The sequence below is a fragment of the Ruegeria sp. BH6 genome, from assembly GCF_056538105.1.
Genome location: NZ_JBQFSR010000009.1, coordinates 1 through 52,638 on the forward strand (window position 1 = coordinate 1; position 52,638 = coordinate 52,638).

Consider the following 52,638-nt stretch of genomic DNA (forward strand, 5'->3'; position numbering starts at 1 on the left):
TCCTGCTGGGCCGCCAGGTTGGCATCCCGAAGATGGTCGTGTTCATGAACAAAGTTGACCAGGTTGACGACGAAGAGCTGCTGGAACTGGTGGAAATGGAAATCCGCGAGCTGCTGTCTTCGTATGACTACCCCGGCGACGATATTCCAATCATCGCAGGTTCGGCTCTGGCCGCGATGGAAGGCAACAACCCGGAAATCGGCGAAGAGAAAATCAAGGAACTGATGGCGGCTGTTGATGACTACATCGACACCCCTGAGCGTGCTGTTGACCAGCCGTTCCTGATGCCGATCGAAGACGTGTTCTCGATCTCGGGCCGCGGTACCGTTGTTACGGGGCGTGTTGAGCGTGGCGTGATCAATGTTGGCGACGAGATCGAAATCGTCGGCATCCGCGACACCAGCAAAACCACCTGTACCGGTGTTGAAATGTTCCGCAAGCTGCTGGACCGCGGTGAAGCGGGCGACAACATCGGCGCTCTGCTGCGTGGTGTTGACCGTGAAGGCGTTGAGCGTGGTCAGGTTCTGTGTAAGCCGGGTTCGGTTACACCGCACACCAAGTTCGAAGCCGAAGCCTATATCCTGACCAAGGAAGAAGGCGGTCGTCACACTCCGTTCTTCGCGAACTACCGTCCGCAGTTCTATTTCCGTACAACGGACGTGACCGGTACCGTGACCCTGGCCGAAGGCACCGAGATGGTCATGCCCGGCGACAACGTGTCGTTCGAGGTTGAGCTGATCGCCCCGATCGCGATGGAAAACGGCCTGCGTTTCGCCATCCGCGAAGGCGGCCGCACCGTCGGCGCCGGCGTTGTGTCGAAAATCATCGAGTAAGGCGCTTAAGCCAATACTCAAAGAAAGGGCGTCCCTTGGGGCGCCCTTTTTGCTTGGATACCGGTTCCAAGGCACGCAAAATTGTGCTGCTTGTGTAAGATAGCTCCGCAAGCAATATTTGAACCTATATGGAAAACTATCTTTTTCTATCTTTCATTCTTCTCGGGACGGGCATTGCTATTGTCCCGGTCGCCGTATGGCTTGGTCTTGGGTCGGTTCTGGGTTTCCTGATTGCCGGAATGCTGCTTGGCCCTGTCTTGTCGGTGCTGAGTGTTGATGTCGGCAGTCTTGAGCGGTTTGCCGAATTTGGCGTTGTCATGATGCTGTTTCTGATTGGTCTGGAACTGGCGCCAAAGAAACTTTGGGATTTGCGTAAAAGGCTTTTGGGGTTGGGCGGTTTGCAACTGGTTTGTACCTCTCTTGCCGTAATGGGGTTGGCGATGGCGCTTGGGCAGCCGTGGCAGTCGGCCTTGACCATCGGGTTGATATTTTCACTGTCGTCCACGGCTATCGTGTTGCAAACACTGCATGAAAAAGGGCTGCTGATGGGAGCCGGAGGGCAATCCAGCTTTTCGGTTCTGTTGATGCAGGACATTGTGGTGATCCCAATTCTGGCGCTTCTGCCGTTGCTCGTGGTGCCGGAGCTTGCCGCGATGGGGGGCGGGGCCGTCAGTCACGGGCCCACGACAAGCACCGGGCTTTCACTGAATCTTGTGCAAGGCATGCCGGGATGGCTCAGGGCGCTTGTCACACTTGGTTCGATCATTCTGGTGATTGTTGGCGGTGCTTATCTGACCGGGCCAGTGTTCCGATATGTCGAATCCGCTAAATTGCCTGAGCTGTTCACAGCCATGGCCCTGACCCTTGTGGTCGGTGTGGCCGTGTTGATGATGGCCGTTGGTCTGACACCGGCTCTGGGAGCGTTCATCGCCGGGGTGGTGTTGGCCAATAGCGAATATCGCAATGCGCTGGAAAAAGAGATCACTCCGTTCAAGGGGCTGTTTCTTGGGTTGTTTTTTGTCAGCGTAGGAGCCTCGGTGAACTTCAGGTTGATGGTCGATAATGTAGGTCTGGTCGTCTCGCTGACCTTTGGGGTGATGGCTATAAAGGCGGTGATCCTCTTTGCTCTGGGCCGATTGTTCGGCGTGTCCGGTGCAAATAATTGGCTGTTTGCGCTGGGAATGGCACAGGCCGGAGAGTTCGGGTTTGTGTTGCTGTCCTTCTCGGTCGCAACCCATGTGCTGAGTGCCGATCTGGCGAACACCTTGATCATTGTCGTTGCCTTGTCGATGGTGCTGACGCCGTTGTTTTTTTTGTTTTACGACAAGGTCATTGTGCCACGATATGCGCTAAAAGAACCAGCGGAGAGCTAGAGTTTAGTTGCAGCGACGAAGCGACGGAATATTGAAGCTGTTGAAGCACTGCTAGTGAGTGTGGGTGGTGTGGTCGCACAAACTACGGGGCGAGCCTAGATCATGTTTTTGAAAATACTAACATTCCTCGGATTTGTGCTGACAAGCGTAACCGCATTGCAAGCGGAAGAAGACATTCTTGTGCATTTGAACACCCGCACCTTCTATGCAGGTGAGGACTTTTGGGGGCGAGACTCAGACGCAAAGTTTCTTCCAATCAATAGGCTTGATTGGCTGGACGAGTTGCTGAAGGAAGTGCCTATTCTGGACAGAACTGTGATCCATATTAAGCAACTAAATCAGGATTCGAATTTTCTTATGTCGCCGACTGGTCCCGGTGGATGGTATACTAATCCAGAGCCGGTGCCAGAGCACTTGAGGCTACCGGGATATACAGTGAATACGGGCGAGGGCAGCGGATTCAGGCTTTTGCATCTCACGCCAAATTCTTCGCCAATACAGTATTCCCTGGGATGTAGTGCAGAGAGAGACTCAGAGACTTACGAGTCATGCGGGTTGCGGGCACGTTATCCGCTTGATCCTCGGGTCATTGTGCTAACCCGCATCTACAATCCCCCGTCGATGGATCAATTGGACGCGTTCTTCAAAGAAATCGCTGAGCTTACAGTCGGTATTGCGCTATGTTTGGATGTTACAGATCAGAATGAAAAAAACGCACAACAATCAGTGCGTGAATACTTGACCGAGGAGGCTGAAATTCGCTGTGCAGACGGGTTAACGTCTTAAGCTTAAGCCGGGTTTCAGGCGCTGGATTGCGGTGTTGAACTCAAGAGTGCGAAACATACAGCCCTCTAGCCAACTTCCCCCTTGCCAAACCCCACCAACCCCTGTAGATCGCGCGAGTTCTCAATAAGAACATCAAGGCGGGGTGATTCCCGCCTTTTGGGTTCGATGAGGGTTGGCGATGCGCGCTTGTCCTCCTCTCAACCTCAACGCCTGGTAAAAGGCTGTTATTATGCAAAGCCAAAATATCCGTATTCGGCTGAAGGCATTTGACTATCGCGTTCTGGATGCCAGCACGCAAGAGATCGTCAACACTGCCAAGCGGACCGGCGCGAACGTGCGTGGCCCGATCCCGCTGCCGAACAAGATTGAGAAGTTCACGGTTCTCCGTGGCCCTCACGTCGACAAGAAATCCCGCGACCAGTTCGAGATCCGTACGCACAAGCGTCTGCTCGACATCGTTGATCCGACCCCCCAGACCGTTGACGCGCTGATGAAGCTCGACCTCGCTGCTGGTGTGGACGTCGAGATCAAGCTGCAGTCGTAAGATCGGAGGGTATAGATTATGCGCTCTGGTATTATCGCAAAAAAAGTTGGCATGACCCGCCTGTTCATGGAAGACGGCAAGCAGATCCCTGTGACCGTTCTTCACCTGGACAACCTGCAGGTCGTTGCACAGCGTACCGCTGACAAAGACGGCTACACCGCCGTTCAGCTGGGTGCCGGTGCTGCCAAGGCAAAACGCACCTCGAAGGCCATGCGCGGTCACTACGCCGCTGCCAAGGTCGAGCCCAAGCGTAAGCTGGCCGAGTTCCGCGTCTCCGAAGATGGCCTGATCGAAGTGGGCGCCGAGATTTCGGCAGAACACTTCCTGGAAGGTCAGAAAGTTGACGTTTCGGGTACCTCGATCGGTAAAGGCTTTGCCGGTGCAATGAAGCGCCACAACTTCGGTGGTCTGCGCGCCTCGCACGGTGTTTCGATCAGCCACCGTTCGCACGGTTCGACCGGTCAGTGTCAGGACCCGGGCAAGGTGTTCAAAGGCAAGAAGATGGCCGGTCACATGGGTGCTGCCCGTGTTACCACCCAGAACCTGGAAGTCGTCAAAACCGACGCCGACCGTGGTCTGGTCTTCATCAAAGGCGCCGTTCCCGGACCGAAATCGGGCTGGGTCACCGTCAAGGACGCCGTCAAGAAGAAAGCACCGGAAGGCCTGCCTTTCCCGGCTGCTGTTAAATCGGCTGCAACCGAAGCACCTGCGGAAGAAGCACCCGCGGAAGGTGGTGAAGCATGAAACTTGATGTAATCAATCTGGACGGCGGCAAAGCCGGCAACATCGAGCTGGATGCAGACCTGTTCGGCCTGGAGCCGCGCGCGGACATCCTGCACCGTGTGGTCCGTTGGCAGCGCAACAACGCGCAGGCCGGCACCCACAAGGTGAAGACCCGCTCGGAAACCAGCTACTCGACCAAGAAGATCTATCGCCAGAAGGGCACCGGTGGCGCTCGTCACGGTGACCGCAACGCGCCGATCTTCCGCAAGGGTGGTATCTACAAAGGCCCGACCCCTCGTTCGCACGGCCACGACCTGCCGAAGAAGTTCCGCAAGCTTGGCCTGCGCCACGCTCTGTCGGCCAAAGCCAAGGCAGGTGAACTGGTTGTGATCGAGAACGCCGAAGCCGAAGGCAAGACCGCCGCTCTGGCCAAACAGGTTGCAAACCTGGGCTGGAAACGCGCTCTGGTCATCGACGGCGCGACCGTGAACGAAGGTTTCCTGAAGGCGTCGCGCAACATCGAAGGTCTGGATATCCTGCCGTCGATGGGTGCAAACGTTTATGACATCCTCAAGCGTGACACCCTGGTGCTCACCAAAGCGGCTGTCGAAGCACTGGAGGCTCGTCTGAAATGAGCGCGAAGGCAGAACACTACGACGTGATCCGCAAGCCGATCATCACCGAAAAGTCGACCATGGCGTCCGAGAACGGCGCGATTGTCTTTGAAGTGGCGATCGACAGCAACAAACCGCAGATCAAAGAAGCGGTTGAATCGCTGTTTGGTGTCAAGGTGAAGGCGGTGAACACCACCATCACCAAAGGCAAGGTCAAGCGGTTCCGTGGCCAGTTGGGCAAGCGGAAAGACGTCAAAAAAGCATATGTAACCCTGGAAGAGGGTAACACCATCGACGTGTCGACCGGTCTCTGATCCGGTTACACCAAGCGGTGAGAACGTGATCAGGCTTCGCCCCCGAATGGTGGGCGGAGCCTTTTTACGTTTGGGTCAGGAAGCTGCCATGTCCAGGGCAGGAACGGGTGTCTGACGGCAAGCCGTTAGCGTTTTGTTACCGGCGTTCTTTCGCCGCTAATCCGTGACAGGGGAGCGGACTGCGTTATCTTCAGTAGTGAACGGGGCAAAAGGTTGAAGATCATTCTGTTGATTGGGCGGTGACTATGGGGTGGTACGCCCAAGCGTTTTGACTGATGGCCGAATGCTTCGGAAATTATAGGTACGGTCAAATGAACAAACGTGGAGGAAACAAATCAATCTCTGTAAATTCGGACCGTTTTGCGCGCAGGCAGGGGTCCGTTACCCAGCGCTTGCTGGGGCTTTTTATGGGGTCAGTGGGCTCTGCCGATGACGCGGTTTCAGGGTCCCAAACCGAAGCCAAACGCAATCAGTTACTGGGGCAGATGCGGGCTTTCAGCGCCGAGCCATACTTTCAGATCGCTGATGAAAATATCGGGCTTTTGTCCGTATTCGATGATCTGAAATATGACAGGGCGGATGTCGACATGGTTTCTCCGGCGATGCGGAGACATGTTTTCGGCAAGCTTGGGCCGCTGGGGTTTCGTCAGATCTCGGGCACGGTACTAGAACATCCGCAGGCTGATATGCGCGTGTACATCCCCAAGTTCCACGCACTTGGGGCGTCGCCCTTCGATATCATCCGCTATACCGACAAACGGCCGCAGGATTTTTGCCTGCTAACGCCGACCCAGGTGGCCTGTCAGTTTATCGACCATTACGAGTTGGATGACGCAGTGCAGAGGGTCGAAGCGCTGATTGTGAAGCATCCGATCAACCTGCTCAAGCTGGCGGATTATCTTGAGGGGAAACCCAGGCACCGCGCTTTTCGCGAGGTGTTGGGCCATATCAAACTAAAGCAGCGCATTGCGGTTGAATCTGAACCGCTGTGTCGCAGGCGGTCATTGGGGTGATCGTCGATCTGGGTCTTTGATGTTTCGTTCAATCCGCCTGACGTCCTGCGGACGCAAGGAACGCCTGCCAACCCTCGGCACCGCCAAGGGCGCGCATCTTTTCATGCAGCAGCGGTCCGTAGATTTTCCACATACGTTTACGCAGCTCTTTGCCCTTGTCTGTAATCTGCAGCATTTTACCGCGCCTGTCTCCGGCATAAGATACGAATTCGATTAGCCCCTCAGAAACCATCCGTCTGCTGAGATGAGACAGGTTCGACTGCTCAAAAATGGTGTCTTGAGCAAGTTCAAAAGGGCGCAGCCTTCCTCCGTGCCGCTCAAGCGACCAAAGCAGGTCATACCATTTCAGAGGCGGCAGGCCCGCATCTTTCAAGGCTGCACTGATTTCTGATTGGATAAGCCGGGTTGTCCGGTTCATGGCCACCCAGATGTCTGTTTCCAATGGGGTTGGCAGATCGTTCTTCACAACTTTGTGTTTGCTCCAAATCTTATTGCTGTTGGCTGCAAATTCAACTAGATGAAAATTCATCTAAAAACCAGCCCCATTGCAGATGAAAGGAACATCACGATGACTTTCAAATCTATGATCGCAGCCGTTGCCGTAGCTGTCGCCGTCACCCCGGCCTTTGCGCAGACTTACAAAACCGACCAGGGGCATACTGAGGTGCGCTTTGGCTGGAGCCATGCAGGCGTGTCCAACCAGCATGCCGAGTTCACCAAGGCCGAAGGCGTGCTGGACCTGAACGCGGATGATGTCGAGGCATCGACCCTGAACGTGACAATTGACACAAACAGCCTGTCGTCGGGCTTTGGCCCGCTGGACGACCACCTGAAGTCGGCGGATTTCTTTGAGGTCGAAACCTACCCCGAGATCACCTTTGTCAGCACCGGGATCGCGCGGACCGGAGACACCACGGCGGATGTGACCGGTGACCTGACCATCCACGGCGTGACCAAACCCGTGACCTTGAAGGCGACTCTGACCCATCAGGGCGAGCACCCGCTGGGCAGCGCCATCGAATATTACGCGGGCGATTGGGTGGCATTCACGGCAGAGGGCGAGATTGACCACATGGAGTTCGGTGTGGGGCCCTTCTCGACCGGGCCGATCAGCATCATAATTGCAACCGAGATGAAGGCGGACGGCTAATATTACGGTCGACCGAGCCGTTGGGCTGGCGTCAAAAAACACATATGTACGTGGAACGGATGACGCCATCGGCGATTTCACTTGCCAAGATCTGACCCGGCATCGGACAATCGAACAAGGCCTCCGTGACTTCGGAGGCCTTTTTTGAGCGGCAGCACCATAAATTGAACGCCAAACGTCGCGATTGGTCCAGAATCAGGTTGCTATGTCGGTGTGGTCGTCTATCCGGTGTGCTGAAAGAAAAAGATATGGCAGGCACATGACGGAAACCAATCTATCGACCTCGGCAAAGCCGGATGTGACCGCCGCGCGTGACTGGGTGACGACGCTTGCCAAATATCGCGAACCGAACCAGTTGCGCAGTTGGTTCGAGCTTGGCGTCAGCATCATCCCATTCATCGCATTGTGGGCAGTGTCGTGGATGTTCCTGTCCGTCAGCTATTGGCTTGCTTTTGCAGTCTCAGTCCTCAACGCGGCATTCCTGTTGCGCCTGTTTGCCATTCAGCACGATTGCGGGCACGGGGCTTTCTTCACGAACCGAACGGTCAGTGACTGGGTCGGGCGGGTGATCGGAGTGCTGACTCTGACGCCCTATGATGTCTGGCGCCGTACGCATTCCACGCACCACAATTCTTCGGGCAATCTGGACAAGCGGGGGATGGGTGACATCCACACGCTGACGGTGGCCGAATACCGTGCGATGACGTCGATGAACCGATTTTGGTATCGGGTGTATCGGCACCCGATTACCCTGTTTGGCTTTGGTCCCGGGTATCTGTTCCTGTTTCAGAACCGGCTGCCGCTTGGCCTGACGGGTATTCCGAAATTCTGGGTCAGCGCAATGGTCACAAATCTGGCCATTCTGATCGTGTTAGGGGCCATCTACTATTTTGGCGGCATGATGCCGATGTTGCTGATTTTCCTGCCCTCGACCCTGATTGCCGCTGCGGCCGGTGTCTGGTTGTTCTACGTACAACACCAATTCGAAGAAACGCAATGGGACCCCGATAAGGATTGGCAACTGCACGAGGCTGCCCTGCACGGAAGCTCTCATTACATCCTGCCGTCGGTATTGCAGTGGTTCAGCGCCAATATCGGCATCCACCATGTGCACCACCTCTACAGCCGCATTCCGTTCTACCGCCTGACCGAAGTGCTGCGCGATCATGATGAGCTGGCAAACAGCAACCAGATGACCATCCGAGAGAGCCTCGCCAATGCGCGCCTGCATCTGTGGGATGAGAAGAGCCGTCGTTTGCTGTCCTTCGCTGAAGCCCGCGCGCTTTATGGGTGAGGGGTAGGTTCTGCGGCCAGCTGAGCCGACGGGAAGACGTCAAAAAGCATATTTGATCCTGGAAGAGGGTAACACCATCGACGTGTCCACCGGTCTCTGATCGGATCCGTCTTTGGAAGAGAGATAAAGGCCTCTGCGAGAGCGGGGGTTTTTTTGTGCAAAGAAGTTGTAGAATCTAGCGTTGCGCGATATCAGTTAGCGTTCAAAAGAAGTTCTTTCGCGTCCGAAAAATAATATAAAAAACAAAATCTTATAAACCAACTAACGCACCTAAACGCAAACTGATGAGTTTTTCATGCTTGCCGGTGTTTGACTTGAGTGACAGATCTGATTCAAGATGTTAATATTGTTGCATATTATTTGCAGTTCAAGAATAGTGCATTTTTCGCGTTAGCGTGGCTTGCATAGGCGTTAATTAGGCTTGACGCGACTGTCGTCGCATGGCAAGAACGAAGCCCGAACATCATAAAGGAGCGAAGCATGTCTTCGGATAACGCAAGTTTTGCATTTTCGTTTGCAGACGGAACTCTAAAGATTGAAGGTTCTGAGCTGTTCGTGTCTCAGCAAGTGGAAATCTTTCGTGAGAAAATCATGGAGTCCCTGTCGGGCCTCGATCAGCCTGCAATTGCATTGCCTCAAATTACCGGGCCGCAAACAACGGCTGGCACTAACGAGGTTTTTGAAGGTGGTGCGCCGTTCCAGTCTGACAACTCTGTTGCCGCACCCAGTACAGGTAATCCTTATCCTCGGGTATTGGATGTATTGGGAGACAAGTTGAAGGTAACGACTTCCGTAAAAGGAAAGAACACGGCAGAGCGCGCCGTCAACCTGATCTTGATCTACTTGTGGGGGAAGGAGCGCCTCCTTGATCAGCCGACTGCAGAGTACAGAGAGCTTCGTGAAATTTGCGAAGAGCACGCTTGTTTGGATTCGAGCAATTTCTCTTCAACTCTGACGTCGAAGAAGAACCTGATTTTGGTGGATGGAAGTAAGGGCTCATCGTCCAAGATTTGTAAACTTACCTATCCCGGTAGAGAGGCGGCCGAGGAAGTTCTGGCTCAGTTGAACGACACCGGAAAATGAGCGCTGTGCTATTTGATACTCTTGAGCAGTCGTCGGACACCGATCTGGCGACTGCTATTACTCGATCTTACGGTGAAATGGAGGAGGCCGTTGCTCTTGCCCAGTGGAAAATGGCTGGCGTTGCTGCAGGCCATTTCGTTGAGGCAGTTCGCCGATTTCTCGAGTTAAGAGTTTTTGGGTCATACACGCCAATTTCTAAATCCCTTTCAGGTTTCAATACCCAAACCTTGGCAAAGCTGGAGAGCGGTTCGGGGGACGACAGCTATCGTTTCCATATTCCGCGCGCTCTGTTTGCTCTATACGGAATGCGGAATAAGAAGGGTTACGGACACCTGTCGCTGGAGCTGGCGAGCAAGGTTGACGTCGAGTTCATGGCTGGCACTTGCCGATGGGTCTTGGCGGAATTGGTGCGGATCAATTCTGGAGCCTCAATTGAAGAAACGGACCGGCTTGTTTCTCAAATGACCGAACGCAGAACGCCACTGATTTGGGTCGCCGGGGATGCACATCGCATTTTAGAGACTGACCTGAGTTTGAAGGATTCCAGCCTTTTATTACTTTACCATAAGCGAATGATGAGCGTGGATGATTTGGCCCGCGCGACAGAAGCAAAGCTTGGTTACCTTAAACGGACTCTGCGAAAATTGCATGCAGAGAGATTGATTGAACTAAACGAAGACACGCTTCAGTGTCAGATTTCACCTTCCGGCTCGAGGGTCGCCGAGGGGCTGCTACGTAAGCACATGCAATGAGTGGTCATAGGGGGCAGTCGTCTAGGGGCTCTAAATCCATCGAACCCTATAGACACCCACACCCAACCCTGTTACATGCACCCAATCTTGCGGCCTCGGATTCGTTCCGGGGCCTCTGATATTTGTAACCGGGGACCTTCGGGGCCCTATACCCTTGGCACCTACGGGGGCCTATCACATAGCAGGGAAACCCCCTGCACTTGCTAAACGGAAGACAGAAAGCATGGCACTTAAGTCGTACAAGCCGACGACGCCGGGCCAGCGCGGGCTGGTGCTGATCGACCGTTCGGAGCTTTGGAAAGGACGTCCCGTCAAGTCTCTCACTGAGGGTTTGACCAAATCGGGCGGCCGGAACAACACCGGACGGATCACTTCACGCCGCCGCGGCGGTGGCGCAAAGCGTCTCTACCGGATCGTTGACTTCAAACGGAATAAATTTGATGTCGCGGCAACCGTCGAACGGATCGAATATGACCCGAACCGGACCGCATTCATCGCACTGGTAAAATACGAAGACGGCGAGCAGGCATATATCCTGGCTCCGCAGCGTCTGGCTGTTGGTGATAGAGTCGTGGCATCCGCCAAGGCCGACATCAAGCCGGGCAACGCAATGCCGTTCTCGGGCATGCCCATCGGTACCATCGTCCACAACATCGAGATGAAGCCTGGTAAAGGCGGTCAGATCGCGCGTGCGGCCGGTACATACGCTCAGTTCGTTGGTCGCGATGGCGGCTACGCTCAGATCCGTCTGAGCTCGGGCGAGCTGCGCATGGTCCGTCAGGAATGCATGGCCACCGTCGGTGCCGTGTCCAACCCCGACAACAGCAACCAAAACCTCGGTAAAGCCGGTCGTATGCGTCACAAGGGCGTTCGTCCGTCGGTTCGTGGTGTTGCAATGAACCCGATCGATCACCCGCACGGTGGTGGTGAAGGTCGTACCTCGGGTGGCCGTACGCCGGTTACTCCGTGGGGTAAGGACACCAAGGGTAAGCGTACCCGCAACAAGAACAAAGCGTCCCAGAAGCTGATCATCCGCTCGCGGCACGCCAAGAAGAAGGGACGTTAATCTATGTCTCGCTCTGTTTGGAAGGGTCCTTTCGTCGATGCTTACGTGCTGAAAAAAGCCGAAGCAGCGCGCGAGTCGGGCCGCAACGAAGTCATCAAAATCTGGTCGCGTCGTTCCACCATTCTGCCCCAGTTCGTGGGTCTGACCTTTGGTGTGTACAACGGCCAGAAGCATATCCCGGTAAACGTCTCGGAAGACATGATCGGTCAGAAGTTCGGTGAATACTCGCCGACTCGCACCTATTACGGTCACGCCGCAGACAAAAAAGCGAAGCGGAAGTAAGTCATGGGCAAGGAAAAGAACCCCCGCCGCGTGGCTGAAAACGAAGCAATGGCGAAAACGCGCATGCTTCGCACCAGCCCGCAGAAACTGAACCTGGTTGCGCAAATGATCCGCGGCAAGAAAGTTGAGAAGGCCCTGACCGACCTGACTTTCTCGAACAAGCGTGTCGCGCAGGACGTCAAGAAGTGCCTGCAGTCCGCAATCGCGAATGCCGAAAACAACCACAACCTGGACGTCGACGAGCTGATCGTTGCCGAAGCATGGGTTGGCAAGAACCTGGTCATGAAGCGTGGTCGTCCGCGTGCCCGTGGCCGTTTCGGCAAGATCATGAAGCCGTTCTCGGAGATCACCATCAAGGTGCGTCAAGTTGAGGAGCAAGCCTAATGGGTCATAAAGTAAATCCGATCGGCATGCGCCTGCAGGTCAACCGCACCTGGGACAGCCGCTGGTACGCCGACACCAAGGACTACGGTGATCTTCTGCTGGAAGACCTCAAGATCCGTGAGTTCATCAACAAAGAGTGCAAGCAGGCCGGTGTTGCCCGTGTGATCATCGAACGTCCGCACAAGAAGTGCCGCGTTACGATCCACACTGCACGTCCCGGTGTCATCATCGGCAAGAAAGGTGCAGACATCGAAGTTCTGCGCAAAAAGCTTGCTCGTATGACCGACAGCGAACTGCACCTGAACATCGTCGAAGTGCGCAAGCCCGAGCTTGACGCGCAGCTGGTTGCCGAGTCCATCGCTCAGCAGCTGGAGCGCCGCGTCTCGTTCCGCCGCGCGATGAAGCGGTCGGTTCAGAACGCCATGCGCATGGGCGCCCTGGGTATCCGGGTGAACGTCGCTGGCCGTCTGGGCGGTGCCGAAATCGCACGGACCGAGTGGTACCGCGAAGGCCGCGTGCCTCTGCACACCCTGCGTGCCGACATCGATTACGCACATGCCGAAGCGATGACGCCCTACGGGATCATCGGGATCAAGGTCTGGATCTTCAAAGGTGAGATCATGGAGCACGATCCGCAGGCACGTGACCGTAAAGCACAGGAACTCCAGGACGGCCCTGCACCTCGTGGTGCTGGTGGCGGTCGTCGCTAAGGAGGGAAAGATATGCTTCAACCAAAGCGTACTAAATTCCGCAAGATGCACAAAGGCCGGATCAAGGGTCTCGCCAAGGGCGGCTCTGATCTGAACTTTGGCACCTACGGCCTGAAAGCTCTTGAGCCTGAGCGTGTAACTGCACGCCAGATCGAAGCTGCACGTCGTGCCATGACGCGTCACATGAAGCGTCAGGGTCGTGTCTGGATCCGCATCTTCCCCGACACTCCGGTCACTGCAAAGCCGATCGAAGTTCGTATGGGTAAAGGTAAAGGTTCGGTCGACCGCTGGGCATGCAAAGTCAAGCCTGGCCGCGTGATGTTCGAGATCGACGGCGTCAATGACGACATCGCCCGCGAGGCCCTGCGCCTGGCCGCGATGAAGCTGCCGATCAAGACTCGCGTCGTGGTTCGCGAAGACTGGTAAGCGATTGGGGGGCTACCCCGTTCGCTAAAAGATTGACCCCCGTCGGGATACCGGCGGGGGTTTTGCGTTCTCGGTGTCAGACGCAGGTTATGGGACTTAAACCATCAATGGCCACATGCCGGTCTACAGACTCGTGACTGGCAATCGGCAGACAGGCGTGGCTAAAGTCGGACGAACCCTCTCTGCCATCGAGTAGGATACTGATGCCAAGTTTTATCCTCCGCCACTTCGTTCTGTTGTTTCTGATGGCCGTTGGTGCCGTGGTCGCCCCCGCAAAAACCTGGGCCGCGTCGCCCGAGGTGAACCTAGGGTATTTCAACAAGCTTGCGATGAACGGATATGACGTCATGACTTATTGGCAAGGCGGTGATCCGCAAAAGGGCGATCCTGAAATCACGGCTCAGCACAATGGCGCCACCTGGGTGTTTCAGAGTGAAGAAAACCGTCAGGCTTTTCTGTCTGACCCGGCGAAGTATGCTCCTCAATATGGCGGATATTGCGCTTATGCGGCCAGCCAGAATGCGGTGGCCGATGTCGACCCGTTCGCATGGCGCATCTGGGACGAAAAACTGTATCTGAATTACAGCCCGCAGGTGCGGCGCATCTGGGCCAGCGATATTGATGCCAATATTGAAAAAGCAAACGAGTTCTGGCCCGATTTGCTGAAGAAATAGGGCGTGTCTGGATTCGCATCTTCCAAGATACTCCGGTCACTGCAAAGCCGGTCAAAGTACGTATGGGTAGAGTTTCAGTCGATCGCTGGGCATGCAAGCTCAAGTCGGATCACTATAAAGCTGCCGATCAAGACCTGTGTTTAGCTTCCCTAAGGCTGGTAAGAGACTGGGGACCACTCGTTCGTGACAAGATTGCCCCTGTCAGGACACCGGCAGGGGGTATTGTGTTAGTCTTTTGCGACCCATCCCACTGATGAGTGAAAAAAGTCGACCTTTGCCCATAGCCCCCATAATCTGCCCAGAGTGAATGGGAGGGTTGTATGTTTCAGCTACGCAAGAAGGTTTTTGTCAAAGAGGTCATAACCACCGACCAGTTTGGGCAACCATGCGCTCCAGTCTGCAGAGTTGCAGCTTTGGCTGTCATACAAAACCCGCTGGCCGGTAAATTCTCGGAAGACTTGTCCGAGCTGTTTGAAATTGGAGGAATGCTTGGGGCAGACCTAGCGTCCGAGGCCGTTTCTCAACTCGACCGAGCGCCGATTTCCTACGGTAAAGCAGCGATTGTGGGTGCGAATGGCGATCTCGAACAAGGTGGCGCATTGATCCATCCGAAACTCGGCGCTCCAATGCGCGCATCAGCAAGTGGAGGTGAAGCCGTCATCCCGTCGAATGCCAAACTTGGGGCACCGGGATGTGCGATTGATCTGCCCCTCGGACACAAGGACAATCCGTGGTCCTTTGACCATTTCGATACCATGACGCTGAGCATTCCCGACGCGCCGAAACCGGATGAGGTTGTCATGTGTCTGGCCTACGCGGATGGCGGGCGTCCGATCCCGCGCTGCGGCTCGGGGCCAATCAAAAACTAAGGGTTGGCTGGGGCTGGCCTTGGATCAGAGCTTGGGCTATGCCCAGCCTATGGCCCAGATTGAATCACTCTTCGTTACCCGTCTTTATCGCGCAGCTTTGTCCGAGTTTGGTCCCAAGATCGACCCAGAAGAGCTGGAAAACTCTTGCCTTGTTATCGCCGAGGATGATGAGGCCGGGCAGGAATGGTGTGAGGAGAACGGCTATCCTGGTTACACCAGCTATGCCTCGCTGACCGATCTGCCGTGGCGGTTCCCGATCTTTGCCGATTTGGTCAAGGCTCTGGATAAACACGTGGCGGCCTTTGCCAAGGATTTGGAGTTTGATCTGGGCGAGGGCGAGGGCGAGCTGAAGCTGGAGGACCTGTGGATTAACATCCTGCCCGAGGGCGGGATGCACTCCAGCCACCTGCACCCGCACAGTGTGATTTCGGGCACCACTTATGTGGCGATGCCAGAAGGGGCCAGCGCGTTGAAGCTGGAAGATCCCCGATCGGGCCGCATGATGGCGGCACCTACACGTTTAAAAGATGGACGGCGGGACTTGCAGCCGTTCATCTATATGAAACCGCAGGTGGGCGATGTCCTGCTGTGGGAAAGCTGGCTGCGCCACGAGGTGCCGATGAACATGGCCGAGGAAGAGCGGATTAGTGTTAGCTTTAACTACAAGTGGGAATGAGCCCCGGTTCCCCGTACGGGAATTGGAACACCAGAGCAATTGCGCGGCGAACAGGCGGTGTTCCTGCCAATCACATTTCACCTCGCGTTGTCGAAAAACCTTGCAATATGAGCGGCCATGAACCATGTGGGGCACGCTTACGTTTTTCTTTTTCGACCACTGTCTCCTGAATTTTGGCGTTCAGTCTCTCGATCCAGACCGACCACGCCGCGCTGTCGCAATCCCGCGGACAGCAATTTAATAGGAGAATACGGATATGGCCAATGGCACCGTAAAATGGTTCAACGCAACTAAAGGTTTTGGCTTCATCGCACCGGAGACCGGTGGCAAAGACGTGTTTGTGCACATCTCGGCTGTTGAGCGCTCGGGTCTGACTGGCCTGGCCGACGACCAGAAAGTAACATTCGACATCGAGCCCGGCCGTGACGGTCGTGAGGCAGCTGTGAACATCGCTCTGGCGTAAGTCACTCAGACTTAGACAGTTGAAGACGCGGTCTCGTGCAAACGAGGCCGCGTTTTGCGTTTCCAACCAAAATACAAAAAATTCTGGATAGTGTTACGAAACTTCTCCGGATGAATTCGTCAAACTCAATGTGAGAAAACCTGAAGCCAACTCATATACAATCCTGTATGTTCCATGGATCACAGAGGTATCCAGTATGAAAGAAACTGAACGGGTGGTTCGCCAATTCCATGAAAGTTGGGGGATGCGGGATCCTGATCGCGGGGCCGAGGTGATTGCCGAAGATTGTCAGTTCGAAGATGTTGCTCGTGAGGAAAAGCAACTTGGCAAGCTGGCCTATAAAGAGGATTACGAGCGTTGGCGAAAGGCATTCCCGGATGGAGAATGCATCGTGGATAATGTGATCGTCAGCGAGTGCGGTGAATGGGCGATCGTAGAGTTCCACAATACCGGAACCCACACTGGTGTTCTGCATTCAAGCCTCGGTGATTTCGAACCAACCGGAAAGCGATACGAAGTTCGCTATTGCTCAGTAATGCGGGTAATAGGTGGTATGGTTGTTGAAGGACGAGACTATTATGACAGCGCCACTATCGTACGACATCTAGGCTTGGTGAAGTAAGCAGCGACTAGCCTGTTAGTGAAGGCAGAGGATTCCTAAACTTTCCCTTGCTACCTACCCGCTAACCCCCTATAGAGCGGCATCTTGCGTTCCCCCGGCTGAGTCGGGGGATTCGTATGTCTATCATTCATCCACCAGGTCAAAGGTGACCCTGACACGGGGCCTTCTGGTGTTTTGAGCAAAGGAAAAAGGCGATGAACGCCCAAGAACTGCGTGACAAGACCCCGGACCAGCTCCGCGAGGAACTGGCCAACCTGAAGAAAGAAAGCTTTAACCTGCGCTTTCAACAGGCAACCGGTCAGCTGGAAAACACTGCCGGCATCAAAGCGGCCCGCCGCAATGCTGCCCGCGTCAAAACCATTCTGAACGAAAAGGCCGCTGCTGCGGCATCGGAGGAGTAATCCTATGCCCAAGCGTATCCTGTCTGGCACCGTAACCAGCGACGCCAACGAACAGACCGTAACCGTTTCCGTCGAGCGCCGCTTTACGCATCCGGTTCTGAAGAAAACCATCCGTAAGTCCAAGAAATACCGGGCTCACGATGAAAAGAACGCCTTCAAGGTCGGCGACTCTGTACGCATCATCGAATGCGCGCCGAAATCGAAGACGAAACGTTGGGAAGTTCTGGAGGCGTAAGCTTCCGGGATTTTTCCATTTGTCGAAACCCTGGGGGATCTAACGAGACCAGCCCCCACAGGTCGGGAGAAACCACATGATCCAGATGCAGACCAATCTGGATGTCGCTGACAACTCCGGCGCACGCCGAGTTCAGTGCATCAAGGTCCTGGGTGGTTCCAAGCGTAAATACGCCTCCGTCGGCGACATCATTGTCGTCTCGGTGAAGGAAGCCATCCCACGCGGCCGCGTAAAGAAAGGTGACGTTCGTAAGGCCGTCGTCGTACGCACCGCTAAAGAAGTCCGTCGCGAAGACGGCACCGCGATCCGTTTCGATCGCAACGCCGCCGTCATCCTGAACAACAACAACGAGCCCGTAGGTACCCGTATCTTTGGCCCCGTTGTTCGCGAACTGCGTGGCAAGAACTTCATGAAAATCATCTCGCTGGCTCCGGAGGTGCTGTAATCATGGCTGCTAAACTCCGCAAAGGCGACAAGGTCGTCGTGCTGGCCGGCAAGGACAAGGGCAAAGAGGGAACGATTACCTCGGTTGACCCGAAAGCCGGTAAAGCTGTTGTCGACGGCATCAACATCGCCATCCGCCACACCCGCCAGACCCAGAACAGCCAAGGCGGCCGTTTGCCCCAAGCAAACCCGATCGAGCTGTCGAACCTGGCACTGCTGGACGCAAACGGCAAAGCCACCCGCGTTGGCTTCCGTATGGAAGGTGACAAGAAGGTTCGCTTCGCCAAGACCACAGGGGACGTGATCGATGCTTGATAACGCAACCTATACTCCGCGCCTGAAGGCTCAGTACGCTGAAACCATCCGCCCCGCTCTGAAAGAAGAGTTCGGTTACAAGAACGACATGCAGCTGCCCAAGCTGGAAAAAATCGTTCTGAACATCGGCTGTGGTGCAGAAGCTGTCAAAGATTCCAAGAAGGCCAAAGCGGCTGTCGAGGATCTGACTGCGATTGCCGGTCAGCAGGCCGTTGCAACCAAGGCGAAAAAGTCGATCGCGGGTTTCCGCGTCCGTGAAGACATGCCGCTGGGTGCGAAAGTGACCCTGCGCGGTGACCGGATGTACGAATTCCTGGATCGTCTGATCACCATCGCGATGCCGCGCGTTCGTGACTTCCGCGGTGTTAAGCCGTCTTTCGATGGTCAGGGCAACTTTGCCATGGGCATGAAAGAGCACATCGTGTTCCCCGAAATCGACTTCGACAAAGTCGACGAAGTCTGGGGCATGGACATCGTAATTGCCACCACAGCGAAAACCGACGCTGAAGCAAAGGCACTGTTGAAAGCATTCAACATGCCCTTCAACGCATAGGCGCCGGGAGGATTAAGACATGGCTAAAAAAGCAATGATCGAACGCGAAAAGAAGCGCGAACGCCTGGTGGCCAAATATGCCGCAAAGCGTGCCGAGCTGAAAGAAATCGCGAATGACGAGAGCAAGCCGATGGAAGAGCGTTTCAAAGCGCGTCTGAAACTGGCGAAACTGCCGCGCAACAGCTCGGCTACTCGTTTGCACAACCGCTGTCAGCTGACCGGTCGTCCTCATGCTTACTACCGTAAGCTGAAGGTCAGCCGTATTGCGCTGCGCGAGCTGGGTTCTGCTGGTCAGATCCCCGGCATGGTGAAATCGAGCTGGTAAGGGAGACATAGATATGAATGATCCTATCGGCGATATGCTCACCCGTATCCGCAACGCGCAAATGCGCGGCAAGTCCACCGTTTCCACCCCGGCTTCCAAGCTGCGCGGTTGGGTTCTGGACGTGCTGGCGGACGAAGGTTATATCCGTGGCTACGAAGCGACGACCGGTGAAAACGGTCATCCGGCCATCGAAATCAGCCTGAAATACTACGAAGGCACCCCTGTCATTCGCGAGCTGAAGCGGGTCTCGAAGCCCGGTCGCCGCGTATACATGGGCGTCAATGACATCCCACAGGTCCGTCAGGGTCTGGGCGTGTCGATTGTCAGCACTCCGAAAGGTGTGATGTCGGACGCAAACGCTCGCTCCAACAATGTTGGCGGCGAAGTGCTCTGCACCGTCTTCTAAGGAGGTCTGTCAATGTCTCGTATTGGTAAAAAACCGGTCGAGCTGCCCAGCGGCGTTACCGCCACTGTGTCCGGCCAGACCATCGAAGTGAAAGGTCCGAAAGGCACCCGCAGCTTCACCGCAACCGATGACGTAACGCTGTCGGTCGAAGACAATGTTGTGCAAATCAACCCCCGTGGCATGTCCAAGCGTGCCCGCCAGCAGTGGGGCATGAGCCGCACCATGGTTGCCAACCTGGTAACCGGTGTGACCCAGGGCTTCAAAAAAGAGCTGGAGATCCAGGGTGTTGGTTACCGGGCTCAGATGCAGGGCAACACCCTGAAGCTGAACCTGGGCTACAGCCACGACGTTGATTTCACCGCTCCGGAAGGTGTCACCATCACCGCGCCGAAGCAGACCGAGATCGTTGTGGAAGGTATCGACCAGCAGCAGGTGGGCGAAGTCGCGGCCAAAATCCGCGAATGGCGCCGTCCCGAGCCGTACAAAGGCAAGGGCATCCGCTATAAGGGCGAGTTCATCTTCCGCAAAGAAGGCAAGAAGAAGTAAGGACGCAAACCATGGCAAACAGCAAAAGAACCCTGTTTCTGAAGCGCCGCCTGCGCGTTCGGAACAAACTTCGCAAGGTCAACGCGGGTCGTCCGCGTCTGTCCGTACACCGTTCGAACAAGAACATCTCTGTTCAGCTGATCGACGACGTGCGTGGCGTGACCCTGGCCTCGGCCTCGACCCTGGAAAAAGATCTGGGTGTCGTTGGCAAGAACAACGTCGAAGCGGCCACCAAAGTGGGCGCGGCCATCGCCGAGCGTGCCAAGAAGGCAGGCGTCGAAGAGGCCTATTTCGATCGTGGCGGCTTCCTGTTCCACGGCAAAGTGAAGGCTCTGGCCGACGCTGCGCGTGAAGGCGGCCTGAAGATCTAAGACTTGCGGGCAGCCTTGCGGCTGCCCCGATGATCCGGGGGCCTCGGCAACAGTCGGGGCTCACTTGGATTGAACAAACGGCGCCGATTGCGCCATGTGAGAGAAGGGATGCCAAAATGGCAGAACGTGAAAACCGCCGGGGCCGTGGTCGTGACCGCGACGAAGCACCGGAATTCGCCGATCGTCTGGTTGCGATCAACCGTGTGTCGAAAACCGTAAAAGGTGGTAAGCGCTTTGGCTTCGCCGCTCTGGTGGTTGTCGGCGATCAGAAAGGTCGCGTCGGCTTTGGCAAAGGTAAAGCGAAAGAAGTACCTGAAGCCATCCGTAAGGCGACCGAGCAAGCCAAGCGTCAGATGATCCGCGTGCAACTGCGCGAAGGTCGGACCCTGCACCACGACATCGAAGGCCGTCACGGCGCCGGTAAAGTGGTAATGCGCACCGCACCTGAAGGTACTGGTATCATCGCCGGTGGTCCGATGCGTGCCGTGTTCGAAATGCTGGGCGTCAAGGACGTTGTGTCCAAGTCGCTGGGCTCGCAGAACCCGTACAACATGATCCGCGCCACCATCAACGGCCTGCAGAAAGAGCAGAGCCCGCGTTCGGTTGCACAGCGTCGTGGCAAAAAGGTTGCTGACATCCTGCCCAAGCGGGACGAAGCACCGGCAGCTGCAGAAGCAGAAGCATAAGGAGAGCGACCCATGGCAAAAACCATCGTCGTCAAGCAGATCGGTTCCCCGATCCGTCGCCCCGCCGAACAGCGCGCAACCCTGATCGGTCTGGGCCTGAACAAGATGCACAAGACCCGTGAGCTGGAGGATACTCCTTCGGTCCGCGGCATGGTCAACAAGATCCCGCATCTGGTTGAGATCATCGAAGAACGCGGCTAAGCGCGACATCTTCGAAAAGTTAGAAACGCCTCCGATATTTCGGGGGCGTTTTATCATTTAAGGGTTATGACGGTCTCTTAGTTTAATCGATATGGTGTCAGTTCAATCTGAACGCATTTTTTCTATTATACGGCGCATATAGTCCATGAAGCGTGCCTGTTCAGTTTCACTCAACACCTGTAGGGCTTCGGCATTTACGCTTTGAGCAGACTCATAGGCGCTGTTTCGAATTGCTGTGGCCTTCTCAGTTAACCAAATCAGTTGGGCTCTGGCGTCAGCGGGGTTCTTTGTTCTTTTGATCAAGCCGTCGCGTTCCATTCGGTTGAGCGTGTTCGCCAGGGTCGCTTGTTCGACATCTATTTTGCCCAGCAATTCTTTTTGCGTCACGCCGTCTTTGAGCCAAAGCTGCAGTAAAATTGGAAATTGCCCAACAACGATCCCCAAGGGCGCAATGCGCTGCTGCAATTCCTTCGCAAACAACCGCGCCATGTGATTGACCAGGTATCCGGCCGAGTTTTCTTTTTCAAAGTTCATGTTCAAGATTTACACTTGCATAGCAAGCTATGCAATATTATATAGCTTGCTATGGAAAAGAATTGAGAGGAATCGAAATGGCTCGTATTAAAGAGTTGGACAATATCGTCACGCTGGCAGATCAGATGCAGACCGAAGAAGGTCCGGTAGTGCTGATCAACCTGTTCACAGTGGACGCCAAAGACAAAGAGGCGCTGCTGAAGGCCTGGGCGCATGATGCAGATTTCATGAAATCTCAGCCAGGATATATTTCTACCCAGCTCCATCAGGGCATCGGTGGCAGTTCGACCTTTGTGAACTACGCGATCTGGCAGGACGTCCAAACTTTCCGCCACGCATTTACCAATCCCGAATTTCAGCGACGGATCGCGGACTATCCAGATAGTGCTGTGGCGCGGCCACATCTTGTTCGAAAGCTCGCAGTTGAAAACCACTGCGTCGCCTGATGCGATAACCGGAGTAGCAACATGTTAAGAACCATCCACCCCATCGCCGGAGTATTAGGTTTTCTTACAATCCTCGTTTTTTGGACATCCACCTTGTACAGCGAGTTATTTGCAACCCTTGCGACCGTCGCCGCGGTAAAATCCATGATCGTCAGCGGACTGTTTATTCTGGTGCCAGCAATGGTGATTGTCGGTGCATCCGGCATGTCTCTTGGGCGTCGCCGCAAAGATGTCCAGGCGCTCGCCAAGAAGAAACGGATGCCGATCATAGCGATGAACGGACTTCTTATCCTTGTTCCCGCCGCCATCTACCTTAGCGCAAAAGCAAACGCAGGATCATTCGACACCAGCTTTTATATTGTGCAAGTCGTTGAACTGATCGCTGGCGCCACCAATCTGACGTTGATGGGGCTTAGTATTCGGGATGGCCGGGCGATGACCGCCCGCAGAAGAAGTGCGCGAAAGCAGAGAAGCCAGTAAAGGTCCCAATTAAGCACAGCGCCCCGCATAGCTATTCAACGCACGCATAGCGGCTAGACCGAAATCTTCGTTGTTAGCGATACCGAACACTCCTATCTGAACCCTGTCCAAACAAGGAACACACAAGAAAACATCGGGGAATACGCCCCGATCAGGAAAGGAATTCAGATATGGCTTATACAGCAACAACCACTCACGGCATCACCGTTTTTGCTCGCATCGCTGACTTTGCAGCAAAGGTAAAAGAGGCTTACGCCCTGCGCTCAGAATTCAATCGCACCTATTCGGAACTACAAAGCCTGACCGACCGCGAACTGAACGATATCGGTGTGCGCCGCTGCGATATCAAAGACATTGCGCATGATCACGTTTACTGCTCGTAACACAGCAAACTGATCCACGAATTCAGGGGCGCCGTTTGGCGCCTCTTTTTTGTTTGAGAGTCTATCGCGTCACAGCGCTGAAGTTTTTTGACCGGGCGCATTGCGAGGACGCCGCATATAAGGCACACGCCAGAAAAGCGACTTTTATGCTCGGTTCAATTTGGCGGAAAGACTTAGTATGGCGCGTGAATATCAGATTGGAATGCTGTGGGTCGAAGGCCCCCTGAGTTTCCTGGAACAGCTCTGCATCAAGTCTTACCTGGACGCAGGACAAAGTGTGCGCCTCTATACTTATGACAACGTTACAAACATCCCCGAAGGGGTCGAGCACCGCGATGCTCGTGAGGTACTGCCCGATTCCGAGTTTGTGACTCATGGCCGAACCGGAAGCCCGGCACCTCATTCGGACAAGTTCCGGTATCGACTGCTGGCGCAAGAAGCGGATTTGATCTGGGCAGATACCGATGCTTACTGTCTGAAGCCTTTCTCGACACCCAACGGCCATTACTATGGGCGGCTCGAAGGTGAGGTGGCCACAGGCGTGCTCGCTCTACCTCAGGATAGTGATACACTGGGCAAATTGATTGAGCTAACCAATGATCCCCATTTCATTCCGCCGTGGTTGCCTCCGAGGCACAGAAAGCCGCTGGAAGAATCGCTGCAGAACGGAGCGCCGGTAAACGTCCCTGAGGTGTTCTGGGGGGTGTGGGGGCCACGGGCGTTTACCTGGGCACTGAAGCAGACGGGTGAGATCAAATATGCGCTGCCCGAGCACGTTTTCTATCCGCTGAACTTCACGCGCCGCCGTGCCCTGGCCAGGCCGAATGCTAGAATCGACCACTACATGAAAGAGGATACGGTTTCGATCCATCTATACGGTCGACGGATGCGAGCGATCATGCGGACCAAATATGGCGGCAGACCCGATCCGAACAGTCTGGTGGGCAAACTGGTCGAGAAGCACGGTATCGACCCACTTGCAGCCCCCATCCGGCCGCATAAAGGGTCCGCTGAAAAGGCGGGTGGACCCGAGGATTAGCGCGGTACGCTTCCGCGGGCTTGCCAAGAGGGGTCAACGGGCCTATACGCCTGCGGTGGCCTTGCGCCATACGAATCAAAACCAAGAAATGCCGTGGTTGGCCCATCACGCTTCGGGGGCCACATCCGGCTAAGGAGAAGCGATATGAAACTGCACGAATTGCGCGACAATCCTGGCGCCACACCGAAACGCACCCGCGTTGGCCGTGGTCCCGGTTCCGGCAAAGGTAAAATGGGTGGCCGTGGTATCAAAGGCCAGAAATCCCGTTCGGGTGTGGCCATCAATGGCTATGAAGGCGGCCAGATGCCGTTGTACCAGCGCCTGCCCAAGCGTGGCTTCAACAAGCCGAACCGCAAGGAATTCGCCGTTATCAACCTGGGTTTGATCCAGAAATTCGTCGACGCCGGCAAGCTGGACGCCAAAGCTGCGATCACCGAGGACGCGCTGGTTGCGTCCGGTCTGGTTCGTCGCAAGCTGGACGGCATCCGCGTTCTGGCCAAGGGCGAAATCAGCGCCAAGTTGAACCTGGAGGTCACGGGTGCTTCGAAAGCTGCCGTTGAGGCAGTCGAAAAAGCGGGCGGTTCACTGACGGTCACAAAAGCTGCTGCGGCAGAGTAAGCGCTTGTGAGCGGGCAAAGACCCGCTTACATAGTCCTCAGAGTTTTCCCAGACGCCGCCCGAGCCGGAAAACGGTTCCGGGCGGTGTTTTCATAAGAGAGACCGATTTATGGTATCAGCAGCAGAACAAATGGCAGCCAACACAAGCTGGTCTGCCCTTGGCAAAGCCACCGATCTGCGCAACCGCATCCTGTTTACGCTGGGTTTGTTGATCGTTTATCGCCTGGGCACCTTTATTCCGGTGCCGGGGATCGACGGGCAGGCCCTGCGCGAATTCATGGAGCAGGCGGGGCAGGGCATCGGCGGCATGGTTTCGATGTTTACTGGCGGGGCGCTGGGGCGGATGGGTATCTTTGCCCTCGGCATCATGCCCTACATTTCAGCCTCGATCATTGTGCAGCTGCTGACATCTATGGTTCCCGCGCTCGAACAACTCAAGAAAGAGGGTGAGCAGGGACGCAAGAAAATCAACCAGTATACCCGTTTCGGAACCGTGGCTCTGGCCACCGTTCAGGCCTATGGTCTGGCCGTATCGCTGGAATCGGGTGATCTGGCGACCGATCCGGGTATGTTCTTCCGGATGTCGACCATGATTACGCTGGTTGGCGGCACAATGTTCCTGATGTGGCTGGGTGAGCAGATCACCGCACGTGGCATCGGTAACGGTATCTCTCTGATCATCTTCGTCGGTATCATTGCCGAGGTTCCGGCCGCATTGGCGCAGTTCTTTGCCAGCGGACGCAGCGGTGCGATCAGCCCTGCAGTGATCGTGGGTGTGATCGTGATGGTTATCGCCGTGATCACCTTTGTGGTGTTCATGGAGCGGGCCTTGCGCAAGATCCACATCCAATATCCGCGCCGTCAGGCCGGTATGAAGATCTATGAAGGTGGTTCCAGCCACCTGCCGGTCAAAGTGAACCCGGCGGGCGTTATCCCGGCGATCTTTGCAAGCTCGCTGCTTCTGTTGCCGGTGACGATCTCGACCTTCTCGTCGGGTGCGACCAATGGGCCGGTGATGTCGTGGCTGCTGGCCAACTTTGGCCCCGGACAGCCGTTGTACCTGCTGTTTTTCGCCTCGATGATCGTGTTCTTTGCCTATTTCTATACGTTCAACGTGTCGTTCAAACCGGACGATGTGGCGGACAACCTGAAAAAGCAGAACGGTTTTGTGCCGGGTATCCGTCCGGGCAAGAAAACCGCCGAGTATCTGGAATACGTGGTCAACCGCGTGCTGGTTCTGGGTTCGGCCTATCTGGCGGCGGTCTGTCTGCTACCTGAAATCCTTCGGGGCCAGTTTGCCATCCCGTTCTATTTCGGAGGCACCTCGGTTCTGATTATCGTCTCTGTGACCATGGACACGATCCAACAGGTTCAGAGCCACCTGCTTGCGCACCAATACGAAGGGCTGATTGAAAAGTCCCAACTGCGCGGCAAAGGTAAGAAACGCGGCAGGAAGGGACCCTCTCGTCGATGAACATCATTCTTCTTGGCCCCCCGGGGGCCGGTAAAGGGACGCAGGCGCGCCACCTGGTCGAAACACGCGGCATGGTTCAGTTAAGCACTGGCGACATGCTGCGCGAGGCCAAGACCTCGGGCACCGAGATGGGGCAGAAGGTTGCGGCGATCATGGATGCGGGCAAGCTGGTCACTGATGAGATCGTGATCGGCCTGATCGAAGAGAAGCTGACCACCGAAACAGGCGCCGGTTTCATTTTTGACGGCTTCCCCCGTACGCTGGCGCAGGCCGATGCGCTGGCGGCGTTGCTGACCAAGCTGGGTCAGTCGTTGCACACAGTGATCGAGATGCGCGTCGATGATGATGCGCTGGTGGGTCGTATCACGGCGCGTTCGACCTGTGGCGGGTGTGGTGAGGTTTATAACGACATCACCAAACCGATTCCGGCAGACGGCAAGTGCACCAATTGCGGTAAGGAAAATGACTTCCAGCGTCGTGCAGATGACAACGAAGACAGCCTGCGTACGCGCCTGATGGAATATTACAAGAAGACCTCGCCGCTGATCGGCTATTACTACGCCAAGGGCGATCTACGCCCCGTGAACGGACTGGCGGATATCAAGGAAGTCACCGCGTCGATTGAGGCGATCCTTGGCTGATATCAATATGGGCTTGACGGCGTTGCCAAAAGCCCATATCGACCCCCATCCCTAAAGGGAATCAAGACCGCATGCGGGATTCGTCCCAATTGCCCCGACCACCTCGAATAATGCTGAACCCTCTGGCCTCACTGCCACGGTAAAGCGTTGTGAAAAAAGGTTCTGGAGTTACGGAACCGCAACGAAAAGGAAAGTGACACGTGGCACGTATTGCCGGCGTAAACATCCCGACTGCAAAGCGGGTACCTATCGCCCTCACATATATCACCGGTATCGGAAACACCTCGGCCAAAGCGATCTGCGAAGCCGTAGGTATCGACGCGACCCGTCGCGTTAACGAACTGTCCGACGCCGAAGTTCTGGCCATCCGCGAGCACATCGACGCCAACTTCACCGTCGAAGGTGACCTGCGCCGTGAAGTTCAGATGAACGTCAAACGCTTGATGGACCTGGGCTGCTATCGCGGTCTGCGTCACCGCCGCAACCTGCCGGTTCGCGGTCAGCGTACCCACACCAATGCTCGTACCCGCAAAGGCCCCGCAAAGGCCATCGCTGGTAAGAAGAAATAAGGGAGGGTCTGACTGATGGCACGTGATAAGACTCGCGTTAAGCGCAAAGAGCGTAAGAACATCGCATCGGGCGTCGCCCATGTGAATTCGACCTTCAACAACACCAAGATCTTGATCTCGGACGTACAGGGCAACGCCATCTCGTGGTCGTCTGCCGGTACTATGGGCTTCAAGGGATCGCGGAAATCGACACCCTACGCCGCTCAGATGGCTGCAGAAGACGCAGGCAAGAAGGCGCAGGAACATGGCGTCAAGACGCTGGAAGTCGAAGTTCAGGGCCCCGGTTCGGGTCGTGAATCGGCTCTGCGCGCGCTGGCTGCTGTGGGCTTCAACATCACGTCGATCCGTGACGTGACTCCGATCGCTCACAACGGCTGCCGTCCGCCGAAGCGTCGTCGCGTCTAAGCGATTTTGAATTGAGCTGGGGCTGTGTTTTTTGCACGGCCCCAGCACGTCATTTTGAACCTCGGGCGTCTGCACCTTGTTGGTCATGGGGCGCGGACAGGAATGGAGGGATTACATGATCCATAAGAATTGGGCTGAATTGATCAAGCCGACCCAGCTGGATGGCAAGCCGGGCAACGATCCTGCGCGCCAGGCAACTCTGGTTGCCGAACCGCTGGAGCGTGGCTTTGGTCTGACTTTGGGCAATGCGCTGCGCCGCGTTCTGATGAGCTCGCTGCAAGGCGCGGCCATCACCAGCGTCCAGATCGACAACGTCCTGCACGAGTTCTCCTCGGTCGCAGGCGTTCGTGAAGACGTCACCGACATCATCCTGAACCTCAAGCAGGTTGCCCTGCGCATGGAAGTCGAAGGCCCCAAACGCCTGTCGATTAATGCCAAAGGCCCCGCCGTTGTCACCGCTGGTGACATCAGCGAAAGCGCTGGTATCGAGGTTCTGAACCGCGATCACGTCATCTGCCACCTGGACGATGGCGCTGACCTGTTCATGGAACTGACCGTCAACACCGGCAAAGGCTACGTCTCGGCTGAAAAGAACAAGCCGGAAGACGCACCTATCGGCCTGATCCCGATCGATGCGATCTATTCGCCGGTCAAAAAGGTTGCCTATGACGTTCAGCCGACCCGTGAAGGTCAGGTTCTGGACTATGACAAGCTGACCCTGAAGATCGAAACAGATGGCTCGATTACACCGGAAGACGCGCTGGCCTTTGCCGCTCGTATCCTGCAGGACCAGCTGTCGATCTTCGTCAACTTCGACGAGCCGGAATCGGCTGGCCGCCAGGACGAGGACGATGGTCTGGAGTTCAACCCGCTGCTGCTGAAGAAAGTAGATGAGTTGGAGCTGTCTGTCCGTTCGGCAAACTGCCTGAAGAACGACAACATCGTTTACATCGGCGACCTGATCCAGAAGACCGAAGCCGAGATGCTGCGCACCCCGAACTTCGGCCGCAAGTCGCTGAACGAGATCAAAGAAGTGCTGTCCGGCATGGGTCTGCACCTCGGCATGGATGTCGAGGACTGGCCGCCCGACAACATCGAAGATCTGGCGAAGAAATTCGAAGACGCGTTCTAAACGCGTCTTCTCCAATGCCCGGCCCGAAAATGGGTTGCCGGGGACAACAAGGGCACTTCCGCCCCAAGGAGAGCCGGTGACACGCATCGCCGGCCAGACAAAGCAAAACGCGAAAGAAGGAACTAGAAAATGCGTCACGCACGTGGTTACCGCCGCCTGAACCGTACACATGAGCACCGTAAGGCGCTGTTTGCGAACATGGCTGGCTCGCTCATCGAGCATGAGCAGATCAAAACGACTCTGCCGAAGGCAAAAGAACTGCGCCCGATCGTTGAAAAACTGATCACCCTGGGCAAGCGCGGAGACCTGCACGCCCGCCGCCAGGCCGCATCGCAGCTGAAAGAAGACCAATACGTCGCAAAGCTGTTCGAAGTTCTGGGCCCCCGCTATGCCGAGCGTCAGGGCGGTTATGTCCGCATTCTGAAAGCTGGCTTCCGCTATGGCGATATGGCCCCGATGGCGATCATCGAATTCGTGGATCGCGACGTCGACGCCAAAGGTGCGGCCGACAAGGCCCGCGTTGCCGCCGAAGAGGCTGCAGACGAATAATAAGAAAGCCCGGCTTTCTGAATTTTGACCCCCGTGTCTCCGGACGCGGGGGTTTTTTGATTCCGCGGACCAGGCGGCCAACTGGTCCTCCTGTTGCCAGAATCGCAATCTTGGGTGATCCTTTAAGAAATTAAAGGATCGCAATATGTTTAGGTATCTGATTTTTGTGCTCGGTATTGGCGCATCAACCGCGCTTTATGCTCAGGAAACATCCAATGATCCCGCGGCCGAAGAAACGTCAACTGATCAATCCGATCTGTTGACAGATGCCGAGCTGCAAACATTGGTTGCACCGGTCGCTCTTTATCCAGACACGTTGCTTATCCAGATATTTGTCGCCGCTACCCAGCCGTTGGAAATTGTGAAGGCCGAGCGTTTTTTGCTGGACAACGCCGACCGTGACCCCGCTGAGTTGGAGCCGGAAATCGATGCCATGGGCTGGGATCCTTCGGTTAGTGTCCTTGCTACGGCGTTTCCCGAAGTTGTCGGGCAGATGGCCACCCATATTGACTGGACCGAAACCATGGGCACCGCGATGCTGGCCCAGTCCGACGATGTGATGGACGCTGTTCAGGTGATGCGGGACCAGGCGATCGACAGTGGCGCATTAGTTTCAGGCCCTGAACAAACAGTTGAAGTGGCCGAAGACGAAACAGTAGTCATCACGCCCACAAACACCGAGACGGTATATGTGCCGCAATACAACCCCGAAACAGTTTATACCGGTCCATCGACAGGGGATGTGGTTGGTGCGGCGTTACTGACCTTTGGCACGGTCGCACTAATTGACGAAATTTTTGACGACGATGATGATTGGTACGACTATTGGGGCTGTCGGAATTGTGGCGGATGGAATGGTCAACCCATCATCAGGAACCCCGATATCGACATTGATGTCGACCGCAACGTCAATATCGACAGGGACATTGATCTTGGGGACCGGACGGATATCGGATGGCAACCTGATCCTGACCGCAAAAAACAGGCACAGGATAAAATCTCGAACCACAAAAGGCCCGAAAGTGGCCGTGGCGATTTGCCAGTGAAACGTCCCGAAGGACGCACAGATGAGTTGCGCGCGAAACTGAGCCGTGAATCTGGCGCTGCCGATATCAGTCGGGATGGCGCTTCGCGTGAGCGGGCAGCAGCGGTTGCCGCCGGAGCGGGCGCAGGAGCCGTCGCTGGCGGTGCGCTTGCCAACCGGGACGGTGGAAAAAAAGACCTGCCACAGGTGAACCGGGGCAATGTCGACCGGGATAAGGCCGCAGCCAAGCAGCAAGCCGTCGAGCGTACCAAGCAAAGACCGGAGACTGCGAAAAAGCCTGTCCAACAAAGACCCCAAGCTGCCAAGAAGCCTCAGGCCAAGAAAGCGGCTCAGCGCAAGCCACAGGCCTCCAAGGGGCAGGCGATGAAGAAAAAGGCGTCAGGGAAAAGAACCCACAGCGCGTCCAATCGCGGCCATGCCGCCAAAGGCAAGCGGAGACGGTAAGATGCGTAATTCGGTGTTTTCCATTTTTTTTCTTACCGCAACTGCGGGTGCGGCACTTTCAGATGGGGCTCAGTTCGACACGCCGCAAACTGCCCTTGATGCCTTTGTTGATGCCCTGAGGGCGGATGACCAAGGCAAGTTGCTGGAGATTTTTGGGCCCGAGGCGGAAGACCTGATCGGGACAGGTGATCCTGTCGAGGATCAGGAAAGGCGGCAGGAAGTACTTGCCATGTACGCCGAGGGTTACCGATTTCAACCCGACGAGGACGGCGTCGTTCTTTTGTTGGGTGAAGACAGCTGGCCATTCCCGATCCCCATTTCACGAGGCGAAGACGGCTGGCAATTCGATCTCGAAGCCGGCATCGAGGAACTTTCGGCGCGCGAGATTGGCTTGAACGAACTGGACGTGATCGAACTGCTTGAGGCTTACGTCGATCTTCAGGCTGCGTTCAGGCTGGTCGATCACAATGGTGATGGCGTTATGGAATTTGCTCAGACGATTATTGCGGATCCAGGCGTCAGAAACGGGTTGTTCTGGCCCGAAGAAGACAGCTTTGTCGGTGCAGCACTGGCCCGCGCTGCCGCTTCGGGTTGGAGTGATGGCGAGGTTGATTACGAGGCCGAGCCCTTCCTGGGGTATTACTATACTATCCTACAAGAGCAGGGTCCAAATGCACCGGGTGGCGCTTATTCCTATTATGTCGGTGATAGGTTTGTCGCCGGGCACGCCCTGTTGGCAGTTCCGGCCGAATATGGTGAAACCGGTATCCATTCATTCCTTGTGGGCGAAAACGGAATTGTTTTCGAGGCGGACTTTGGCCCCGAAACACTGGAAATAACTGCGGATTTTACGTCCTACGATCCCGGTCAGGATTGGTCGCCGGTCGAATGATGCGTGCGCCACCTGTTTGCAGGCGGACAGTACAGGTCTATCGTCTAACTAACGTCATTTCCGGCTATTTTACGGCAATGTAAAACCATCTTTCCCGCGTTATCCTGAAAAATATGTGTGGAGTACAGATGATGACGGAAATATCTGAGATCCCAAGTGAATTCACAGGACCTTCCGCTTGGACCGGACAACAGATGAGCGCTCGCGAGCATGAATGGATTGTCGACCTGTCGCCCGAGGACATCGCCGATCTTGAACAAGCTGCCCGTCACTATCTGAGCTTGGGGCGCGACATCGGGGAAATTTCAAGAGCGGATTTTCCGTTACAACGGTTTGATGGCCATCTGCAACATCTGCGCGACAAATTGATCAATGGGATCGGATTCGAGGTAATCCGGGGCCTTCCGGTGCAATCGTACACGCAAGAGATGGCAGCGGCTATTTTCTGCGGGGCGGGGGCACATCTGGGGTCTGCCCGCTCACAGAACGCTCAGGGCCACATTCTAGGGCATGTCCGTGACATTGGCGCGGATGCCAATGACCCGAACACGCGGATTTACCAGACCCACGAGCGGCAGACCTTTCACACGGACAGCGCCGATATCGTCGGGCTGCTATGTTTGCGTGACGCCAAAGAGGGCGGGGATTCACTGTTGGTCAGTGCCGAAACCATCTATAATCGAATGCGTGCCGAGTGCCCCGACCTGCTGCAGCGTTTGTTCGACCCCATCGCGACCGATCGCCGTGGCGAAGTGCCGGAAGGCATGCAGCCATTCATGACGATCCCTCCATTTTGTTGGCACGACGGCAAGCTCACCGTGTTCTACCAGCGCCAGTATATCGATAGCGCGCAAAGGTTTCCTGATGCCATGCGCCTGACACCGGACCACGTCGCGGCTTTGGACAGGTTTGATGCGTTAGCAAATGATCCAGAAATGTACCTGACCATGCGGCTGCAGCCCGGAGACATGCAGTTCGTCTATAATCATTCCCAGCTGCACGACCGGACAGGGTTCACCGACTGGCCGAATCCGGACGAGCGGCGTCATCTGTTCCGGCTTTGGTTATCCCCCGAGGGAGACCGCGAATTGCCTGAGGTGTTCAAGCAGCGCTACGGAACCATTGATGTTGGCAATCGCGGCGGGATCATTACCAAGGGTACGCGGTTGAACGCTCCTCTTAACTGACTGTCACCGGAAGCTTGCATTACGTTTCGCGCGGGCGCATATCCAACGCAACTCTGCAAGTTGAGGTCTATATGTTCCGCGCGACACTTATCGCTCTTTCCTTCGCATGCGCCTCGGTTGCCACTGCGGACACCCGCGTGCCGCAATCACAAGCCGAGATATCGTTGGGTTTCGCCCCGGTGGTCAAAGAGGCCTCACCGGCGGTCGTCAACATCTATGCTAAGATCGTGCGGCAGGGGCGGGCCAACCCGTTTTTCTCGGACCCGTTCTTTCGGGATTTCTTTGGCGGCGGCTCGGCCGAGCCGCGCCCGCGAGTGCAGAACTCGCTGGGGTCCGGCGTAATCCTTTCGCAGGATGGTTACGTCGTTTCGAACTACCATGTGGTTGGTACTGCTACGGAAATTCGCGTGGTGACGACGGATCGGCGGGAGTATTCGGCCCAGGTGGTACTGGGTGACAAGGAAAGCGATATCGCCATTTTGCGCCTGCAAGAGGCTGACGATCTGCCGTTCCTGGAACTGCGCGATTCCGATCAAGTCGCGGTGGGGGAACTGGCGCTGGCCATCGGCAACCCGTTCGGGGTGGGACAGACCGTGTCGTCGGGCATCATCTCAGGGCTGGCCCGGACCGGGGCTGCGACCGGCAACGCGCGCGGTTATTTCATCCAGACGGATGCGGCGATCAATCCGGGAAATTCGGGCGGTGCGCTGATTGACGTGAACGGGGACCTGATCGGGATAAATACGGCCATTCTGACCCGCTCGGGCGGATCAAACGGCATTGGATTTGCGATCCCGGCCAATTTGGTGGCCGAGTTCCTGCGGCAAGCGCAGGAGGGTAATGACCATTTCGTCAGCCCTTGGGCGGGAATGGCAGGTCAGCATATGAGCGCTGATATCGCCGAGTCGCTGGGTCTGGTGATCCCGTTGGGCGTGGTAATCTCTGACCTGCACCCCCTTAGCCCGCTTGCCGATGCAGGTCTGCGTGTCGGTGACGTGGTAACCCACGTAGACGGGGATGAAGTGAACTCTCCGGCCGAGATGAAGTTTCGCATGTCGGTGGCGGGCGTCGGCGGCACCTCGGTCTTGACCCGGTTGCGCGGCGAAGAAAGCTCGGATCTGGAAGTAGCTCTTGTCCGAGCGCCCGAGACCCCGCCAGCCGACGAGACCACGCTGGATGACCAGACGGTCATGCCTGGGTTGACGGTCTCACGCGTTAATCCGGCGGTCATCACGCGGCTGGGGCTGGTGCTGTCGCAAACCGGCGTTGTTGTGGTGGACGCAGACCGATACGGAGGGCGGTCTGGGCTGCGTGTGGGTGATGTGGTTAATGGCATCAACGGCGCGCAGATCGACCACCCGCAAGACATAGTCGATGCGCTGACCGATCCGGGGCGCAGGTTGAATTTTGACATCCTGCGCGGTGGCCGTTCGGTTTCCCTGCGGTTCCGGTTGTAACGCGTGAGCGATCTTTTCGACACCGGGGCCGCCGCGCCCGCACCGCCTGCGCATCGGCCGCTGGCGGATCGGTTGCGCCCGCAAACACTTGCTGAGGTGATTGGGCAGGAACAGGTTCTGGGCCCAGATGCGCCGCTGGGGGTCATGCTAGCCTCGGGCAGCTTATCCAGTCTGGTGTTCTGGGGGCCGCCGGGGGTGGGAAAAACAACCATCGCGCGGCTGCTGGCGCAGGAAACCGATCTGCATTTCGTTCAGATCAGCGCAATTTTCACTGGCGTGCCGGACCTCAAGAAAGTGTTCGAAGCCGCCAAGATCCGCCGCCAGAACGGGCAGGGCACGCTGCTGTTCGTGGATGAGATTCACCGTTTCAACAAAGCCCAGCAGGACGGGTTCCTGCCCCATATGGAGGATGGGACGATCCTGCTGGTTGGGGCCACGACCGAAAACCCGTCCTTTGAGCTGAACGCTGCTGTGCTCAGCCGGGCGCAGGTGCTGGTGCTGGAACGGCTCAGTCTGACTGATCTGGAACGGTTGACCCAAAGGGCGGAAAAAGAGCTGGACCGCGCATTGCCGCTGACTGGGCTTGCCCGTGAGGCGTTGCAGGAAATGGCCGATGGTGACGGGCGTGCGCTGTTGAACCTGATCGAGCAGATCGCGGCGTGGAAGGTCGATGCGCCGCTGGACCCGGATGCGCTGTCGACCCGGTTGATGCGGCGTGCAGCAAAATACGACAAATCGGGGGATGAGCATTACAACCTGATCTCAGCTTTGCACAAATCGGTCCGCGGGTCAGATCCGGACGCTGCCCTTTATTGGTTCGCGCGGATGCTGACGGGGGGCGAAGACCCGCGATACTTGGCGCGGCGGATCACCCGGATGGCGGTTGAGGATATCGGTCTGGCCGACCCGCAGGCACAGGCGATCTGCGTGCAGTCATGGCAGACCTATGAACGGCTGGGCAGCCCCGAGGGGGAACTGGCCTTGGCACAGGCGCTGGTCTACCTGGCCCTGGCCCCCAAATCGAACGGCGCTTACGTCGGTTACAAGGCGGCGATGCGGCTGGCCAAGCAATCGGGCAGCGAACCACCTCCCAAGCATATCCTGAATGCGCCGACCTCGTTGATGAAGGATCAGGGCTATGGCGCGGGCTATGCCTATGACCACGATGCCGAAGATGGCTTTTCGGGTCAGAACTATTTCCCTGACGGTATGGACCGGCCTGAACTGTATCAGCCGGTCGAACGTGGGTTCGAACGCGAGTTGAAAAAGCGGCTGGATTATTTTGCCAAGCTGCGGGCCCAGCGCAACGGGTAAGGTCGGCTTGACTCTTGCGGTGCAGCAGGCCACAGACGCGCATGTTTTCTAGGACACGTACAGACAGGCTTAGCGCGCGGACACGTCGCGCGACGCAGGGGATATCGGCATGAGCGGCGTACAGATGATCACCGTGGCAGAAGGTGACGGCGACCAGCGGTTGGACCGGTGGCTGCGCCGCCTGTTTCCCCATGTCAGCCAGGGGCGCATCGAAAAGATGTGCCGCAAGGGCGAGCTGCGGGTTGAAGGCGGGCGGGTGAAAGCCTCGACCCGGCTTGAGGCCGGTCAGGTCGTTCGTGTACCGCCTTTGCCCGATGCCGATCACAAACCTGCCGAGGTCAAACATCGTATTTCGGATGCCGACGCCAAGATGATCCAGTCCTGCGTCATCTATCGCGATGATCACGTTCTGGCGCTGAACAAACCCCAAGGCCTGCCGGTGCAGGGCGGCAGTGGCCAGACGCGCCACGTTGACAGCCTGTCCGAGGCGCTGCGGTTTGGATATGATGAAAACCCCCGCCTTGTGCATCGGTTGGATAAGGACACCTCGGGCGTGTTGCTGATGGCGCGCACGCGCGAGGCGGCTAAAGGGCTGACCGCCGCCTTCCGTCACCGCGATACGCGCAAGATTTATTGGGCGCTGGTCGCCGGGGTGCCGACGCCGTATCTGGGTGAGATCAAAACCGGGCTGGTCAAAGCCGCGGGCCACGGCAAGCACGGTGAGGGTGAAAAGATGATCCCCGTGCATCTGGGCGAAATCAATGACACGCCGGGCGCGAAACGGGCGCACACGCTCTATGCCACGCTTTACCGGGTGGCTGGACGCGCTGCATGGGTGGCGATGGAGCCGATCACGGGCCGCACGCATCAGCTGCGCGCGCATATGGCCGCAATTGGGCATCCCATCATCGGCGATGGCAAATACGGCGGCTCAGGTCAGGAAAACCTTGGTGACGGGTGGGGCGCGCAACTGGGCGGTATCATCAGCAAGAAATTGCATCTGCACGCACGGCAGGCTTCGTTCCAGCATCCCACCACGCGCAAGACCATCACCATTACTGCGCCATTGCCGGATCACATGAAACACAGCTGGGACACCTTTGGTTGGACCGAGGATCTGGCCGCCGATGATCCCTTCGAGGAACTGCAATGAGCGCACCGCTGCGTTTGGTGCTGTTCGATGTGGATGGCACCCTTGTCGATAGCCAGGGCAGCATCGTCGCGGCGATGACCGCCAGTTTTGGGACGCTGTCCCTGCCGGTGCCTGACCGCAACGCAATTCTGTCCATTGTTGGTCTGTCCCTGCCCAACGCGATGGCACAACTGGCGCCAGAACATTCGGACAGCGATCAGCAGCGCCTGGTCGAGGGTTATAAACAAGCCTATCACGCGCACCGTCTTGAAAAGGGCGCTGCAAGCTCTCCTCTCTATCCTGGCGCGCGGGATGCCATTGAGGCGCTGCACGCAGTGCCTGAAGTATTGTTGGGTGTGGCCACCGGTAAGTCCCAGCGCGGGCTGGACGCACTGATCGAGGCGCATGGGCTGGAGCGGTATTTCGTGACCCGGCAGGTTGCGGATCACCACCCGTCGAAACCGCACCCTTCGATGATCGACACCGCGCGCAGTGAAACCGGGGTGGACGCGGCCAACACGGTCATGATTGGCGACACAAGATTCGACATGGACATGGCCCGCGCCGCCGGGGTGACGGGCATCGGTGTCAGTTGGGGCTATCACGACCGGTCCGCTCTGGACGGTGCGACCTGTGTAATTGAAACCTTTAACCAGCTGCCGCAAGCGCTGGACGATATCTGGACCTGACAACATGAGCGATTGGAAACCCAAGCGATTTTGGACCGAAAGTGCCGTGGTCGATGCCGAAGGGGGATTCACTGTCGAATTGGACGGACGCCGGGTGAAAACTCCGGCTAAGGCAGCCTTGATCCTGCCCACACATGCTATGGCCGAACAGGTTGCCGCTGAATGGGACGCGCAGGAAAAAGAGATCGACCCGCGAGTCATGCCATTCACACGATCGGCCAACGCTGCCATCGACAAGGTCCACCATCAACACGCCGAGGTTGCGGACATGTTGGCCGACTATGGGGATTCGGATTTGCTGTGCTACCGCGCGGCGCACCCGCAAGAGTTGCAAAAACGTCAGGCCGAGCAATGGGACCCGGCCCTGGACTGGGCGGCCGAGGTGCTATCTGCGCGGCTGTTGCCCGTGGCTGGTGTGTTGCATCAGCCGCAATCGGAAACGGCTTTGAACACCCTAAAGCTGCGTGTTCATCAGCTTAACGATTTTCAACTGGCCGCATTCCATGATCTTGTCAGCTTGTCAGGCTCGCTTGTCCTTGGTTTTGCGACTGCTCTGAACTGGCGCAATGTTGAAGAAATCTGGCAAATGTCCAGGCTGGATGAAATTTGGCAGATTGAGCAATGGGGCCACGACGATGAGGCATTTGACGTAGCGGAAACCAAAAAGGCGGCCTTTTTGCACGCAAAAAGATTTTTTGACCTCTCGATTTGATCCCTTACAGCCTGATTTTCCAACGTGGAACGAGTCATCTTTGAATTGACTCATCGTTTTCCCTGATCCGGGCCTTGACGTTTGTTTATGAATACGCCCAAACTCGTGCCCACTAAAGGGGAGACACCTTTGGGGAAACCTTTCTGGTGCCAAAGGTGCCGGACAGAGCCGTCTCTGGATAGGGACGGGAAATCAGGAAGAGGTAAAAATGAAAAAATCCGTAATCTTGGGCGTGGCAACCATCGCCGGCCTGGCTGCTGGTGCAGCTGCGGCGGGGACTGCTGATGATGTCAAGGCACGCGGCAAACTGAACTGTGGTGTGGCAAGCGGTGTACCCGGTTTTGCCAGCCCGGACGCCAATGGCGAATGGCAGGGCTTTGACGTGGCCGTGTGCCGCGCAGTCGCAGCCGCCGTTCTGGACGATCCAACCGCCGTAGAATTCATTCCGACCACCGGTAAGACACGCTTTACCGCGCTGGCCTCGGGCGAGATCGACATGCTGGCCCGTAACACCACTTGGACCTTCAGCCGCGACGTCGACCTGAAGTTCGAATTCGTCGGCATCAACTACTATGATGGTCAGGGTTTCATGGTTCCCAAGGCTCTGGGCGTCAGCTCGGCCAAGGAACTGGACGGCGCGACCGTCTGCATCCAGACCGGTACCACTACCGAGCTCAACCTGGCGGATTTCTTCCGCATCAACAACATGAGCTACGAGCCGGTTCCGATCGAAACCAACGCCGAAGCGCAGCAGCAGTATCTGGCTGGTGCCTGTGACGTCTATACCACCGACGCATCTGGCCTGGCGGCAACTCGTGCCACCTTTGAAAACGCTGGTGATCACGTGATCCTGCCCGAAATCATCTCGAAAGAGCCGCTGGGCCCGCTGGTCCGTCATGGCGATCACGAATGGGGCGATGTGGTCCGCTGGACCCTCAACGCACTGATCGCGGCGGAAGAGCTGGGTGTAACCTCGGCCAACATCGACGAGATGTCCAGCGGTGCCACCGACAACCCAGAGGTAAACCGCCTGTTGGGTACCGAAGGTACGCTGGGTGAGATGCTGGGTCTGGACGCGAACTGGGCACAGCGCGCGATCAAAGTCGGCGGCAACTATGGCGAAGTGTTTGCCAAGAACATCGGTGAAGAAACTCCGATCGGTCTGGCACGCGGCCTGAACGCTCAGTGGACTGATGGCGGTCTGCTTTACGCACCGCCCTTCCGCTAAAAACCACGGAAAAGGGCGCGGGGCAACCTGCGCCCTTTTTCCTTCCATAAGAAACACGCCCGGAACGATCTGAGCAGAAGCAAACTCTGCCATAAACCGGGATGCACGGGGAAAAACATAGGTCATGACGACACTCACTGACCCGCCGAAGGAGCACTTCCGGCTGTCCATGCTCCTTTACGATACGCGGTACCGATCTGCGACCATTCAGGTCATAGCGATGATCGGTTTCATGCTTCTGGCAGCCTGGATTATCAACAACACCATTCAGAACCTCGAAACACTTGGCAGAACAGTCGGGTTCGATTTTTTTGCCGAACCGGCCAGCTATGACATCAACCAGCGTCTGCTGGAATACGACTCGCGCGATACCCATCTGCGTGCGGCATTAATAGGCTTGCTGAACACGCTGGTTGTCGCAGTTCTGGGCTGTATCACGGCAACGATCATCGGCGTCATGGTTGGTGTTCTGCGCCTGTCGAACAACTGGCTGGTCGCCCGGATCATGACTGTCTACGTGGAAATGTTCCGCAACGTGCCAGTGCTGCTGTGGATCGTGTTCGCCATGGCGATCCTGATCGAAAGCCTACCGGCACCGCGCGCCTTCCGGGGTGAAAACCCAGAAGCCACGATGGATCTGTTCGGCACGGTCGCGGTGACCAATCGCGGCGTATATGTGCCTGAATTCCTGTTCTCGCGCGGGTTGGGAGATATTCACCTGTTCGGCACGTCGAGCCTGCGCTTTGATGTATCGCTGGACCTGATCGCCTTCCTGATCGTGATGGGTGGCAGTATCTTTGCCATGCGCAAAGTGTCGGCTTGGGCCAATGCGACGCAGGAAAAGACGGGTGATCGTCCGACCATCTGGCACATCCAGTTGGGTCTGTTGTTCGTGCCGTCGGCTATCCTGCTGGGCGCGCTGGGCTTCCATCTGGGCTTTCCCGAACTGAAAGGCTTTAACTTTACTGGCGGTACCCATCTACGAAACTCGCTGATTGCCCTTTGGCTGGCCCTGTCGTTGTACACCGCGGCCTTTATCGCCGAGATCGTGCGCGCTGGTATTTTGGCCATCTCGAAAGGCCAGACCGAGGCCGCATCCGCACTGGGCCTACGCCCGGGTCGAACCATGCGTCTGGTGATCCTGCCGCAGGCCCTGCGGGTGATTATCCCGCCGATGATCTCGAACTATCTGAACCTGACCAAGAACTCGTCACTGGCGATTGCGGTTGGGTATATGGATATCACCGGCACCCTTGGTGGCATCACCATGAACCAGACCGGTCGCGAACTGGAATGCGTTCTTCTGCTGATGCTGGTCTATCTGGCCATCTCGCTAAGCATTTCGGCGGTGATGAACTGGTACAACAACCGTGTCAAACTGGTGGAGCGGTAATATGAGTGATGTTTCATTTGTCCGCACGGAAATGTTGCCGGAACAGGCACCACCCGCATCCGAGGTGGGCGTACTGGGCTGGATCAGGCATAATCTGTTCTCAAGCTGGCTCAACGCCATCCTGACCTTGGCCTCGCTGTACTTAATCTACTATGTGCTGTCCAACATTCTGTCATGGACGTTCGAATCCGTATGGAATGCCAATTCCCTTTCGGAATGTCGTGAGATCATGATGGCGACATGGGGTGATACTCATGGCCATGCCTGCTGGGGTGTTATCAAGGACCGGTGGCTGCAATTGCTGTACGGGTTCTATCCGCCTTATCCGGCACATCCGGACGCAACATGGTCTAACCCGCCCGAAACCGGTGGCTGGCCCGCCTATTTCCGGCCGAATCTGACCTTCATTCTGTTGCTTGTGTCAATTGCACCGGTCCTGTTCACCAAAGCACCGCGGAAGCTGCTGTTCGTTACGGCGGCCTATCCGTTCCTGCTGCCTTGGCTGATGTGGGGTGGAAGCATTTGGGGGCCGCTGATGGTCGCTGCTGGGTTCGCCATTGGGTACTTTGTATACAAGCTGGCGCTACCCGCCGCAGGTTCCTTGACGGCGCTGATTCTGGCGATTGTATTGCCGATACTCTGGTGGTTGTTTGCCTCTGGTCCGGTTGCTGTTGCGATTGATTCAGTGATCCCCATTGGTATCGAACCGGTCGAAAGCCGCGACTTTGGTGGCTTTATGCTGGCAATCTTGTTGGGTGTTGTAGCCATTGGTGTCTCGCTGCCAATTGGCATCGTTCTGGCGCTGGGTCGGCAGTCCGATCTGATGATCGTCAAATACCTGTGCGTAGGCTTTATCGAGTTCATTCGCGGCGTGCCGCTGATCACCTTGCTGTTCGTGGCCTCGCTGCTTTTGAACCTGTTCCTGCCGCCGGGAACCAATTTTGACATCATCCTGCGAGTCATGATCATGATGACCTTATTCTCGGCCGCCTATATGGCCGAGGTGATCCGGGGTGGTCTGGCAGCCTTGCCGCGCGGTCAGTACGAAGGGGCCGACAGTCTGGGACTTAACTACTGGCAGGCCCAACGGCTGATCATCATGCCGCAAGCGCTGAAAATCTCGATCCCGGGCATCGTGAGCACCTTTATCGGCATTTTCAAGGATACCACGCTGGTCTCGATCATCGGTCTTTTCGACGTGATCGGCCTGACCAACGGCATCCGCGCCGATACCGCCTGGAACGGCGTCTACTGGGAACTGTTCGCCTTTATCGGCGTTCTGTTCTTCGTCGTCTGCTTCTCCATGTCCCGTTATTCCATGTATCTGGAGCGCAAGCTTCAGACTGGCCACCGCTAAGGAGTTCAACACATGTCTGAACTTGCAATTGAACGCGAAATCGACCGCTCCAAGATGCAGGTGAGCGACGAGGTCGCCATCGAAATCACCAACATGAACAAGTGGTACGGGGCCTTCCACGTGCTGCGCGACATCAATCTGACCGTCAATCAAGGCGAGCGGATCGTGATCGCGGGGCCATCGGGGTCGGGCAAGTCCACCCTGATCCGCTGCCTGAACGCGCTGGAAGAACACCAGCAGGGCAAGATCGTTGTGGACGGGACCGAGCTGTCGAATGACCTTAAAAACATCGACAAGATCCGGTCCGAGGTTGGAATGGTGTTCCAGCACTTTAACCTGTTCCCGCATCTGACCATTCTGGAAAACTGCACGCTGGCCCCGATCTGGGTGCGCAAAACGCCGAAGAAAGAGGCCGAAGAGCGTGCGATGCATTTCCTGGAAAAGGTGAAGATCCCTGAACAGGCCGACAAATACCCCGGTCAGCTTTCGGGCGGTCAGCAGCAGCGTGTGGCGATTGCCCGCTCGCTCTGCATGATGCCGCGGATCATGTTGTTCGATGAACCGACATCGGCGCTGGACCCTGAGATGATCAAAGAGGTGCTCGACACCATGATCGAGCTGGCCGAGGAAGGCATGACCATGCTGTGCGTGACGCACGAGATGGGCTTTGCCCGTCAGGTCGCCAACCGTGTGATCTTTATGGATGCCGGTCAGATTGTGGAACAGAACGAACCGGAAGAGTTCTTCAACAACCCACAAAGCGAACGGACCAAGCTGTTCCTCAGCCAGATTCTGGGCCACTGATCCCAGCGAAACGGACGAAAAGGCGGGGTTTTGCCCCGCCTTTTTTCATTCCAGCAGCTCCCGTGGAATGACAAACCCCTGCACGGTGCCGCTGTGCCATCGGACATGCGCCCAGTCGTCGATATCAAACCGGATCACGGTGGTGGCGCAGGTCGGGTAGTCGTGGAACCGGGCGTGGTCCGGTGCCTCCCGGACAATGCGGCTGGCAAAGATACCGATCCCGGGGTTGTGGCCCAGCATCAGCACTGTGGGTTCTGTCGCCCCTGACAATTCGGTCAGAATGTCTTCGGACTCCGCGTGATAAAGCGCGCGGTGAAACGTGATCTTGTCCGCCTGCAGCCCCATACGGTCCCAGGTTTCACGGGTGCGGGTCGATGTTGAACTTAGCACCTCATCTGGCAGCCAGCCGTTTACGCGCAGCCAACCGGCTATCGCCGGGGCGGATTTGCGTCCGCGTTTGTTCAAAGGGCGATCATGATCCGAAGGATTCAAGTCATTCCAACTGGATTTCGCGTGGCGAGTCAGGATCAGGGTGCGGCTCATGACGGGTGAAAGGCTTTCATGTGATGGGCAGATTGCTCAGCTTCGCGCCCTGCACCCTCGCTGAGGGGGCAGGACAGCCGCGCCAGACACCCACCTGTCATGCAGGTCTGCCCTGCCGCGGTGGACAGATGAGCGTGACAGGCCCCGACATCATAGAAATTCTGACTGTTCAGCGCGCCGACGGGGCAGGTTTGGGTACAGGGGGCCGGGCAGTTGATGCAAGGAGAGGAGCCGGGAACCTCGGGGATAATGAACTCTTCGGTAAAATGCAGCGCCCCACGGTATGAGATCATCATGCCGACCGTATCATGCACCAGCGCGCCCACCGGGCTGCTGAAGGTACGCCCGGATTTCAGGGCCCAGTCGATGAAGGGTGCGTAGGGCGGGCCGCCGAAGGGAAAATGTGCCTCGGCCCCCAGATCGCGGGCCAACTGCCCAACCACGCGCGTTGACCACCGATCAACCGGGTGGTCACCTGGCCATTCGGGCGCGGATTTCAGCGTGGGCCAGAATGATTTTCCCGCGCCCAACAGGATCAGCGTGCCGCTATCCAATTGTTTGGCGTCGACCCGGTGTGGGTGCAGGGCGCCCATCACGATCAGACCCGCTTGCAGCACCGCATGTTCCACGCGGTCATAGAAGGTTGTCGAGGAGGTCGGGGGACGTCCGGTCATGTCTCCTCCGTTGGGTAATTAGTCGGGCCGGATAAGCGAGCCTGCGCCGTGTTCGGTGAACAGCTCCAACAGCACCGCATTGGGCGCACGCCCATCCAGAATGACCACGGCCCTTACGCCGCTGTGCAAGGCATCCAGAGCCGTTTCGGTCTTGGGGATCATCCCGCCCGCAATGGTGCCGTCCATGGTCATTTCGCGTATCTGACCGGCTTTCAGCTCGGTCACAACCTCGCCGCCCGCGTTCTTAACGCCCGAAACATCCGTCAGCAGCAGCAGCCGGTCCGCCTTGAGCGCCGAAGCAATGGCCCCGGCAGCAGTGTCGCCATTGATGTTGAAGGTCTCGCCGTTCTTACCTGCGCCCAGAGGCGCGATCACGGGGATCACATCATGGGCGAACAGGTTATGCAAAATCGCCGGATCCATCTGCGACGGAGAGCCGACAAACCCAAGTGACGGATCGGCCTGATCGCAGATCATCAGGTTGGCATCCTTGCCCGACAGGCCCACCGCCTTGCCGCCCTGACCATTGATTGCCTGCACGATGCGTTTGTTTACCAGGCCGGACAGCACCATCTCGACCACTTCGACGGTGGCTTTGTCGGTCACACGTTTGCCGTTCACGAACTCCGACTGGATGTTCAGCTGATCCAGCATCGCGTTGATCATCGGCCCGCCGCCATGCACGACCACCGGGTTGACCCCGACCTGACGCATCAGAACGACGTCGCGGGCAAAGCTTTCCATCGCTTCGTCGCTGCCCATGGCGTGGCCGCCCAGCTTGATGACGACGATTGCACCGTCATAGCGTTGCAGATACGGCAATGCGCTGTTCAAAGTGGCGGCGGTGGCGATCCAGTCCCGGTTCATGTCTCGTGTCTTCATATCTTGGTCCTCTTCCTCACGTGTTAGGCGTTTTGGCGGCATAAGCCAAGATCGCTGTTGTGAGTGCAGTCGCCACTGTTAGTGTGCCTGCATGCCCTGAAACAGGAGACACATCCAATGGAGCAAAAAACTCTTATTCTGACGGGTGCTAGCCGGGGCATTGGGTTCGCAACGGTTCGTCGGTTCCATGCCGAAGGTTGGCGGGTTATCACGTGCTCGCGCTCTCCTGTGCCGGATGATTGTCCGTGGGAAGGAAAAGAAAATCATTTGCAGCTGGATCTGAGCGATCCTGCCGAAACGATCAATTCAGTTGGTGTCCTGCAAGAAATGGTCGGAGGCAAGCTACACGCCCTCGTCAACAACGCGGGGGTGTCGCCGAAGGGCCCAGAAGGAGAGCGATTGAATACGCTGGACACCGACCTCATGACTTGGGGGCAGGTGTTCCACGTCAATTTCTTTGCTTCCGTTGTTCTGGCGCGCGGCTTGAAAGAGGAATTGGCCGCAGCCCGTGGATCAGTCGTTAACGTGACATCCATTGCAGGCGCGCGCGTACATCCGTTTGCAGGCGCGGCCTACGCTACATCCAAGGCGGCGCTGGCAGCGCTGACGCGGGAAATGGCACATGACTTCGGCCCAGTGGGCGTGCGGGTGAACGCAATCGCACCTGGTGAGGTTGAAACCGGAATCCTCAGCCCCGGTACCAATAAAATAGTGGAAAAGCTGCCACTTGGACGGTTAGGGCAGCCTGAAGAAGTCGCAGCGGCGATCTATTTCCTGTGTTCTCAGGAAAGCTCATACATCTCGGGGGCGGAAATCGAGGTGAATGGGGCACAGCACGTATAGGACATTGGCGGACGCTGCCAAACCCAGACAGCGGAAACATCGGGATCGATCGGGCCGCACCGATGCGATGCGGCCCGGATTTGTCAGCTCAGGGCTTTTTTCATCACCGGGATATTGCTGATCAGCAGCAAGTCAAAGACCAGCACCGCCAGCAATGTCAGACCCACCAGCGGGAAGGCCATCGCGGTGAACAGACCGATCACAACAGCCCCTTTCCACAGCGGCATTTCCGCAGGCATTGGCGGCGCGGCCAGTCGCCCCGCACTCTGTGGCCGCCGTTTCAGCCACATCACCACGCCCGAGACGCAAGCAAAGATGACCGACAGGCAGAACACGACGTTCAGGATAAAGTTCCACGTCCCCATCAGCCCCATGTGAAACGGAATGCCAACAGCCATGGACTTCCCCATCAGCGAATAATCCTGATACCGCACATCGGCCAAGATCTTGCCGGTATACTGATCCACATGAACGGTGCGGTCGTTTACTGGATCGGTCGAGTCGCTGCTCATGCTGTCGCGGTTCAGGGTCCAGACGCCATCCTCGCCGTTGGGATACGCGACGCGGAAGCGTCCTGACATGTCCAGCGCCACTCCCAACGCCACCAAGGCATCGATATCCACCGGCGCGCCTTGCGGTACGCCATCAATCCCGGCCTCAGAACCCGAGGCGGGCATCGGCGTTTGCTCTAGCGCCCAGGGAACGTCGTTTTGGTGCCCGTGGTTCATGCTGGCGTGGATATCGTCCGAGAGGGGCACGTTGTCCCATTTCTCGGCGGGGAAGCTACTCCAGGGTTGTACGATCATTCCACCCCAGACACCGGCCCAGGAGAGGCCCGAGATCAGAAAGACAACCAGCAGCCCGGACATCCAGAACCCGATCACGGCATGTAGGGATTTCCACAAAGCACGGCCTCGCACACGCAGGTTGGGGACAAATGCAGCCATGACGTTGCCGCGTGGCCACCACATGTAAAGACCGGTGAAGACCATCAGCAGGCTCAGACCGGCAGCGATTTCAATGATGCGATCCCCGGTTGTCCCGATCAGCAGGGTCGAGTGAATATTGTCCGCCAGATCGTACCAGCCCGCGCGACGATCCCAGATTTGCAGGACCTCTCCGGCATAGGGGTCGACGGCAACAAGGCGTTGGCCTGCCTCGGTTTTGATACGAAACACGGTGGCCAGATCGGCGGCTTTCGGGCCAATCCATTCGACGACTGTGCCGGGGAGTTCGGTTAGCGCGACCTCGGCCTGTTGCGATATTGGCAGGGCGGTTCCCTGAACTTCGACCGCAATTTTTTCGCCATCGCGACCGTCATATTGGGTGATGAGCATCATCATCAACCCGGTGATGGCCAGAATGATCAGGAAGGGGATAACGAAAATCCCCGCATAGAAATGCCACCGCCAGGCGGCGAAGTAGAACTTTTGCGCAGCAATGTTTTGCGCCGGGGTGTCCCCCAGGGTTTGGCTATCAAATGCCATAGTGTTCTCCGGATTCGAAAATTGCCCCGCGCAGCGTATGCGCGGGCTCTCAGATGTTGAGGTGAATCAGGAGAAGACGGGAGGCGCCCGCGCGTCATAACGGGCATAGAACCCGGCGCTGCGATGGGTAAAGTCGTGGTGGACCCAGCGCGGCTGGATCGTTGCCTCGAAAGGCATGGTGTCCCCGACAGTGGTCAGGGCGACATCAGCGGTCAGCCCCGCGAAGGGGCACATCGCGCGCTCGTCGGTGTCGTCGTGTATGGGATCGTCCGGGTTCAGATCGACCCATTGCTCGACCGTGCCTTCGCCGGTGCAGAGAACCAGCAACACCTTGCCGTCATTGCCCATTGTGGGCATCCAGCCCTGCGGAATCACACCGTTCAGCAACAGCGCCAGTGTGGTCAACAGGGCAAAGAGACGAAGCGGCAGAGTCATTCCAGATGCGCGATGATCGAGCGCAAGGTCGGAATGCCATCGCCTTTTTCGGACGAGGTCAGCACGATTTCAGGAAAGGCCGCAGGATGTTTCGACAATGCGCCGCGCACTTGTTCCAGCACCTTTTCGCGTTCTTTGGCTTTGACTTTGTCTGCCTTGGTCAGAACGCATTGAAAAGTCACAGCGCTGGTGTCCAGCAGCTTCATGATCTCGGCATCCACCGGCTTTACCCCATGGCGCGCGTCGATCAGGACAAAGGCCCGGCGCAAGGTCTGACGACCGCTCAGGTACTGTTTCAGCAACCGCTGCCATTTTTCCACCACCTTCACCGGCGCATTGGCGTAGCCATAACCGGGCAAGTCGACCAGATATAGTTCGGGGCCTTGAGTGAAGAAGTTGATTTCTTGCGTGCGGCCCGGAGTGTTCGACGCGCGCGCCAGTCCCTTGGTGCCCGTCAGCGCGTTGATCAGGCTGGATTTGCCCACATTGGAACGGCCGGCAAAGCAAACCTCAAGCCGATCCGGCGCAGGTAGGCCATCCATGGCGACCACGCCCTTGACGAATTCAGACTCGCCCGCAAACAATTTGCGTCCGCGCTCCAACGCGAATTCATCGGGGTTTTCGGCTAAAGGAAACGGGAGGGGGCTCATAACAATTCTACCTTATCGCCAACCGAGATTGCGCCGCCTTCAAGAACTTCGGCGTAGACGCCGAAATCCTGGTGACCCCAGGTTTCAAGTGCGCCCAATGTATCGGTATCGCGTACACCTGTGTCAGGGTTGGCTGTGGTTGCCAAACAGCGGGTGATGCGCTCGCGTACGCGAAGCACGGCCTCGCCGATCTGAACCTCACGACCCAGCCAGTCGAATTCTTCCCACAAGGGCAGGCCGTCGAACCAGATGTTGCCTCGCCAGCGGCGCACCGACAAATCTTGGCCCAGCTTTTGTCCGACCGCACGATGCGATGCCAGGTTGCATAGGCTGATCGACGGGAAATCACTGTCGGTCATCCCGCGCCCTGGAACCCGAATGATCCGTGCCGAGGCCGCGCGGTTTGCGGGCGTTAGGGGCCGGACCCAATCCAGAAACGCCTGTTGCTCACTGTCTGGGGCAAAGGTCAGGTCCGGGCGATCCGGGTGGGACAACGTCAGTGTGTCGCCGTTTGATTGCGTTGAAATCGCCATCAACTGTGGTGCTTTTGCGCCGCGACTGAAGTTGGCGCAAGGGACCCATTTTGAACCATCCGCTTTGGATGCCTCATGTGCAACCGCCCAAACGCGATCCCCGGGCATGGTCTGCCCGGGGGTCACATTTACGGTTTCGACGGCTTCGCGACCATGGCTTTTGATCGGATGCCGCCAAAGCTGGGTCACTTCAGCTGTCATTTATCATCCGTTTTCGGCGTGCGCTTAAAGCTGGACTTAATGTTGCCGAACACATCCGGCTTAAAGCCTTGGCTGCGCATGATCAGGTACTGCTGGGTGAACGTGATCGTGTTGTTCGCGATCCAGTAGACAACGAGACCACTCGCAAAGCTGCCCAGCATGAACATGAAGACCCACGGCATCCAGGCAAAGATCATCGCCTGCGTCGGATCGGTTGGCGCCGGGTTCAGCTTTTGCTGCAGCCACATCGAGATACCCAGCAACAGCGGCAGGATACCAATAAAGATCAGCGCCATGATCGTGTCGGGCTGCGGACCGGCAAACGGCAGCAGTCCAAACAGGTTCATGATCGAGGTCGGGTCCGGCGCGCTGAGATCCCGGAACGGGCCAAACCACGGCGCTTGACGCAGTTCAATGGTGACGAAGATCACTTTGTACAGCGAGAAGAAGATCGGGATTTGCATCAGGATCGGCAGACAGCCTGCGGCGGGGTTCACCTTTTCCTTCTTGTACAGCTCCATCATGCCTTGCTGCATCTTCTGACGATCATCGCCTGCTGCCTCTTTCAGGGCTTCCATCTGCGGCTGAAGCTCTTTCATCTTTGCCATCGAGACGTAGGACTTATACGCCAACGGGAACAGGATCGCCTTGATGATCAGGGTCAGGCCGATGATCGACCACCCCATATTGCCGATCAACGCGTTGATATTGTGCAGCAGCCAGAAGATCGGTTTGGTCAGGAAAAAGAACCAGCCCCAGTCGATGCTGTCGATGAATTTCTGTACGCCTTCCGACTGATATTCGCGGATGGTTTCCCATTCCTTAGCACCTGCGAACAGCTGTGTGGTGACCTCTTCGGTAGCGCCGGGGGCGACCGTCAGGGTCGGCAGCACTGTTTCGGTTTGGTATATCTTGCGGCGTTCGTCGTATTTTGCTGCGGCCTTGAACGGTGTTCCCGGTTCCGGGATCAGTGTGGTCATCCAATAGTGATCAGTAAATCCGATCCAACCGTCTTCTTTGACCTGATAGACCTCGGCTTGCGCGCGTTCGTTCGGGTCGATATCAAAATCGCGGACATCGCCATAGTCAATCTCGGCCAACGTGCCGTCGGCCATGCCGATCACGCCTTCATGCAGGATGAAAAAGTTCTTCAGACCGGGCAGATCGCCATCCTCGCCAATGCCGTGGCGGGCCAGGATGCCATAGGGGGCCATGCCAACCTCGGCCTGGGTATTGTTTTCGACCGACTGGGTGACCGTAAACATATAGTTTTCGTCCACCGAGATCATGCGGCGGAAGGTCAGACCTTTGTCGTTTTCCCATTTCAGTGTGACCGGAGCGTCGACGTCCAGCGTTTCGCCGCTTTCGACCGTCCACAACGTGTTCGGGCCGGGCACATCCGCGCCTGCCACACCGGTTCCCGGCGCCCAGCCATACAGGGCATAGTAAGCCGAGTCCGAGCCAACCGGAGACAGCAATTCGACAATTGGCGCCCCTTCTTCAATCGAGACCTTGTAGTCCTTCAGGAACAGCTCATCGATCCGTCCGCCCGACAGCGACAGACTGCCCTTCAGCCGGGGGGTGTCGATTTCAACCCGTGGGGCTTGCTCCTCGGGCAGGGTTTCTTCTGCGGCCGCCGTCGCCTCACCCACAGTACCTGCGGCGCTGGGCGTCTGAACCTCATTACCCTCGGCGGTTGCAATCTCAACCTCGTCTGGAGTGAGTGTCTGCTCCGGCGGGGGAAACAGCACGAACCAAACAAGGATCACGATAAAGCTGAGCACGGTTGCAAGGATGAGATTCTTGTTCTGATCGTCCATCGGGGACAGCCACCTTAAGCAGTGAAACACACCCGGTGGGTTCAACAGAGTGCAAGCCCAAAGGTCAAGCGGATTCGCCCGTCATTTCCTTTTGGATCGCGTTTCTGTGGCGTAAATCAGCGATTACGGTCCTGTTTTGCGCCTGATCTTCGGCATTCCGTTGACCTTGTTCTGATGTGCCGCGATCCAATTCAGCGTCTTTTCAAAGGGCATTGGCTTGCCAATTCCGAACCCTTGAACATGATCGCACCCCAATTGCGCCATCAAAGCATGTTCGCCTTGGGTCTCAACCCCTTCGGCCAGCGTTTCGACATTCAGCCGCTCGGCCATCGTCAGTATTGCGCTGACCAGTTGTTGCTGGCTGGCGTCGCGATCTGCCTTGGCGACGAAAGAGCGGTCAATTTTGATCCGCGAAACATCAAAGCGCTTGATCGAAGCAATAGATGCGTGGCCGGTGCCGAAATCGTCTAGATCGATGCAGCACCCCAACTTGGCCATGCTGGTCACGTTGCGGGTTATCACATCGTCGGGGCGGCGCGAGAACACGGTTTCCAGAACTTCCACCGCCAACCTGTCCGGTGTCAAATCATTCTGGTCCAACTCCCATTTCAGGCGGTCGATCAACGCTGGATCGCGGAGTTCTTCAGATGAGAAATTCACGCCGATCCGGGGAACCACGACCGATGCGCGATCCCAATCGCGCATCGCGGCGAAAGCATGGTGCCGCATCGCCTGACCGAATTTCTCCATCAACTCGGCCTGCTCAGCGAACGGCAAGAATACCTGTGGACTTAGTACACCCTTTTGCGGGTGTTCCCAGCGGGCCAGAGCCTCGAAACCCGTAACGCGACCTGTGTCGGTTGAGATTTGTGGCTGGAACCAAGGGCGTATCTCACCATTGTCGAGCGCGTCTTCAAATTCTTTGCGAAGATTGGCGCGAATGCGTGAGCGACGCTGTGTTTCGCTGGAAAACGCGCGAATGGTCGACGGCCCGTTCCGCTGCGCCTCGCCCAAGGCGGCTTTTGCGGCGGCGACCCAATCCTCGTACTGATCCTTAGGGCCGCTGCTCAGCAGGCTGAATCCGATTGAACAGGAAACGTAGACACCAGCACCGTTGAGCGTAAAGGGTTCTTCAACGACAGCCTGAATGCGCCCCGTCATCTGAATGCAGGCCTCCAGATCCAATTGGTGGGATGGATGCAGGCCGATTGCGATTTTGTTAGGTTCCAGGCGGGTCGCGATATCCTGTGTTCGGATAACAGAAAGAATGCGGCTGCCAAATTGATTAGTCAGATGATTTGCCGCCGAATTGCCGTGAAGATCGAGAAAGTCGGAATAATCATCCAGGGCGATTAGAAGGCAAGCCGAATCCGCACCATCGGTTACTGCCTTTTTGAACATGCCTTCCAGCTCGTTGTAAAAGCTGTCTACCGCCATCATGCCACCAGGCGGGTTGCGCCGCTGAAGCTGCCTGTTGGCGCGGGCGTCAAAGGTGGCCGCGCCTGCGAATAT

The 52,638-nt window shown here is 56.8% G+C and carries 68 protein-coding genes and 2 pseudogenes (1 of these 70 only partly in view); 59 read left to right on the forward strand and 11 right to left on the reverse strand.

Features of this window, described 5'->3' with window-relative positions:
- From ACR0B8_RS16605 to ACR0B8_RS16640, 8 genes are all read left to right on the forward strand, one after another.
- Positions 1-833: elongation factor Tu (locus ACR0B8_RS16605; protein WP_480659117.1), on the forward strand; the 833-nt coding region annotated here is incomplete at its 5' end.
- 128 nt (positions 834-961) lie between these two features.
- Positions 962-2,206 carry a cation:proton antiporter domain-containing protein gene (locus tag ACR0B8_RS16610; RefSeq protein WP_480659119.1) on the forward strand — a complete coding sequence of 415 codons (1,245 nt, stop codon included), beginning with the start codon at positions 962-964 and terminating at the stop codon, positions 2,204-2,206.
- Between the two features lie 102 nt (positions 2,207-2,308).
- A complete protein-coding gene (locus ACR0B8_RS16615; RefSeq protein WP_170362269.1) occupies positions 2,309-2,992 on the forward strand; it encodes a hypothetical protein in 684 nt (227 codons plus the stop codon).
- A 229-nt stretch (positions 2,993-3,221) separates the two neighbouring features.
- Entirely contained in the window at positions 3,222-3,536 is a 315-nt protein-coding gene (rpsJ, locus tag ACR0B8_RS16620) for a 30S ribosomal protein S10 (protein WP_008756422.1), read from the forward strand.
- 18 nt (positions 3,537-3,554) lie between these two features.
- Entirely contained in the window at positions 3,555-4,280 is a 726-nt protein-coding gene (gene rplC, locus ACR0B8_RS16625) for a 50S ribosomal protein L3 (RefSeq protein WP_170351686.1), read from the forward strand.
- Positions 4,277-4,894 carry a 50S ribosomal protein L4 gene (gene rplD, locus ACR0B8_RS16630; RefSeq protein ID WP_170362268.1) on the forward strand — a complete coding sequence of 206 codons (618 nt, stop codon included), beginning with the start codon at positions 4,277-4,279 and terminating at the stop codon, positions 4,892-4,894. Before rplC ends, rplD begins: the two co-directional genes overlap by 4 nt.
- Positions 4,891-5,187: a 50S ribosomal protein L23 gene (locus tag ACR0B8_RS16635; protein WP_058272362.1), complete on the forward strand. Its 297-nt coding sequence runs from the start codon at positions 4,891-4,893 to the stop codon at positions 5,185-5,187. The genes rplD and ACR0B8_RS16635 overlap by 4 nt, the downstream gene beginning before the upstream one ends.
- A gap of 311 nt (positions 5,188-5,498) precedes the next feature.
- Positions 5,499-6,200, forward strand: coding sequence for a hypothetical protein (locus ACR0B8_RS16640; protein ID WP_480659122.1), 702 nt, complete (start codon positions 5,499-5,501; stop codon positions 6,198-6,200).
- Positions 6,201-6,228: 28 nt separating this feature from the next.
- Here the strand turns inward: ACR0B8_RS16640 and ACR0B8_RS16645 are convergent, their stop codons facing one another.
- The gene (locus tag ACR0B8_RS16645; protein ID WP_170553308.1) at positions 6,229-6,729 is read right to left on the reverse strand and encodes a MarR family winged helix-turn-helix transcriptional regulator; all 501 of its coding nucleotides are present in this window, start codon (positions 6,727-6,729) and stop codon (positions 6,229-6,231) included.
- A 39-nt stretch (positions 6,730-6,768) separates the two neighbouring features.
- On the opposite strand from ACR0B8_RS16645, the gene ACR0B8_RS16650 reads away from it, so the two are divergent.
- The 27 genes and pseudogenes from ACR0B8_RS16650 to rpmD all read left to right on the forward strand — a co-directional run bounded on the left by ACR0B8_RS16650 (position 6,769) and on the right by rpmD (position 21,134).
- Positions 6,769-7,350, forward strand: a complete 582-nt coding sequence (locus ACR0B8_RS16650; RefSeq protein WP_170351684.1) for a YceI family protein — start codon at positions 6,769-6,771, stop codon at positions 7,348-7,350.
- A 259-nt stretch (positions 7,351-7,609) separates the two neighbouring features.
- A complete protein-coding gene (locus ACR0B8_RS16655; protein WP_170351683.1) occupies positions 7,610-8,644 on the forward strand; it encodes a fatty acid desaturase in 1,035 nt (344 codons plus the stop codon).
- 5 nt (positions 8,645-8,649) lie between these two features.
- Positions 8,650-8,744: pseudogene (locus ACR0B8_RS16660) on the forward strand (50S ribosomal protein L23); the annotation flags it as partial.
- A 380-nt stretch (positions 8,745-9,124) separates the two neighbouring features.
- Entirely contained in the window at positions 9,125-9,727 is a 603-nt protein-coding gene (locus tag ACR0B8_RS16665) for a hypothetical protein (protein ID WP_480659124.1), read from the forward strand.
- A complete protein-coding gene (locus tag ACR0B8_RS16670; protein ID WP_480659126.1) occupies positions 9,724-10,479 on the forward strand; it encodes a hypothetical protein in 756 nt (251 codons plus the stop codon). The genes ACR0B8_RS16665 and ACR0B8_RS16670 overlap by 4 nt, the downstream gene beginning before the upstream one ends.
- Positions 10,480-10,702: 223 nt before the next feature.
- Positions 10,703-11,545 (forward strand): 50S ribosomal protein L2, encoded by an 843-nt coding sequence (gene rplB / locus ACR0B8_RS16675; RefSeq protein ID WP_480659128.1) that lies wholly within the window; start codon positions 10,703-10,705, stop codon positions 11,543-11,545.
- A gap of 3 nt (positions 11,546-11,548) precedes the next feature.
- Complete coding sequence (rpsS, locus tag ACR0B8_RS16680; protein WP_005980699.1) at positions 11,549-11,827, forward strand: 30S ribosomal protein S19; 279 nt, start codon at positions 11,549-11,551, stop codon at positions 11,825-11,827.
- 3 nt (positions 11,828-11,830) lie between these two features.
- Complete coding sequence (rplV, locus tag ACR0B8_RS16685; protein ID WP_039538267.1) at positions 11,831-12,211, forward strand: 50S ribosomal protein L22; 381 nt, start codon at positions 11,831-11,833, stop codon at positions 12,209-12,211.
- Entirely contained in the window at positions 12,211-12,921 is a 711-nt protein-coding gene (rpsC, locus tag ACR0B8_RS16690) for a 30S ribosomal protein S3 (RefSeq protein ID WP_008758042.1), read from the forward strand. Before rplV ends, rpsC begins: the two co-directional genes overlap by 1 nt.
- A gap of 12 nt (positions 12,922-12,933) precedes the next feature.
- On the forward strand, positions 12,934-13,347 hold the full coding sequence (gene rplP, locus ACR0B8_RS16695) for a 50S ribosomal protein L16 (RefSeq protein WP_058283513.1): 414 nt from the start codon (positions 12,934-12,936) through the stop codon (positions 13,345-13,347).
- A gap of 203 nt (positions 13,348-13,550) precedes the next feature.
- Entirely contained in the window at positions 13,551-14,021 is a 471-nt protein-coding gene (locus ACR0B8_RS16700) for a YHS domain-containing (seleno)protein (RefSeq protein WP_226689196.1), read from the forward strand.
- Positions 14,018-14,125, forward strand: a pseudogene (gene rplP, locus ACR0B8_RS16705) (50S ribosomal protein L16); the annotation flags it as partial. The gene ACR0B8_RS16700 and the pseudogene rplP (ACR0B8_RS16705), both read left to right, overlap by 4 nt.
- Positions 14,126-14,341: 216 nt before the next feature.
- Positions 14,342-14,890: an amino acid synthesis family protein gene (locus ACR0B8_RS16710; protein ID WP_480659130.1), complete on the forward strand. Its 549-nt coding sequence runs from the start codon at positions 14,342-14,344 to the stop codon at positions 14,888-14,890.
- Positions 14,891-14,939: 49 nt separating this feature from the next.
- Positions 14,940-15,566, forward strand: a complete 627-nt coding sequence (locus ACR0B8_RS16715; protein ID WP_480659196.1) for a 2OG-Fe(II) oxygenase family protein — start codon at positions 14,940-14,942, stop codon at positions 15,564-15,566.
- 256 nt (positions 15,567-15,822) lie between these two features.
- Positions 15,823-16,029, forward strand: coding sequence for a cold-shock protein (locus ACR0B8_RS16720; RefSeq protein ID WP_170351679.1), 207 nt, complete (start codon positions 15,823-15,825; stop codon positions 16,027-16,029).
- A 196-nt stretch (positions 16,030-16,225) separates the two neighbouring features.
- Positions 16,226-16,651, forward strand: coding sequence for an ester cyclase (locus ACR0B8_RS16725; protein WP_058283509.1), 426 nt, complete (start codon positions 16,226-16,228; stop codon positions 16,649-16,651).
- A 194-nt stretch (positions 16,652-16,845) separates the two neighbouring features.
- Positions 16,846-17,052 (forward strand): 50S ribosomal protein L29, encoded by a 207-nt coding sequence (gene rpmC, locus ACR0B8_RS16730; protein WP_010437082.1) that lies wholly within the window; start codon positions 16,846-16,848, stop codon positions 17,050-17,052.
- Between the two features lie 4 nt (positions 17,053-17,056).
- Positions 17,057-17,287: a 30S ribosomal protein S17 gene (rpsQ, locus tag ACR0B8_RS16735; protein ID WP_170351678.1), complete on the forward strand. Its 231-nt coding sequence runs from the start codon at positions 17,057-17,059 to the stop codon at positions 17,285-17,287.
- A gap of 76 nt (positions 17,288-17,363) precedes the next feature.
- Positions 17,364-17,732, forward strand: coding sequence for a 50S ribosomal protein L14 (rplN, locus tag ACR0B8_RS16740; protein ID WP_008757934.1), 369 nt, complete (start codon positions 17,364-17,366; stop codon positions 17,730-17,732).
- A 2-nt stretch (positions 17,733-17,734) separates the two neighbouring features.
- Entirely contained in the window at positions 17,735-18,046 is a 312-nt protein-coding gene (gene rplX / locus ACR0B8_RS16745) for a 50S ribosomal protein L24 (RefSeq protein ID WP_008755589.1), read from the forward strand.
- Positions 18,039-18,599 (forward strand): 50S ribosomal protein L5, encoded by a 561-nt coding sequence (rplE, locus tag ACR0B8_RS16750; RefSeq protein ID WP_170351677.1) that lies wholly within the window; start codon positions 18,039-18,041, stop codon positions 18,597-18,599. The genes rplX and rplE overlap by 8 nt, the downstream gene beginning before the upstream one ends.
- Positions 18,600-18,618: 19 nt before the next feature.
- Positions 18,619-18,924: a 30S ribosomal protein S14 gene (gene rpsN, locus ACR0B8_RS16755; RefSeq protein WP_010437098.1), complete on the forward strand. Its 306-nt coding sequence runs from the start codon at positions 18,619-18,621 to the stop codon at positions 18,922-18,924.
- A gap of 13 nt (positions 18,925-18,937) precedes the next feature.
- The gene (gene rpsH, locus ACR0B8_RS16760) at positions 18,938-19,330 is read left to right on the forward strand and encodes a 30S ribosomal protein S8 (protein WP_010437099.1); all 393 of its coding nucleotides are present in this window, start codon (positions 18,938-18,940) and stop codon (positions 19,328-19,330) included.
- 12 nt (positions 19,331-19,342) lie between these two features.
- The gene (gene rplF, locus ACR0B8_RS16765; RefSeq protein ID WP_170351676.1) at positions 19,343-19,876 is read left to right on the forward strand and encodes a 50S ribosomal protein L6; all 534 of its coding nucleotides are present in this window, start codon (positions 19,343-19,345) and stop codon (positions 19,874-19,876) included.
- Positions 19,877-19,887: 11 nt separating this feature from the next.
- Complete coding sequence (rplR, locus tag ACR0B8_RS16770) at positions 19,888-20,247, forward strand: 50S ribosomal protein L18 (RefSeq protein WP_058283506.1); 360 nt, start codon at positions 19,888-19,890, stop codon at positions 20,245-20,247.
- A gap of 116 nt (positions 20,248-20,363) precedes the next feature.
- Complete coding sequence (gene rpsE / locus ACR0B8_RS16775; protein WP_058283505.1) at positions 20,364-20,933, forward strand: 30S ribosomal protein S5; 570 nt, start codon at positions 20,364-20,366, stop codon at positions 20,931-20,933.
- Between the two features lie 12 nt (positions 20,934-20,945).
- Positions 20,946-21,134: a 50S ribosomal protein L30 gene (rpmD, locus tag ACR0B8_RS16780; RefSeq protein ID WP_008757946.1), complete on the forward strand. Its 189-nt coding sequence runs from the start codon at positions 20,946-20,948 to the stop codon at positions 21,132-21,134.
- 102 nt (positions 21,135-21,236) lie between these two features.
- On the opposite strand, the gene ACR0B8_RS16785 is transcribed toward rpmD, so the two are convergent.
- On the reverse strand, positions 21,237-21,668 hold the full coding sequence (locus ACR0B8_RS16785; protein WP_170414653.1) for a MarR family winged helix-turn-helix transcriptional regulator: 432 nt from the start codon (positions 21,666-21,668) through the stop codon (positions 21,237-21,239).
- A 77-nt stretch (positions 21,669-21,745) separates the two neighbouring features.
- Here ACR0B8_RS16785 and ACR0B8_RS16790 point away from each other — a divergent pair, with 77 nt between their 5' ends.
- From ACR0B8_RS16790 to ACR0B8_RS16900, 23 genes are all read left to right on the forward strand, one after another.
- Positions 21,746-22,114 (forward strand): antibiotic biosynthesis monooxygenase family protein, encoded by a 369-nt coding sequence (locus tag ACR0B8_RS16790; protein ID WP_170362259.1) that lies wholly within the window; start codon positions 21,746-21,748, stop codon positions 22,112-22,114.
- Positions 22,115-22,135: 21 nt separating this feature from the next.
- A complete protein-coding gene (locus tag ACR0B8_RS16795) occupies positions 22,136-22,594 on the forward strand; it encodes a hypothetical protein (protein WP_170362258.1) in 459 nt (152 codons plus the stop codon).
- A 170-nt stretch (positions 22,595-22,764) separates the two neighbouring features.
- The gene (locus ACR0B8_RS16800; protein WP_170362257.1) at positions 22,765-22,977 is read left to right on the forward strand and encodes a DUF1127 domain-containing protein; all 213 of its coding nucleotides are present in this window, start codon (positions 22,765-22,767) and stop codon (positions 22,975-22,977) included.
- Between the two features lie 178 nt (positions 22,978-23,155).
- A complete protein-coding gene (locus tag ACR0B8_RS16805; protein ID WP_226689192.1) occupies positions 23,156-24,016 on the forward strand; it encodes a hypothetical protein in 861 nt (286 codons plus the stop codon).
- Positions 24,017-24,160: 144 nt separating this feature from the next.
- Complete coding sequence (rplO, locus tag ACR0B8_RS16810) at positions 24,161-24,634, forward strand: 50S ribosomal protein L15 (protein WP_170351671.1); 474 nt, start codon at positions 24,161-24,163, stop codon at positions 24,632-24,634.
- A gap of 109 nt (positions 24,635-24,743) precedes the next feature.
- Positions 24,744-26,108, forward strand: coding sequence for a preprotein translocase subunit SecY (gene secY, locus ACR0B8_RS16815; RefSeq protein WP_058283501.1), 1,365 nt, complete (start codon positions 24,744-24,746; stop codon positions 26,106-26,108).
- Entirely contained in the window at positions 26,105-26,749 is a 645-nt protein-coding gene (locus tag ACR0B8_RS16820) for an adenylate kinase (RefSeq protein ID WP_170351670.1), read from the forward strand. Before secY ends, ACR0B8_RS16820 begins: the two co-directional genes overlap by 4 nt.
- Positions 26,750-26,949: 200 nt before the next feature.
- On the forward strand, positions 26,950-27,318 hold the full coding sequence (gene rpsM, locus ACR0B8_RS16825; protein WP_058272383.1) for a 30S ribosomal protein S13: 369 nt from the start codon (positions 26,950-26,952) through the stop codon (positions 27,316-27,318).
- A 15-nt stretch (positions 27,319-27,333) separates the two neighbouring features.
- Positions 27,334-27,723, forward strand: coding sequence for a 30S ribosomal protein S11 (gene rpsK / locus ACR0B8_RS16830; protein WP_008757289.1), 390 nt, complete (start codon positions 27,334-27,336; stop codon positions 27,721-27,723).
- A 115-nt stretch (positions 27,724-27,838) separates the two neighbouring features.
- On the forward strand, positions 27,839-28,855 hold the full coding sequence (locus ACR0B8_RS16835; protein ID WP_170403678.1) for a DNA-directed RNA polymerase subunit alpha: 1,017 nt from the start codon (positions 27,839-27,841) through the stop codon (positions 28,853-28,855).
- A gap of 129 nt (positions 28,856-28,984) precedes the next feature.
- Positions 28,985-29,404, forward strand: a complete 420-nt coding sequence (gene rplQ, locus ACR0B8_RS16840; RefSeq protein WP_170362256.1) for a 50S ribosomal protein L17 — start codon at positions 28,985-28,987, stop codon at positions 29,402-29,404.
- Positions 29,405-29,549: 145 nt separating this feature from the next.
- Positions 29,550-30,893 carry a DUF3300 domain-containing protein gene (locus ACR0B8_RS16845; RefSeq protein WP_170362255.1) on the forward strand — a complete coding sequence of 448 codons (1,344 nt, stop codon included), beginning with the start codon at positions 29,550-29,552 and terminating at the stop codon, positions 30,891-30,893.
- A 1-nt stretch (position 30,894) separates the two neighbouring features.
- Positions 30,895-31,785, forward strand: coding sequence for a DUF2950 family protein (locus ACR0B8_RS16850; RefSeq protein ID WP_170362254.1), 891 nt, complete (start codon positions 30,895-30,897; stop codon positions 31,783-31,785).
- Positions 31,786-31,979: 194 nt separating this feature from the next.
- Positions 31,980-32,972: a TauD/TfdA family dioxygenase gene (locus ACR0B8_RS16855; RefSeq protein WP_226689191.1), complete on the forward strand. Its 993-nt coding sequence runs from the start codon at positions 31,980-31,982 to the stop codon at positions 32,970-32,972.
- Positions 32,973-33,043: 71 nt separating this feature from the next.
- Entirely contained in the window at positions 33,044-34,429 is a 1,386-nt protein-coding gene (locus tag ACR0B8_RS16860) for a trypsin-like peptidase domain-containing protein (RefSeq protein WP_170362253.1), read from the forward strand.
- Between the two features lie 3 nt (positions 34,430-34,432).
- On the forward strand, positions 34,433-35,743 hold the full coding sequence (locus ACR0B8_RS16865) for a replication-associated recombination protein A (RefSeq protein ID WP_170414656.1): 1,311 nt from the start codon (positions 34,433-34,435) through the stop codon (positions 35,741-35,743).
- Positions 35,744-35,852: 109 nt separating this feature from the next.
- Positions 35,853-36,896 (forward strand): RluA family pseudouridine synthase, encoded by a 1,044-nt coding sequence (locus tag ACR0B8_RS16870; protein ID WP_226689190.1) that lies wholly within the window; start codon positions 35,853-35,855, stop codon positions 36,894-36,896.
- A complete protein-coding gene (locus tag ACR0B8_RS16875; RefSeq protein ID WP_226689189.1) occupies positions 36,893-37,564 on the forward strand; it encodes an HAD-IA family hydrolase in 672 nt (223 codons plus the stop codon). Before ACR0B8_RS16870 ends, ACR0B8_RS16875 begins: the two co-directional genes overlap by 4 nt.
- Positions 37,565-37,568: 4 nt before the next feature.
- Positions 37,569-38,276, forward strand: a complete 708-nt coding sequence (locus ACR0B8_RS16880) for an ATP12 family chaperone protein (RefSeq protein WP_170362249.1) — start codon at positions 37,569-37,571, stop codon at positions 38,274-38,276.
- 208 nt (positions 38,277-38,484) lie between these two features.
- Positions 38,485-39,504 carry an amino acid ABC transporter substrate-binding protein gene (locus ACR0B8_RS16885; protein ID WP_058283524.1) on the forward strand — a complete coding sequence of 340 codons (1,020 nt, stop codon included), beginning with the start codon at positions 38,485-38,487 and terminating at the stop codon, positions 39,502-39,504.
- A gap of 124 nt (positions 39,505-39,628) precedes the next feature.
- Positions 39,629-40,897: an amino acid ABC transporter permease gene (locus tag ACR0B8_RS16890; RefSeq protein WP_170362248.1), complete on the forward strand. Its 1,269-nt coding sequence runs from the start codon at positions 39,629-39,631 to the stop codon at positions 40,895-40,897.
- Between the two features lies 1 nt (position 40,898).
- A complete protein-coding gene (locus ACR0B8_RS16895; protein ID WP_170362247.1) occupies positions 40,899-42,254 on the forward strand; it encodes an amino acid ABC transporter permease in 1,356 nt (451 codons plus the stop codon).
- Positions 42,255-42,266: 12 nt separating this feature from the next.
- Entirely contained in the window at positions 42,267-43,058 is a 792-nt protein-coding gene (locus ACR0B8_RS16900) for an amino acid ABC transporter ATP-binding protein (RefSeq protein ID WP_302477207.1), read from the forward strand.
- 45 nt (positions 43,059-43,103) lie between these two features.
- On the opposite strand, the gene ACR0B8_RS16905 is transcribed toward ACR0B8_RS16900, so the two are convergent.
- The 3 genes from ACR0B8_RS16905 to argB are packed head-to-tail and all read right to left on the reverse strand — an operon-like array spanning position 43,104 to position 45,157.
- Positions 43,104-43,601 (reverse strand): SixA phosphatase family protein, encoded by a 498-nt coding sequence (locus ACR0B8_RS16905; protein WP_226689188.1) that lies wholly within the window; start codon positions 43,599-43,601, stop codon positions 43,104-43,106.
- Positions 43,598-44,275 carry a ferredoxin gene (locus tag ACR0B8_RS16910; protein WP_226689187.1) on the reverse strand — a complete coding sequence of 226 codons (678 nt, stop codon included), beginning with the start codon at positions 44,273-44,275 and terminating at the stop codon, positions 43,598-43,600. Before ACR0B8_RS16910 ends, ACR0B8_RS16905 begins: the two co-directional genes overlap by 4 nt.
- An 18-nt stretch (positions 44,276-44,293) precedes the next feature.
- Positions 44,294-45,157 (reverse strand): acetylglutamate kinase, encoded by an 864-nt coding sequence (argB, locus tag ACR0B8_RS16915; RefSeq protein ID WP_170362244.1) that lies wholly within the window; start codon positions 45,155-45,157, stop codon positions 44,294-44,296.
- 117 nt (positions 45,158-45,274) lie between these two features.
- Here argB and ACR0B8_RS16920 point away from each other — a divergent pair, with 117 nt between their 5' ends.
- A complete protein-coding gene (locus tag ACR0B8_RS16920) occupies positions 45,275-46,000 on the forward strand; it encodes an SDR family NAD(P)-dependent oxidoreductase (RefSeq protein WP_170362243.1) in 726 nt (241 codons plus the stop codon).
- Positions 46,001-46,083: 83 nt separating this feature from the next.
- Here ACR0B8_RS16920 and ACR0B8_RS16925 read toward each other — a convergent pair whose 3' ends face one another.
- The 6 genes from ACR0B8_RS16925 to ACR0B8_RS16950 all read right to left on the reverse strand — a co-directional run.
- The gene (locus ACR0B8_RS16925; RefSeq protein WP_170362242.1) at positions 46,084-47,487 is read right to left on the reverse strand and encodes a PepSY-associated TM helix domain-containing protein; all 1,404 of its coding nucleotides are present in this window, start codon (positions 47,485-47,487) and stop codon (positions 46,084-46,086) included.
- Between the two features lie 66 nt (positions 47,488-47,553).
- A complete protein-coding gene (locus ACR0B8_RS16930) occupies positions 47,554-47,922 on the reverse strand; it encodes a DUF2946 domain-containing protein (protein WP_226689186.1) in 369 nt (122 codons plus the stop codon).
- A complete protein-coding gene (yihA, locus tag ACR0B8_RS16935; RefSeq protein WP_170351652.1) occupies positions 47,919-48,572 on the reverse strand; it encodes a ribosome biogenesis GTP-binding protein YihA/YsxC in 654 nt (217 codons plus the stop codon). Before yihA ends, ACR0B8_RS16930 begins: the two co-directional genes overlap by 4 nt.
- On the reverse strand, positions 48,569-49,306 hold the full coding sequence (locus tag ACR0B8_RS16940; RefSeq protein ID WP_170362240.1) for an MOSC domain-containing protein: 738 nt from the start codon (positions 49,304-49,306) through the stop codon (positions 48,569-48,571). Before ACR0B8_RS16940 ends, yihA begins: the two co-directional genes overlap by 4 nt.
- Positions 49,303-51,126 (reverse strand): membrane protein insertase YidC, encoded by a 1,824-nt coding sequence (yidC, locus tag ACR0B8_RS16945; RefSeq protein WP_170351650.1) that lies wholly within the window; start codon positions 51,124-51,126, stop codon positions 49,303-49,305. Before yidC ends, ACR0B8_RS16940 begins: the two co-directional genes overlap by 4 nt.
- A 123-nt stretch (positions 51,127-51,249) precedes the next feature.
- Positions 51,250-52,638 carry the 3' portion of a putative bifunctional diguanylate cyclase/phosphodiesterase gene (locus tag ACR0B8_RS16950; RefSeq protein ID WP_226689185.1) on the reverse strand. Its footprint extends 156 nt past the window's final position, so only the last 1,389 of its 1,545 coding nucleotides appear in the window; its start codon lies off the right edge, out of view; it ends in the stop codon at positions 51,250-51,252.

Bases quoted from the DNA above. Each gene is read 5' to 3' on its own strand.
- ACR0B8_RS16925 (WP_170362242.1), bottom strand. From the start codon at position 47,487: ATGGCATTTGATAGCCAAACCCTGGGGGACACCCCGGCGCAAAACATT.
- ACR0B8_RS16905 (WP_226689188.1), bottom strand. From the start codon at position 43,601: ATGAGCCGCACCCTGATCCTGACTCGCCACGCGAAATCCAGTTGGAAT.
- ACR0B8_RS16800 (WP_170362257.1), top strand. From the start codon at position 22,765: ATGGCTTATACAGCAACAACCACTCACGGCATCACCGTTTTTGCTCGC.
- ACR0B8_RS16635 (WP_058272362.1), top strand. From the start codon at position 4,891: ATGAGCGCGAAGGCAGAACACTACGACGTGATCCGCAAGCCGATCATC.
- ACR0B8_RS16795 (WP_170362258.1), top strand. From the start codon at position 22,136: ATGTTAAGAACCATCCACCCCATCGCCGGAGTATTAGGTTTTCTTACA.
- yidC (WP_170351650.1), bottom strand. From the start codon at position 51,126: ATGGACGATCAGAACAAGAATCTCATCCTTGCAACCGTGCTCAGCTTT.
- ACR0B8_RS16900 (WP_302477207.1), top strand. From the start codon at position 42,267: ATGTCTGAACTTGCAATTGAACGCGAAATCGACCGCTCCAAGATGCAG.
- ACR0B8_RS16725 (WP_058283509.1), top strand. From the start codon at position 16,226: ATGAAAGAAACTGAACGGGTGGTTCGCCAATTCCATGAAAGTTGGGGG.
- rpsS (WP_005980699.1), top strand. From the start codon at position 11,549: ATGTCTCGCTCTGTTTGGAAGGGTCCTTTCGTCGATGCTTACGTGCTG.
- ACR0B8_RS16860 (WP_170362253.1), top strand. From the start codon at position 33,044: ATGTTCCGCGCGACACTTATCGCTCTTTCCTTCGCATGCGCCTCGGTT.
- argB (WP_170362244.1), bottom strand. From the start codon at position 45,157: ATGAAGACACGAGACATGAACCGGGACTGGATCGCCACCGCCGCCACT.
- ACR0B8_RS16845 (WP_170362255.1), top strand. From the start codon at position 29,550: ATGTTTAGGTATCTGATTTTTGTGCTCGGTATTGGCGCATCAACCGCG.
- ACR0B8_RS16805 (WP_226689192.1), top strand. From the start codon at position 23,156: ATGGCGCGTGAATATCAGATTGGAATGCTGTGGGTCGAAGGCCCCCTG.
- ACR0B8_RS16835 (WP_170403678.1), top strand. From the start codon at position 27,839: ATGATCCATAAGAATTGGGCTGAATTGATCAAGCCGACCCAGCTGGAT.
- rplB (WP_480659128.1), top strand. From the start codon at position 10,703: ATGGCACTTAAGTCGTACAAGCCGACGACGCCGGGCCAGCGCGGGCTG.
- ACR0B8_RS16710 (WP_480659130.1), top strand. From the start codon at position 14,342: ATGTTTCAGCTACGCAAGAAGGTTTTTGTCAAAGAGGTCATAACCACC.
- secY (WP_058283501.1), top strand. From the start codon at position 24,744: ATGGTATCAGCAGCAGAACAAATGGCAGCCAACACAAGCTGGTCTGCC.
- rpsE (WP_058283505.1), top strand. From the start codon at position 20,364: ATGGCAGAACGTGAAAACCGCCGGGGCCGTGGTCGTGACCGCGACGAA.
- ACR0B8_RS16870 (WP_226689190.1), top strand. From the start codon at position 35,853: ATGAGCGGCGTACAGATGATCACCGTGGCAGAAGGTGACGGCGACCAG.
- ACR0B8_RS16720 (WP_170351679.1), top strand. From the start codon at position 15,823: ATGGCCAATGGCACCGTAAAATGGTTCAACGCAACTAAAGGTTTTGGC.
- rplX (WP_008755589.1), top strand. From the start codon at position 17,735: ATGGCTGCTAAACTCCGCAAAGGCGACAAGGTCGTCGTGCTGGCCGGC.
- ACR0B8_RS16610 (WP_480659119.1), top strand. From the start codon at position 962: ATGGAAAACTATCTTTTTCTATCTTTCATTCTTCTCGGGACGGGCATT.
- rplQ (WP_170362256.1), top strand. From the start codon at position 28,985: ATGCGTCACGCACGTGGTTACCGCCGCCTGAACCGTACACATGAGCAC.
- ACR0B8_RS16715 (WP_480659196.1), top strand. From the start codon at position 14,940: ATGGCCCAGATTGAATCACTCTTCGTTACCCGTCTTTATCGCGCAGCT.
- ACR0B8_RS16890 (WP_170362248.1), top strand. From the start codon at position 39,629: ATGACGACACTCACTGACCCGCCGAAGGAGCACTTCCGGCTGTCCATG.
- ACR0B8_RS16790 (WP_170362259.1), top strand. From the start codon at position 21,746: ATGGCTCGTATTAAAGAGTTGGACAATATCGTCACGCTGGCAGATCAG.
- ACR0B8_RS16930 (WP_226689186.1), bottom strand. From the start codon at position 47,922: ATGACTCTGCCGCTTCGTCTCTTTGCCCTGTTGACCACACTGGCGCTG.
- ACR0B8_RS16785 (WP_170414653.1), bottom strand. From the start codon at position 21,668: ATGAACTTTGAAAAAGAAAACTCGGCCGGATACCTGGTCAATCACATG.
- ACR0B8_RS16910 (WP_226689187.1), bottom strand. From the start codon at position 44,275: ATGACCGGACGTCCCCCGACCTCCTCGACAACCTTCTATGACCGCGTG.
- rplR (WP_058283506.1), top strand. From the start codon at position 19,888: ATGGCAAACAGCAAAAGAACCCTGTTTCTGAAGCGCCGCCTGCGCGTT.
- yihA (WP_170351652.1), bottom strand. From the start codon at position 48,572: ATGAGCCCCCTCCCGTTTCCTTTAGCCGAAAACCCCGATGAATTCGCG.
- ACR0B8_RS16700 (WP_226689196.1), top strand. From the start codon at position 13,551: ATGCCAAGTTTTATCCTCCGCCACTTCGTTCTGTTGTTTCTGATGGCC.
- ACR0B8_RS16855 (WP_226689191.1), top strand. From the start codon at position 31,980: ATGAGCGCTCGCGAGCATGAATGGATTGTCGACCTGTCGCCCGAGGAC.
- ACR0B8_RS16920 (WP_170362243.1), top strand. From the start codon at position 45,275: ATGGAGCAAAAAACTCTTATTCTGACGGGTGCTAGCCGGGGCATTGGG.
- rplC (WP_170351686.1), top strand. From the start codon at position 3,555: ATGCGCTCTGGTATTATCGCAAAAAAAGTTGGCATGACCCGCCTGTTC.
- rplO (WP_170351671.1), top strand. From the start codon at position 24,161: ATGAAACTGCACGAATTGCGCGACAATCCTGGCGCCACACCGAAACGC.
- rpsN (WP_010437098.1), top strand. From the start codon at position 18,619: ATGGCTAAAAAAGCAATGATCGAACGCGAAAAGAAGCGCGAACGCCTG.
- ACR0B8_RS16640 (WP_480659122.1), top strand. From the start codon at position 5,499: ATGAACAAACGTGGAGGAAACAAATCAATCTCTGTAAATTCGGACCGT.
- rpsK (WP_008757289.1), top strand. From the start codon at position 27,334: ATGGCACGTGATAAGACTCGCGTTAAGCGCAAAGAGCGTAAGAACATC.
- ACR0B8_RS16615 (WP_170362269.1), top strand. From the start codon at position 2,309: ATGTTTTTGAAAATACTAACATTCCTCGGATTTGTGCTGACAAGCGTA.
- rplE (WP_170351677.1), top strand. From the start codon at position 18,039: ATGCTTGATAACGCAACCTATACTCCGCGCCTGAAGGCTCAGTACGCT.
- rplD (WP_170362268.1), top strand. From the start codon at position 4,277: ATGAAACTTGATGTAATCAATCTGGACGGCGGCAAAGCCGGCAACATC.
- rpmC (WP_010437082.1), top strand. From the start codon at position 16,846: ATGAACGCCCAAGAACTGCGTGACAAGACCCCGGACCAGCTCCGCGAG.
- ACR0B8_RS16895 (WP_170362247.1), top strand. From the start codon at position 40,899: ATGAGTGATGTTTCATTTGTCCGCACGGAAATGTTGCCGGAACAGGCA.
- rpsQ (WP_170351678.1), top strand. From the start codon at position 17,057: ATGCCCAAGCGTATCCTGTCTGGCACCGTAACCAGCGACGCCAACGAA.
- rplV (WP_039538267.1), top strand. From the start codon at position 11,831: ATGGGCAAGGAAAAGAACCCCCGCCGCGTGGCTGAAAACGAAGCAATG.
- rplN (WP_008757934.1), top strand. From the start codon at position 17,364: ATGATCCAGATGCAGACCAATCTGGATGTCGCTGACAACTCCGGCGCA.
- ACR0B8_RS16940 (WP_170362240.1), bottom strand. From the start codon at position 49,306: ATGACAGCTGAAGTGACCCAGCTTTGGCGGCATCCGATCAAAAGCCAT.
- rpsJ (WP_008756422.1), top strand. From the start codon at position 3,222: ATGCAAAGCCAAAATATCCGTATTCGGCTGAAGGCATTTGACTATCGC.
- ACR0B8_RS16645 (WP_170553308.1), bottom strand. From the start codon at position 6,729: ATGAATTTTCATCTAGTTGAATTTGCAGCCAACAGCAATAAGATTTGG.
- ACR0B8_RS16880 (WP_170362249.1), top strand. From the start codon at position 37,569: ATGAGCGATTGGAAACCCAAGCGATTTTGGACCGAAAGTGCCGTGGTC.
- rpmD (WP_008757946.1), top strand. From the start codon at position 20,946: ATGGCAAAAACCATCGTCGTCAAGCAGATCGGTTCCCCGATCCGTCGC.
- ACR0B8_RS16650 (WP_170351684.1), top strand. From the start codon at position 6,769: ATGACTTTCAAATCTATGATCGCAGCCGTTGCCGTAGCTGTCGCCGTC.
- rplF (WP_170351676.1), top strand. From the start codon at position 19,343: ATGTCTCGTATTGGTAAAAAACCGGTCGAGCTGCCCAGCGGCGTTACC.
- rpsC (WP_008758042.1), top strand. From the start codon at position 12,211: ATGGGTCATAAAGTAAATCCGATCGGCATGCGCCTGCAGGTCAACCGC.
- ACR0B8_RS16885 (WP_058283524.1), top strand. From the start codon at position 38,485: ATGAAAAAATCCGTAATCTTGGGCGTGGCAACCATCGCCGGCCTGGCT.
- rplP (WP_058283513.1), top strand. From the start codon at position 12,934: ATGCTTCAACCAAAGCGTACTAAATTCCGCAAGATGCACAAAGGCCGG.
- ACR0B8_RS16655 (WP_170351683.1), top strand. From the start codon at position 7,610: ATGACGGAAACCAATCTATCGACCTCGGCAAAGCCGGATGTGACCGCC.
- ACR0B8_RS16875 (WP_226689189.1), top strand. From the start codon at position 36,893: ATGAGCGCACCGCTGCGTTTGGTGCTGTTCGATGTGGATGGCACCCTT.
- ACR0B8_RS16670 (WP_480659126.1), top strand. From the start codon at position 9,724: ATGAGCGCTGTGCTATTTGATACTCTTGAGCAGTCGTCGGACACCGAT.
- ACR0B8_RS16665 (WP_480659124.1), top strand. From the start codon at position 9,125: ATGTCTTCGGATAACGCAAGTTTTGCATTTTCGTTTGCAGACGGAACT.
- ACR0B8_RS16850 (WP_170362254.1), top strand. From the start codon at position 30,895: ATGCGTAATTCGGTGTTTTCCATTTTTTTTCTTACCGCAACTGCGGGT.
- ACR0B8_RS16820 (WP_170351670.1), top strand. From the start codon at position 26,105: ATGAACATCATTCTTCTTGGCCCCCCGGGGGCCGGTAAAGGGACGCAG.
- rpsH (WP_010437099.1), top strand. From the start codon at position 18,938: ATGAATGATCCTATCGGCGATATGCTCACCCGTATCCGCAACGCGCAA.